Origin of the sequence: Brachybacterium tyrofermentans (assembly GCF_014897585.1) — a bacterium.
Lineage (GTDB): Bacteria > Actinomycetota > Actinomycetes > Actinomycetales > Dermabacteraceae > Brachybacterium > Brachybacterium tyrofermentans.
Genome location: NZ_JABUXW010000017.1, coordinates 1 through 57,252, shown reverse-complemented (window position 1 = coordinate 57,252; position 57,252 = coordinate 1). Strand labels below are relative to the sequence as shown.

The following is a 57,252-nucleotide window of genomic DNA, read 5'->3' as shown; positions in this document are numbered from 1 at the left end:
CGTTCGGCGTGCAGGGCGAGAGGCAAAGCGCCTGGTCCGGCGAGTGAGCGGCGCGCCGGGGCGCAACGAGCGTTGAAGCCGATGAGGCCTCAGGCGTAGACCGGCTCATGGAGTCCGCTCAGCGTCTACGTGAAGTCTGTCGCGTGAGCGGGCAGGTAGCGTCGCCCTCGCTATGATGAACGGCAGTCCGATGGCCCCTGCATTCGCAGAGGAACAGCTCTCGGTGAGATTGGAGCAAGGCCTTGACCGTTGGCGAGGAAGTGCGTGGCGAGGCACCCCTGGTGCCGCCGCCGCTGGAACGCACCTTCGACCAGGCAGAGGTGGACTCCGCTGCCCGGGAGAACGGACTGGAGCCCATCGGGGTGCGCCCGCATCTGGGTGCCTACCTGAAGGACCTGTGGTCCCGCCGCTCGTTCATCAAGGTGATGGCCATCTCCAAGGCCTACGCGGAGAACCAGAACACTTACCTCGGGCAGCTGTGGACACTGTTCTCCCCGATGATGAACGCCGCCGTCTACGTGGTCATCTTCGGGTTCATCCTGCAGGTGGGCCGCGCGGGCATCGAGAACACGATCGCCTTCATCGTGTGCGGCGTGTTCATGTTCCGCTTCTTCGAGCGCTCGGTGATGGCAGGCGCCCACTCGATCAACAAGAACCTCAATCTGGTGCGGTCGGTGAAGTTCCCCCGAGCCGTGCTGCCGATCGCCGGGGTGCTCTCCGAGCTCGCGATCCTCGGCCCGGCCGTAGCGGTCATGGCCCTCATTTCCTACGTCTCGGGCTTCCTGCCCTTCGCCGGCAAGGTCACCATCGACTGGTACTGGCTGCTGACGATCCCCGCGATCGGCTTGCTCTGGATCTTCTCGACCGGCTGCGCCTTCCTCGTGGCGCGCTGGGTCGCGATCACGCCGGACCTCGACAACCTCATCCCGCACGTGATGCGCGTGCTGATGTACGCCTCCGGCGTGATCTTCTCGATCGACCGCTACCTCGGCCAGTTCAGCTGGGGCTGGATCGCCCAGTACCAGCCGGTCGCCGTCTACCTGTACTTGGTGCGCTCCTGCCTGCTCAACGAGCCCGCATACCCGCAGTCGCTGTTCATGTGGCTCCTCGGCATCGGCTGGGCTGTCGTCTTCGCGGTCGTGGGCTTCCTGGTGTTCTGGCGGGGAGAGGAGCGGTACGGACGTGACTGAAGCTGAAGAAGTCGATTTCGAGATCGATCCGGAGGACCTCGAGGGCGGGCCGGTCGTTGCCGCCCCGTCCGACCACCTCTCCCTGCTCGTCAACGACCTGCACGTCACCTACCGAGTCTTCGGTGCGAAGAAGGTGGGGCACGGCCCTGGCGACAAGCAGGGGCCGTTGCAGAAGCTGCTGCGGCGCGGTGCCCGCCAGCCTCCCGTGCGCGAGGTCAAGGCGGTGCGTGGCATCACCTTCGCCGCCAAGCATGGTGAGTCCATCGGGATCATCGGCGTGAACGGATCGGGCAAGTCCACCCTGCTGCGCGCGATCGCCGGGCTCATCCCGCCGGCCGCTGGCACCGTGCACGTGGCCAGCAGCCCGTCCTTGCTGGGCGTGAACGCCGTGCTCATGAAGGACCTCACGGGCGAGCGCAACATCATGATCGGCGCGCTCGCGCTCGGCCTGACCACCAAGGAAGTCGAAGAGCGCTATCAAGAGATCGTGGACTTCGCCGACCTCGGTGAATTCGTGAACCTGCCGATGAAGGCCTACTCCTCCGGCATGGGTGCGCGCCTGCGCTTCGCCATCTCCGCCTCTGCTGTTCCGGACATCCTCATGATCGACGAAGCTCTCGCCACGGGCGATGCCGCCTTCCGGGCCAAGAGCAAGGCGAAGATGGACTCGGTGCGTGAATCCGCCGGCACCGTGTTCCTGGTCAGCCACTCGCTCGGCACCATCCAGAACATGTGCAGTCGTGTGCTGTGGGTCCACGAGGGCAAGCTCGTGATGGATGGTGACCCGGAAGAGGTCTGCGGCCGGTACAAGCAGTTCGTGGCGGAGTCCAAGAAGGCGGCCAAGGCCAAGAGCTGACTCGTCGGCGGCCTTCGTCGCCGCAGGACGCGCACAGGCGACTCTCTGCACGTCCCTGCATGCCTCGCATAGACCGAGGGCGTGGCACCGATCCTGGATCGGTGCCACGCCCTCGTCATGCGCCGAGAGATCAGCGCGAGGTCGTGCTCAGAGCAGGAGGCTCATTGCCGCACGACGATGTTCTCCGAGTCGATGAACTTGCCGACGGAGGACGACAGCGTGCTGATCACCTGAGCGACGTGCTCGGGCTGCATGATCGTCGTCGGATCCTCGTCAGGTGCGAGGGTCTTGCGCAGAGCGGTCGCGGTGCGGCCGGGGGAGAGGCACACCACGCGGGTGCCGTAGATCGACAGCTCCTCGCGCATCACCTGGCTCATGTTGATCACTGCGGCCTTGGAGGCCGAGTAGGTCAGCCAGCCGGACCGGCCGTTGATGCCGGCGGTCGAAGCGATGTTGACGATGAGATCGAACGTGTTGCCGCGGTTCAGCAGCGCCTTGATGATCGTGAACGGCGCGTAGACGTTCACCTCCATCGTCTTCTCGAAGTCGGCCATCTTGACCTGCTGGAGCGGCACCGGATTGGTGTAGCCGGCGTTGTTGACGAGGATGTCGATGTTGCCGACCTCGTCATAGGCGCGCTTCACGGCCTTCTTCAGTGCCGACCGATCGCCGACGTCGACCTTGTACGGCACGAGCTTGCGGCCGATCGGGAGCTCCTTCTCGAGCTCCTTCACGTTGTTGTCGAAGTCCTCCGAGTCACGGGCGAACATGACCACGGTGGTGATGTCGTCGTGGTTCAGGATGAACCGGCGGGTGGTCTCGAAGCCGATGCCGCGCGACGCCCCGGTCACGAGTGCAGTCTTACTCATCGTCGTCCTCCTCCGGTCGCAGGAGGAACCCTGCCATCTTCAGATCGGTGCTGGTGGTGACCTTGAAGTTCTCGTCCGAGCCATCGATGAAGTGGACGGGGAACCCGCTGTCCGCCACCAGGGTGGCGTCCTCGGTGAACTCGATGCCTTCGTTCACGGCGCGCTCGTGCGACGCCTCGAGGTCGGACTTCGAGAACTTCTGCGGCAGCTGGACGTTGCGCAGTCGGTCGCGGTCCAGGGACCCGGTGACCTCGGAGGTCTCCGGGTCGACCGGAGCCACCGTGAAGGAGATCTCGGACATCAGCGAGACGTTCTTGTGCTTGGACTCGATCAATCCGCGGAAGTCGCTCTCGCGCACCAGCGGGCGAGCGGACTCGTGGATGATCACGTCGTCGTTGGTGCAATGCGGGAGCATCGCGGCGACCGAGGAATGCCGGGAGTCGCCGGCTTCCACCAGGGTGACCGGGGTCGAGATCGCGTAGGCCTCGAGGACCTCCTCGATCTGCTCCCGCCACTGCGGCGGGTAGTTGACCACGATCTGGGAGATCTGCTCGACACGGTCGGCCGTGACGAGTGCGTAGACCAGGATCGGGATACCGCGGAGCTTCAGGAGCTGCTTGGGCTGACTTGCGCCCGTTCGGCTGCCTATTCCGCCATTGAGGAGAATGAGTGAGTACATAGAGTCGTTCCTTCGTGCGGGTCGGCGGCGCTGCCGGATGACCGACGGTCATCTGCAGGAACCGCATCCGTCGAGTTCACTGGGCCGCAACCGGCGCGACCCTCGATGTTCACTGTACGAGGTCGATGGGCTTTTGTTCTGCGGCTCGCGGAGAGCCGACGGAATCCGTGGTTCCTCTCACGGTCGCCGCAGGGCCTGCCGGAGGCCACGCCCTCGGGGGGCACCCGCCCCGCGGCGGCCCCGCGGCGGCCCCGCGGCGGCCTTGCGGCGACCCTGCGGCGGCTCTGCGACCACGTCCCGATGGCTCCGCGCTATGGTCCCGCGCTATGGTCCCGCGCTGTGGCCCCGCCCCGGACCCGGCCCCAAGGCCCTGTCCGCGTGATCCCGCTCACGTCACCGCGAGTGCCCAGGCCTGCGGCGTGCATCGATGGCGGAGACGGCGATCTCCACCATGGACGGCAATTGCGTCACCTGCGCCTTGCGGAATAAGGTCAGGCTTGCCTCATCGCACATCGGTGCGCGGGGGCGTCCCGGTGCGGGGAGAGTCTCCGACCCCGACGGACCGTGGATGCCACGGAGATCCTTGCGACGGGAAGGTGGTCGGCTGATGGCACTGGTCCAAGCTCGAGGGCTGCACCTGGCCTACGACCGTCGGGAGGTCGTCCGCGACCTCGATCTGACCTTGCCCGAAGGGCAGATCACGATCATCGTCGGCGCCAACGGCTGCGGCAAGTCCACCGTGCTGCGCGGCCTGTCCCGGCTGATGGCCCCGCGCGGAGGCGACGTCGTGCTCGATGGCAAGGACATCCACGCCCTCGCCGGCAAGGAGCTCGCCCGGCGGCTCGGTCTGCTCCCGCAGTCCCCGCCCGCCCCCGACGGCGTCACGGTGCGCGAGCTCATCGCCCGCGGCCGCTTCCCCCATCAGGGTCTCTTCTCGCAGTGGAGCGAGGACGACGAGCAGGCCGTGCAGGATGCCCTGGCGGCGACCCGCACCACAGATCTGCAGGACCGACCCGTCGCGGAGCTCTCCGGCGGGCAGCGGCAACGCGTCTGGATCGCCATGGCGCTCGCCCAGCAGACCGAGGTGCTGCTGCTCGACGAGCCCACGACCTTCCTCGACCTCACCCATCAGCTCGATGTCCTGGACGTGGTGCGCGACCTCAACCGTGAGCGGGGCACCACCGTCGGCATCGTCCTGCACGATCTCAATCTCGCGGCCCGCTACGCCGATCACCTGATCGCCGTCAAGGACGGCCGTATCCATGTCGAGGGCCCGCCGGCCGACGTCATCACCGAGCAGATGGTGCACGACGTCTTCGCCCTCGACTGCCATATCGCCCCGGACCCCCACTCGGGCACGCCCATGGTGCTGCCCCGCGGGCGAGGGCGCTCCCACCACGACGCCTCCGAGGAGGACGCCATGACCACGATCACCGCCGACCCGTCAGCGCCAGTCACCGACCTGGCCCCCGCTCTCGAGCACAGCCCCCTGCTCGCCTTCGAGCTCACCGTCGCCGCCCGTCAGCAGCTGGGGAAGAACCTGGTGCGCTTCACCTTCACGGGTCCGGATCTGGTCCACTTCGGGGCCAACTGCCATCCCCTGGACATGCGCATCAAGCTGATCGTCCCCGGGCCCGAGACGAGCCGGGACCACTTCGCTTCCGTACGGCCGGGCGGCCTGATCGATCCGGCGACCCAGCACGAGTGGTACCGCACGTGGCTGCAGATCGATCCTCTCGACCGCGGCTGGATGCGCACCTACACCGTGCGCGAAGCCCGCGCGGCCGGTCATCCCGGCAGCCACGGCGAGCACCCCGAGATCGACGTCGACTTCGTGCTCCACCTCGAGCCGGAGGTGACGCAGGGCAGCGGCGTCGCGGCCCGATGGGCGCAGCAGGCGCAGGTGGGGGACACCATCTCCATGCTCGGCCCGAACAAGCACCTCGTGGGCCCCGACTACGCCGGCATCGAGTTCCGACCGGGCACCGCCCGCACCGTGCTCCTCGTGGGGGACGAGACCGCGCTCCCGGCCATCGGCTCGATCCTCGAATCGCTGCCGGCCTCCATCACGGGGCATGCCCTCGTGGAGGTCCCGGACGCCGCCGACGAGCAGCGGATCCTCACCCGCTCCGGGGTTCAGGTGCGCTGGCTGCCCCGGGGAGATCGACCCCACGGCGAGCTGCTCGCCGCCGAGGTGCAGCGCCTCATGGGGGAGAACGCCCAGGCCTTCCGGGGCGCGGGCGCACCCGCCGACGCCACGACCGGCGCCGCGACAGATGCTTCACCAGGCGCCGCGGATCCCGAGGCCCTCGAGGACGTCGACGTCGACTCCTCGATCCTGTGGGAGACCACGACCGGGCACGGCGCGTTCTACGCCTGGCTCGCAGGCGAAGCCGGCGTCATCAAGTCGCTGCGCCGGCACCTGGTGAGCGATCTCGGCCTGGACCGCAAGCAGGTGTCCTTCATGGGCTACTGGCGTGCAGGCCGTCCGGAGCACTGAGTCTGGCCATCTGGCCGTAGAGCCGTAGAGCCGTAGAGCCGTAGAGCCGTAGAGCCGTAGAGCCATAGTGCCGCAGGGTCGTAGGAGCGAGGTCGCGCCCCGCGCGGCTCAGCTGGTCGCAGTCCGCGGATCCGAGGGGTGCTCGTTCTCCGTGATCTGCTTCCACAGCTCGTCCCGCTGGGCGCTGAGGTCGCGGCAGGCGGCGAGGAAGCGCGCCAGCGAGGCGCCGGGACGGGTGTCGCCGAGGTAGTACTCGGTCAGCCGCCGGCGCTCCTCGCGATCCGGATCGACCTCGATCTGCTCGGTGACCATCTCCCCGGCATGCTCGGCATCGGCGGCGTCCAGGCGCGGCAGCACCTCGAGCATCCTGGTGCCCGCATCGCGGGAATCGGCCCCGGCGGAGCGGGTGACGATCACCGGCTTGCCCGTGGCCAGCCAATCGTTCGCCACCGCGGAGACGTCGCAGATCAGCAGATCCGCCTCGGCGAAGTCGCGCTGCAGCGCACGATCGCCGGAGATGGTGTGCCAGCCGCCCTCGAGCAGCTCCCGCACCGCGCGGTCCGCCTCCCCGAACTCCGGGACGCGCACGCCCGTCAACGGGTGGGGGCGGTAGATGATCCGATAGCCCTTCGCGAGCAGCGAGCGCAGCATGGCGTCGGCATGCGTCTGCAGAGAGCTGTACGCGACGCTCGCCTGCCCGCCCTCCCAGGTGGGGGCGTACAGCACCACCGGATCGTCGCCGCGCCGCTGAGCAGTGCCGGGTTCCACCCTGTCGGTGTCCAGCGAGGGGCGGCCCACCTCGATGCAGCGCGATTCGGCGTCGAACAGGGACGTGTACCGGGCGAAGCGGTCGATCGCCGCCTGCCCCGCCACGAAGGAGTAGTCGTACGCCTTGACCTGGTTCGAGACGGAGACGCCCTTGTCGGAGTCCCCGTGGAGCAGGGAGACGTGCAGTGCGGAGCGCGCCCGCAGCGGGGCCATGTTCAACGGGTTGTAGTTCACGTACAGGATCAGCTTCGTGCCGCTGCGGATGATCAGCGCATCCAGCGTCGCGTCCTGCGCGATCGTCACCACCGGCAGTCCGGACTCCTCCCGGATCGTCGCCGCGACCCGGGAGTCCATGCAGACGATGGTCACCCCCTGGGCACGGTGCAGCTCTCGCAGCGGCCCGTACCAGCCGCGCAGCTGGTAGAGGCTGTCGGCGGTGTCGGCGAAGTACACGATCACCTCGCCGTCCAGCGCACTGTCGCGGAGGGTGGCGTCGTCCCCGAGTCCATCGGGCATCCCGCCCGGCAGCAGGCCGTATCTGCGCAGGAACTTGCCACCGGCGCTGCGGATGCGACGGTTCAGGGTGTTCTCCCGGGGCTGCATGACCTATGAGCCCCCGTTCTCGGCGTGCGACGGGGCGACGGACCGGTCGAACTGCTCGGCCCATGCCGCCTCGGTGGTGGCGCGCGGGAGGTCCCGCCGGTACTGCCGGCGCAGCGACGACCAGCGCAGAGCCATCCGCAGGTGGCGTCCGAGGGTCCGGGTGAGGAGATGGCGGGCCGTCGACCCCCGCACGAGGTGGACGGCGCCGTCCGGGCCGCCCGCGTCGGTGATGATCACGGCGTCGGCGCCCAGCGCGGTGCGCCAGTGCAGCTGCTCGGCGGTCATCGCCACCACGACCCGGGGCTCGGCATCGGGCCGGACGATCCGCAGCAGGGCACGCAGCAGCGCGGGAGCCAGCGGCAGGGGAGCGGCGCGCGGGGTGGGCAGGGCATCCGCGGAGGTCGGGTTCCGAGCGTTCCACCGCGTCACCAGCTCCTGCCCGTCGGCGCGCGCCCGCTCGAGATCCAGGCCCAGCCAGCTGGACGGCCCGGCGAGGAAGGCGTCGATGCCGTGGTCCCAGAGGGTCGCGGTCAGGTGGTGACCGGACAGGATGTGCTTGAGCTGGTGCAGCAGCGAGGAGAGGATCACGCCGCGACCGGCGTCATACGCGGCGGCGGTGGCCAGGCGGTTGCGATGGAGGACTCGCGAGGTCCAGGACATCTGCGTACGGAACGCATCCCACGGAGGATGCGTCACGCTCGTCCCGGGCAGCACCACGTGGCGGTAGCCGTGGCGGGTGGCGCGCAGGCCGTATTCAGCGTCGTCCCACTTCAGGAAGAACGGCGCCGGCAGGCCCAGCTCGGCGACGGATCCGGGCGGGAGCAGCGTCGCCCACCATCCCGTGTAGTTGGCCTCGCCGCGGGCACGCAGGAACGTCCAGCGATCAGGCGACGTCCCGGTGAGGTCGACGGGGCCGCGCACCCCGTCGGCCGCATGCCACTGGAAGTCGTTCGCGCGCACCGCCTCGGACAGGGCCGTCAGCCGCATCGGGTCCTGCGCGGAGAACAGCGGCGTGCCGAGGATGGTGGGCTGCGCGGCGAGGGACTGGAAGGTCACCATGCGGCGCAGCGACTCCTCGCTGATGATCGCGTCGTCGTCCGAGAGCAGCACGGCATCCTGCGGGAACCTCTCGGATTCGCGCATGCCGCGGGCATAGCCCCCGGAACCGCCCAGGTTCGCCTGCGTGATCAGCTGGATCTCCGGGGAGGATCCCTGGAGCCGGCGGAAGTCGTCGTGGTCCGCGAGGCTGTCGCCCTGGTCCACGACGATCACGTGCTGCACGCACTGCATCCGGGCGAAACGCGCGGCCTGCGCGACCGCATCCGCCTCCCGGCGGTAGGTCGGCATCACCACGGTGACCTGCGGGGTCGTGATCGAACGTGCGGTCGTCCAGGCCACCGAGCGCACCTCGCCCTCGACCCAGAGCCAGTCGTGGTCGTCGGCGGCGAGCGAGATCTCCCGGTGCCCGTCGACCAGGGGGCCCAGAGGGAGACGACGCCCGTCCCGGGATCCCCACAAGGTGGCGCGGGTGCCCTCGACCTGCACGACGACGGTGCTCGCGCCGAGCACGGTGCGCCAGACGGACACCGGGAAGGCCTGCTCCCAGAGCGAGGCCGTGGCGGTGGTCCCTGCAGTCCCTGCAGTCTGTGCGGTCTGTGCAGTGTTCGACGTGCCTGCCACGAGCCCGGCCGTGCCTGCCGCGTCCTCGGCGGCGTCGACGGTGCACGAGGCGAGAAGGAGGGGCGAGGGATCCGGTGCGGCGTTCATGTGGCGCTCACGGGGTGACCCGAGGGGACGCTGCTCACGGGGAATCCCGAGGGAGCGCTGAGGCGTCGATGCGGGCTGGGTGCCATTCGTCGACGCTCCTCCCGCGTGTGCTGGATCAGGGGCTCGAGCGTCGTCCTCGCGGGGGAGACGCCGAGTGTGGCGGTGACGCCGCATGCGAGGAGAACCCCCGGAACGGCCGGGACTCGGACTATAGCAATGTGAACTCCGCATGAACGCCATCGCGATGCCGCTCGGCGCGCCGAGCGGCATCGCTGCGGAGGCGCCACGGAACAGGCCTCGATCCCGGTACCCTGCAAGGGTGAATTCCGCAGCCGAGACCCTCGATCTTCCGGGCATGCCCGAGGCCGACGCGCCGAGCGCCCGGGTGGGCACCGACCCCGACCATCCGCATCCGGGCCAGTGGCGCCTGATCGCGGTGCAGGTGTCGAACTGGGGGACGTTCCACGGCACCCATGACCTGAAGATCTCCTCCAAGGGCTTCTTCCTCACCGGCGGCCCCGGCACCGGCAAGTCGACGCTGCTCGATGCCGTCAGCGCCCTGCTCACCCCGCCGCGCACGCTGCAGTTCAATGCCGCGGCGTCCGACGCCGGCCCGGCCCGCTCGAAGTACCGCCGCACGGTGGCCAGCTACGTGCGCGGTGCCTGGGCTATGCACTACGACCAGGCCACCGGAGAGTTCAGCCAGGAGGTGCTGCGCGACAAGACCACCCTGTCGGTGCTCACCATGCGCTACTCCGACGGGATGGGCGGCATCGTCCAGCTCTCCCGCCTGCTCCTGCTGCATGCCGGGCACACCTCGGACTCCGACGTGAAGAGCCTCTACGTCATCTCCCGCACGCCCCTGGACGTCACCGACCTGCGGCAGTTCGTCTCCACGCAGATCGAGGGCAAGGCCCTGGAGAACGCGCACCCCGGCACGGAGACCTTCCGCCAGTTCCGTGAGTACCGCGCCGCCTTCAGCCAGCTGCTGGGCATCCCGGACGAGAAGGCCCTGGGCCTGCTGCACAAGATCCAGTCCGCCAAGGAGCTAGGCGACGTCAACGCCCTCCTGCGCGACTACATGCTCGACGCCCCACGCACCTTCGAGCTCGCCGACCAGGCGCTCGCGAACTTCCAGAACCTCTCCGAGGTCTACCAGGCCCTGGTCACCGCCCGGGAGCAGCGCGACCTGCTGCGCGGGCTGCGGGAGAACCACGAGGACTGGACCGCGATGCGCGCGCGCGGCGGGGAGCTCGTGGACCGCCGCGCCGACATCGACGTCTACGCCGCCCAGCACCTCGTGCGCCTGCTCGGCGACGAGACCGGCAGGCTCCAGCTCGAGCGCGACCGGCTCGGGGCTCAGCAGCGACGGCTGACCCAGGATGTCGCCGAGGCCCGCTCGGACCTCGCCCAGCTCAAGGAGCAGCGCAAGCGGGCCGGCGGCGGAGAGATCGACGACTGGAAGCAGCAGATCGCCGGCCTCGAGGTCGAGCGCGACCGACGCCGGGAGCGCGGCACCGAGTTCGCCGCCCTGCTGGCCACCGTCGAGCTGCGCACCCCCTCCGGCGAGGACATGTTCCTGGCCCTGCAGCGCGAGGTCGACGCCCTGCGCGATGCCCTGGAGGCCGAGGAGAAGGGCGCGGACTCCGCCCGCTGGGAGGCGGAGGCGATGGTGCGCGAGCTCTCCACGACCCTCGCCCGCACCCGGGAGGAGCTCGCCTCCCTGACCTCGCGCGCCTCGAACCTGCACTCCGAGGACGTCGCCCTGCGCGACCACATCGCGTCCGAGGTGGGCATCGCCCCCACCGAGCTGCCCTTCGCCGCCGAGCTGCTCCAGGTGCGCGGCGGCGAGGAGGAATGGACCGCGGCCGCCGAGCAGGCGCTGCGCGGGCTCGCCCGCTCGATCCTGGTGCCGGACCGTGTCTACCGCGAGGTGGCGGCGGTCATCGACCGCACCAAGCTGCGCAGGCGGATCTCCTACAACCGGGTCAACACCGACCTGCGCCGCCCGTCCAAGACCATCGACGAGCGGTCACTGGCCGCCAAGCTCGAGGTCAAGGACGGCGAGTTCCACGTGTGGCTCACCAGCGAGATCGCCTCCCGCATGGACTACACCTGCGCGGAGACCCTGGAGGAGTTCACCCGGCTGAACCGTGCGGTGCTGCGCTCCGGCCAGATCAAGCACTCCGCGTCGCGGCACGAGAAGAACACCGACCGCCAGATCAACGACCGCTCCCAGTGGGTGCTCGGCTTCGACAACCGCGCCAAGCGCGCCGTCTTCGAGCAGGAGCGCACCCGCGCCGAGCAGTCCCTGTTCGAGGCGCAGGCCCGCCGCAAGGACGTCGAGTCCGAGCGCGAGCAGCGCCGGGAGCGGCTCTACGCCCTGCAGTCGATCAGCTCGGTCACCTGGGACGACATCGACGCCGCCTCGGTCGCCCGGCGCGTGTCCAACCTGCGCGACATGGTGCGCGCGGCGGAGGACGGCTCGGCGGCGCTGAGCGAGCTGGCACGGCAGATCGACGACGTCGAGCGCTCGATCGCGGACTCCGACGAGGAGCTGCTGGAGGTGGTGCGCACCGCCGGCAAGCTCGGCGAGCAGGCCGAGCGCGCCGAGGAGCGCCTGGTCGAGGCCCGGGACCGCGTCGCCGAGTCCAGCCTGGCGCCCGAGGTCGAGGCGGAGCTGGCCGAGCGCTTCACGGCGATCGCCCCGACCCTGCTGATCGGGAACATCGATCAGGTCACCAAGGACGCCTCGGCGACCCTGGACGCGGAGCTGATGGCCCTGACCCGGCGCACCTCCCGCACCGAGGAGGACATCCGCACCGTGATGCGCGAGTTCTCCCGGCGCTGGCCCGCACAGGCCGGGGACACCGCGGCGACGCTGGAGGCGGCCGACGACTTCCTGGCCATCCTCCAGCGGATCGAGGAGGAGAAGCTGCCCGAGGTCGAGGACCGCTTCTTCGAGTTCTTCACCGGCAACACCCTCGGAGACGTGCAGGCCCTGGCCACCGCCATCGCCCGCGAGCCCGCCGAGATCCGCAAGCGCCTGCAGCGCATCAACGCCCTGCTGTCCCAGGTCGAGTTCCATTCCGGACGCTTCCTGCAGCTGTCCATGCGCCCCGTGCACCTCACCGCGCTCGATGAGTTCAAGCGTGCCCTCGAAGATGCCGTCGCGGACATGGCGCTGAACGACATCAGCCGTGATCGGGACCTGGCGGAGGAGCGCTTCCTGTCCCTGCGCCACCTCATGGACATGATCGGTGCGGCCCGCACGCGGGACGACCAGATCTCCCGGGTCATCCTCGATGTGCGCCGCCACGTCCACTTCCACGCCGAGGAGGTCGATGCGGAGGGGACCGTGGTCCACGCGCACGAGTCCGGCGGCCCCCTCTCGGGCGGTCAGAACGAGCGCCTGGCGACCTTCTGCCTCGCCGCGGCGCTGCGCTACCAGCTGGCCGGCACCGGCCAGGAGGTGCCGCGGTTCGCCCCGATCATCATCGATGAGGCCTTCTCCAAGGGCGCCGGCAAGTTCATCACCGCGGCGATGGAGTCCTTCCGTCACTTCGGGTTCCAGGTGATCCTGGCGAATCCGGGGAAGAACCCCCAGGCCCTGGCCCCCTTCATCGGCGGCGTGGGAGTCGTCTCGATCCGGCAGGACCGCTACTCCTCGGTCGCCCCGGTGGAGTTCGTCCCCGTCCAGGAATGAAAGCCGCCGGTGGGGAGTTCTCCCCATCGGCGGCCCCCAGGGCGACGATTACGCTGGACCACGGAGTCGGCGGGATCAGCAGGATCGACGAGCGCGCCCGGATCGACGCGATCGACGTGATCGACGAGTTCGACGAGATGACCATCCACGACTTGATCGACAGCTCAGCCCCGGACGGGCCGGCTGCACAGCGCATCGGCGACCCCGACGGCGCGCGACGCGAGAGGCGGGCACGCATGTCGACAGCGCCCACAGCATCCCCGGCGACCCTGCCGGAGCAGCATCAGATCTACGACTGGGTCCGCGGGCTCCTCACGGGAGTGACCGACGCAGCGCTGGACGAGCAGCCCGAGCTGGGCGGCTTCGTCGACCGGCGCCCCCAGCGCGATCGCTCCTCGGGGGAGACCTGGCGCGGTACGGGGACGCTCTGCCATGTCAGCGCCCTGCTGGCCAGTACAGGCGTGCCGGACCTGAGCGGGGACAACGCCCGGGACCTGCTGGCTGCCGCCGATCGAGCGGCTCTGGCGTGGGGCCTGCGCCGTCGCTCGGAGTCCGAGTCCCAGGGCATCAGCGTCGCCACCTGGCGCACCGGGAGGGGAGACCTCCTCGAGGTGATCGTCGGGGTGCAGGTCGCCGTCCGCGTGATCAGCGCGCCGTTCCTGGCCGCAGCGGCCTCCCCGGTGGTGGTGTCGACGAGCCCGACGACCCGCCCCTCGCGTTCCGTCGGCTGATCCGTCCGCGGACCGGCTGCTCGCCTTACGCGTTCCGTGCACTGATCCGTTCGAGGGCGGCCAGCGGGATCGGCAGCCAATCCGGGCGGTTCCGCGACTCGTACAGCGCCTCGTAGACGGCCTTGTCGGCCTCGAAGGCCGCCAGCAGCACGCCGAGGGCATGGGTGTCGGCAGTGGCATTGGCATTGGGGTCGGCATGCGCATCGCCTTCGGCCGCCGCCGTGCCGGTGCTCCCGTCGGCAGCTCCCATGCAGCCCTCCAGGAACGCCGCCCGGGCGGCCCGGACCCACGACGAGGCGTCCGCGCCCTGCTCCAGGGCCACCGCCCCGCCGACGTAGTCGAGGCTGCGCAGCATGCCGGCCACATCCCGCAGCGGGGAGTCGGGCAGGGAGCGCTGCGCGAGCGGGCGCAGCGGCTCGCCCTCGAAGTCCAGCAGCACCCAGCCGCGGTCCGGGACCAGCAGCACCTGTCCCAGGTGCAGGTCCCCGTGAATGCGCTGCATCGGCGGCCACGGCACGTCGAGCGCGGCATCGAGCAGGGCGTCGAGCGCTGTCCGATGCGCGGCCACCTGGGGGACCTCCGCGGCGACCATCGCCGCTCGGGAGCGCATCTGCTCGACCATCCCGGCTCGCAGCGCGTCGTCGGTCATCGTCGTGCCCAGGGCGCCGGCGAGGTCGCGATGGACCTCGGACACCGCCTCGCCGAGTCCGCGGGCGGCCGCGCTGAAGTCCTCGCCCGCGACGGCGAGCCGCAGAGCCGTGCGCCAGGCGTCCTCGACGCCCGGCAGGAACTCCTGGGCGAACAGGGAATGGGTGCGGAGATCGCCGAGCTCGAGACTCGCCGATCCGATCAGCCGCGGCACGCGGGTGCTGCCGGCCGCGGTGAGCGCCCCCTGCAGCACCACGTCGGGGTTCTCCCCGTCATGGAGCACACGGAACAGCTTCAGGATGATCGGGGACGTCCCCTCGGGCTCGACGATGATCGAGGTGTTGGACTGCTCCCCGGACAGGATCCGGCTGCGCAGTCCGGGGCCGAGGGGGAGCGGAGATCCCGGCGCAGTCCGGTGGGCGAGCACGCTCATCCCGGGCCCCTGCGCCTGCTCGTCGGAGGCCAGGAGGGCGAACACGGCCGCACGACCGTCGACGTCACGCAGGGCGTCGTGCACCCGCACGCGGGCGGCCGGGGTCTCGAGGACGGACACCTCGGAGCCCTCGTCCTGGTCGGTGGTGCGTCGATCGGCGGCCGGGGAGTCCTCAGGCCGTATCAGGAGGGGCACCTGGTAGAGGGCCTCGGCCGGCTCCGTGCCGGCGAACCTCGCGCCGACCACCACGAGGACGACGACGTGGTCCGGTGCGACGCGCAGCGGGGCCCAGCCCCGGATCGAGACCTCAGGAGTCCCTGCGCCCATGTGCGCGAACCACCGCTGATTCGGCATCCAGTCGGCCAGGGGCGAGGTGAGGGCATCGAGGAGCTCATCCATCGGCGGCATCGCCGTGGCGTCGAACTCAGGAGCAGTGGCGGGGGAGCTCGGCTCGTCCATATGGTCACTGTAGGGGCTGGCCCGTCGCCCGGACGGGGACCCGACCACTTTGTCGGCGGACCCTGCTCGCTTGCTACGCTGAGGACGTGCCCGAGCCGACGTCGCGTCCCTGTTCGCGCGCGGGCCTGCGACAGGCCGCCGCGCGCGTCTCCGCGCTGTGCGCGGCCGGAGCGCTCATGGCGTCCCTGACCCTGCCGGCCGCAGCTCTGGGCGAGGACGGCCCCTTCGACTTCCCGGCCGAGACCGACACCCTTGCGATGGTGCCCGGGGCGGTGACCCACGTTCCGCTGGGCGCGCTCATCGACGACCAGCTCGAGGCCGAGGTCGACCTCAGCACCGCCCTCCTCGCCGTCCCGGAGGACAGCGACCCCGCCGTCCAGGGGCTGATGGAGGTCGCGGAGGACGGCCGCAGCCTCACCGTGGCCGGAGAGGGAACCTGGACCCTGCTCGGGGCCGATCTGGTGTTCACCCCGCTGGCAGGGGTCGAGGGACCCGCCGTCCCGATCTCGCTCACCATCGAGGGCCTCCACGACGTGCGGTCACGGCCCGCGGAGTTCACCCCGGAGCTGGTCGAGCTCGAGAACATCCCGGTGCGCGGCTCGGCCGGCCAGAACACGGAGATCCCGCTGGACGGGCAGATCCCGGAGGGCGGGAAGGCCCGCCTCGAGCTGGCCGGGCTGCCTCCGGGGTCGACGCTCGTCGCGGACGGGAGCCGTGCGATCGTTCCCGACCAGGGCATCTGGCAGCTCTCGGCGGACGGGAACACGCTCAGCCACGCGCCGGCAGGGCCGGGACTGGGCCGGCAGGTCGATCCGATGCGACTGGTCGTCCAGGACGAGGAGGGGACTGTGCTGCGCGCGATCGAGGCCCGGCTCACCGTCCCGATCATCTCCGACCTCGACTGGTCCGCCCCCTACGGCGAGGACATCCTGTTCGTGGTGGGGGAGGGCCAGCAGTTCATCGACCCCAGCACCTTGGAGCTGGTGCCCCTCACCGGCGAGGAGAACGTCGAGATCACGGACGAGGGCACGACAGTGGTGGTCCCGGGGCAGGGCTCCTGGACCCTGGATCGTGCCAGCGCCACGGTGCGCTTCTCCCCCGAGAGCGCCGAAGTGCAGGATGCCGCCCCGATGGGCATCTCCGGCGGGGACGGGAAGGGCGCGACCTCCGCGGTCGCGCTGCTCAGCACCGCCTACCCGATGCTCATGGACCGATCCGCGGCGGCCACACCCGGATCGGTGGTCCAGTTCGACCTGACCACGGGCGTGCGCGACGTCCGCTCGGAATCCCTCCGGTTCGATCCGGACTCGCTGCCACCGGGGGCGAAGATCTCGGACGACGGCACGACAGCGGTCGTCGACGGCGAGGGGACGTGGAACATCGACTTCGAGGCGCGCGCGGTGACCATGACCCCCGTGGAGGGGTTCACGGGCCGGGCGGAACCGGTGGGCATCACCGCCCAGGGCATCTTCGCCGACAACGAGGTCCGTGCGTCCCTCACGGCTCGGTTCGCCCCCGAGCTCGCCACGATGCGCGACGACGAGGAGCGCACCGCGCCGGGGACCTCGGTCACCGTGGACCTGCTGGGCAACGACACCGCCGGCAGCGCCTCACAGGCACTGCTCCCGCAGTCGGTGCAGATCGCCTCGCTCTCGGCGACGAACCTCACCGAGCTCACGGACAGCCGCGGCAAGAGGCTGGTGATCCCCGGGGAGGGCACCTTCACCGTGATGGCGAACGGTGCCGTGACGTTCATGCCCGAGGACGGCTTCTTCGGCCGCACCACCCCGATCCGGTACGAGGTGCTCGACGCGACGGGGAACACCACCTCCGCGAACCTCGTGGTGGAGGTGGACCGCGCTCTCACCGGCACAAAGGAGTCGGCGAACCAGGTCACCGGGATCAACGCTCTGCTCTCCGGGCTGATGCCCTCGGCCCCTGCCACCTCGCTGGTGTTCGGCACCATCGTGACCCTGCTGCTCTTCGGCGGCGGCGTCGCGCTGTGGATCGGCCTGCGCATGGAGAACGAGCGCCGCCGCTGGGAGGACTGAGCGACGAAGGGCGGTGCCGGGAGCATGCCCGGCCCGCCCCAGCCTCTCGGGTCCGCCTGAGCGTCCGATCGATCAGCTCGTCGGGCAGCCCTCGGGGATCTCGACCGGCTCCTCGAGGGCGGCGGTCGCGTCCTTCTGCTCGACGAGGGTGGAGAACCCGTTGCCCAGCAGGAGGTCCACGGTCTCGTCCTCGCGCTCGTCCAGCTGCAGGGCGGCGTCGGGGACCTGGGCCTGCACGGACTGGGCGGCGAGATAGCCCTTCGGGCCGTAGACCACCGTGGCGGCTCCGCTCGCCTTCTTCGTGTTCCCGGCGTCCCCGACCGCGAAGCCCCGCTCCGCGAGCTGCTCGGTGATGTCCCCGGCGAGCCCGCCGCGTCCGGTGCCGTTGAGCACGGTGACGGTCACCGACTTCGGCGGCAGCGGGACAGCGCCCGGCTCCGGGCAGGTGAGGCCCGTCGACTCCTCGGTGGCGGACGTCGCCCCGATCACCCCGGGTTCCTGGACGGGTTCACGGAACTGCCCGACCGCGTACACGCCGACGCCGATGAGCAGCAGCGCGAGCAGGGAGAAGATGCCCAGCTGCGTGGCACGCAGCTGACGCGTCCGCCGGACGCGCTGCTCGCGTCGGCGGACGTCATCGGCCGAGCGCCCGTAGGGATGGGCATCACGGTGGGATGTGGACATATCAGTCCAGCGGGCGGTAGCGGATGCCGAACGCGTCGAGGCGAGGGAGGTGGGCCCGGAGGCGCTCCTCGAACTCGTCCCAGCTCTGCTCGGGCGATCCCCAGGCGCGCTCGGCGAGGGCGCACATGCGCGGGAACGCCATGTACTGGACCTGCTCGGCGGTGGGCATGTACTCGGTCCACAGCTGTCCCTGGAGGCCGATCAGCAGCTTCTGCTGGTCCTCGTCGAGCTTCTGCGGGGTGAACGAGGCGGTGTAGACGTCCTTGACCGTGGTGAGGCCGCCGATGGCGAGGGGCTCGCCCTTCGGATCGGCCTGGTAGTGGTCGAAGTAGGTGTGCTCGTTGTTCGCGATGATGGTCCGGAAGCCGCGACCGGTGGCGGACTTCAGCCCGTTGCCGTGGCGCCAGTTCATGATCACGGTGTCGTCGGGGAGGTGGCTCTCGAGCACCTCGTCCCAGGCGATGATCCGCTTGCCCGCCTCGGAGAGGACGTCGGCGGCGAACTGCGTGAAGCGGCCTTGGATCTCGGAGACCCGGGTCAGGCCCCACTCGTTCATCCGGGTGCGGGCGGCCGAGGAGCGCTCCCACTCCACGCGCGGGCACTCGTCGCCGCCAATGTGGACGTAGGGCGCCGGGAAGATGTCCGCGACCTGCGTGAGCACGTCACGGAGGAAGTCGAAGACCTCGTCGGAGACCCCGAGGACGTGGTCGGAGATGCCCCAGACCTCGCGCACCCCCACCCGCTGGTCGGGGAAGTTGCCGAGCGTCGGATACGCGGCGATCGCGGCCTGCATGTGCCCGGGCAGATCCACCTCGGGAATGATCATGATGCCGCGGCGGCGCGCGTACTCGACGAGGCCGCGCAGCTCCTCCTGGGTGTAGAAGCCGCCGTGCGGGGTGCCGTCGAACTCCCAGGCGGACTCCTCGCCGCTCATGTGACCGATGAGCGACTGCTCGCGCCAGGCGCCGATCTCGGTGAGCTTCGGGTAGCCCTTGATCTCGACCCGCCAGCCCTGGTCATCGGTCAGGTGGAGGTGAAGGACGTTCAGCCGGTGCAGCGCCATCGCGTCGATCAAGGTCTCGACCTCGGCTACCGCGAAGAAGTGCCGGGAGACGTCCAGGTGCATGCCGCGCCAGGCGTGCTGGGGATAGTCGCTGATGGTCACGCAGGGGATCGACCCCTCGGAGCCGGTGACGATCTGGGCGAAGGTGTTGCGTCCGTCGGCCAGGGCGGCCTCGCTGCCCGCAGTGAGGTTCGCCCCGGTGGGGGAGATCGACAGCGCGTACTCGGTGCGGGGGAGGTCCTCGGTGATCCCGACGGAGATCTCGTCCCACGGCGAACTGGTCTCCCAGGTCCCGTCCGACCAGATGACGGACTGCGGGTACGGCACGAGGGCGAGAGGGTCGGGCATCAACTTCTCCTGAACAGCGACATCGAGTGGTCGATCCCAGTTTGCCATGAGACGCCCGTCACGGTGGACCGTGCCCGCTGTGCAGACCTCCGCATCAGCCAGTGCGCTGCCTGTTCCCTGTTCCCTGTTGCCTGTTGCCTGTTGCCTGTTGCCTGTTGCCTGTTGCCTGCTGCCTGCTGCCCGCTGCGTCGCCGTCGGATGTTCTGTGGTCGGTCGCCCTACCTCGCGGGTGCCCGATGGACTCCGGACGCACAGGAGCCCGGTCGGCAGTGCCGACCGGGCTCCTTCACGTCGCCCTGCTCCTTCCCGTTGACGCTGTCGCGTCGAGCAGGCCGTCGTGGTCCTGGACGTCAGTCCGTGCAGCTGGTCCGAGGATCAGCGGTAGGTGACGAAGACATGCGGCGCGCCCCAGATGGAGCGCTCGACGACCCGCTGCTGTGAGCCGGAGGCGTCGATGATCTTCCCGTTGCCCGCATAGATGCCCATGTGGCCGTAGTCGTTACCCGTGAAGGCCACGAGGTCACCGGGCTGTGCCTGGGACTGCGAGATGATCCTGCCGCCGAAGGTGTAGCCCTTGGCGGTCTTGCGCGGCATCGAGTTGCCGGCCTGGTTGTACGCGTAGTACACCAGGCCCGAGCAGTCGAGACCGGTCGAGGGCGAGGAACCGCCCCACGTGTAGCCGACCCCGACCTGACTGCGGGCCGCATTGACGATGGCCTGCCCGTTGATCGAGTTCCCGGTGCTCGGTCCGCGGTCGTCATCTCGGCTGGGAGCGCTGTTGGAGATGCGCACCGAGCTGTAGACGGCGTTCCAGGTGTTGTGCCCGACGACGGTGTCCACGCGGATGCCGGCGGCGGACTGCAGGGAGCGGACCGCGGAGGCGGTCGCCGGGCCGAAGGAGCCGTCGACCGCGATCGAGGCGCCCCGGGCGTTGAGCTGCGACTGGAGGGTCTTCACGGCGCCGCCGCGACTTCCCTGACGCAGCTTCGGCTGCGACGACGACGACGAGGAGTCCGAGGACGAGGATCCGCCGCTGAGGGAGTTCCAGGTCACCGGCCCGACGACGCCGTCGACGTTGATGCTGGCCGACGACTGCTGAGCCTTGACGGCGCGCAGGGTGGAGGAGCCGAAGGATCCGTCGACCCGGAGCGAGGCGCCATGGGAGTTCAGCTGGCTCTGCAGGTGCTTCACGGCATCGCCGCGAGCCCCGAGACGCAGCTTGACGCTCGAATAGTTGGACTGGGTGGGGGCTGCGGGCGCGACGGCCGGTGCAGCGGCGCGCACAGTGCCCTGGGGTGCCGCGGGGGCGGCGGGCTGCGCGGTCGCAGTGGCGGTGCCCGTGATGGCGGCGGTGGCCGAGACGGCGCCGATCACGGCGACACCTCCCACGCCTCGACCGACCGGAGCAGCAAGCCCCCGGTAGTCGATCACGGCACGGCCGGCTGCCCGGTGCGTACCTCGAGTTGCGGTGCGGAACATCTGCAGCGATCACTTTCTCCGGCGCCTCGTGGAATTCTCGCGCGCTGCGCGCGTGAGAAACCTGCGCCCGTCACCCAGGGAAGCGAGGAAGGGACCGGGCCGGTGACGGGAAGGCGGCGACTCGGTCGGTGCCCAGCTCGAGGCAGCACCACAGGTCACTGTATGTGCAGGGAGTTTCCAGCCCACAGGTGGCTTTACTCAGGAAGTCCGACGTTTTTACCAAGATTTTGCAAGAAATCTGGAACCCTCGACGTGTTGTCCACACAATTCGGACATCACTGTGATAGTTACACCAATGTAATTCAGGAGCCCGTTCTCGCCCTCTCGGTGTGCCGGACGGCGGGCGCCGACTGTTCCCAGGCGCGGCTCCGGCGAGAGCAGCCCGGACGTGAACGGCTCCGAGGCGAAGGGCCCGGAGGCGAGCAGCTCAGGGGTGAGGGCCTCGGCTGTGAACGGCCCAGAGGCGAATGGCTCGGATGGCCCGGAGGCTCATGATCCGCGGGAGGCCGGGCCCGGGGTGGATGGAGGCGCGAATGACTCAGGGCCGCGATGCTGTTGCCAGCATCGCGGCCCTGAGAACCGGTCGGGGTGACAGGATTTGAACCTGCGACCTCCTCGTCCCGAACGAGGCGCGCTACCAAGCTGCGCCACACCCCGGTGATGCGCTGCCGAAGCGGTGCATCGAAGAGAAACTTTAGCAGGGGTTCTGCAGTGTCAGGAACCCGTGCTCGCCTCGCGGGCGCGCAACGTGAGCAAGGTCGCCTCGGGTGGGGTGAACAGCCGATAGTTCGAGTAGGGGCTGGCGCCCATGCCGGCGCTCACATGGAGCGGCACGTCCTGCCAGGTGGACAGGCCTCGTGCTTGCTGCCGGGGCAGATCGCAGTTGGTCACCAGCGCGCCGAACCCCGGCAGGCGGAGCTGCCCGCCATGGGTGTGGCCGGCCAGGAGGAGGTCGGAGCCATCGGCAGTCAGGGCGTCCAGCACCCGGCGATAGGGCGCATGGGCGACTCCCAGTCGCAGTACGTGGCCGTGAGCAGGGTCCGAGGGGGCCGGATCCGCCGGAGCCGGCATCTCGTCGCGCTCGAGGTGCGGGTCGTCGACACCGGCCAGACGCACCTCGAGCCCGCCGAGCTCGATCACAGCGCGGGAGTTGGTGAGGTCCTTCCACCCGTGAGCGGTCAGCCGACGCGAGAGCTCCTCCGTGGGGAGGGTGAAATCCCGCGGTGCGGTCATGCCGTCCGGGCGAGGATCCGGGAGGAGGTAGCGGGCAGGGTTCTTCGGGGCGGGCTCGAACATGTCGTTGGAGCCCATCACGAAGGCGCCCGGGCGCCGCAGCAGCGGATCCAGGGCCTCGGCGAGCACGGGGATCGCGGCGGCCGAGGCGATGTTGTCCCCGGTGTCGATGACCAGGTGCGGGTTGAGCGCCCCGAGGTACTCCAGGAAGGCGATCTTGCGCTCCTGGTCCGGCACCAGGTGGATGTCGCTGATGTGGAGCACGCGGATGGTCCGGGTGCCCGGCGGGAGGATCCGCAGCGTGAGCTCACGCAGCGTGTACCGGTGGATCTCGACGTGGCGTGCCCAGATATGCGCCGCAGCGCCGACTCCGAGTCCCGCGAGGCCCACCGAACCTGCGGCCGTGAGGAGCGGCCGCATCTCAACCCCGTCCGGTGGACTGCCGGATGACCACGGTCTCCCCCTCGGGCAGCGAGCTGCCAGCGGCGGGATCCGTGCCGATCACGTACCACTTGCCGACCGTGCTGGAAGGCTCGTTGCGCACCTCCGGCACATACCCGGCGGCTTCGATCGCGGACTTGGCCTCGGAGAGGTACTTGCCGGACACGCTGGGCACCTTGCCCTTCTCCACGGACCCGTTCGCCTGGGTCTTGGTCGCAGGCGGAGCGGCGGGGAACGGCTTGCTCGGCAGTCCCTCGTGCGCCTTCGTCATGTACTCCTGCCAGGTGGGCAGGGAGACGGTGTTGCCCCAGACGTGGCCGCTGCGGAGCATGGTGTCGTCGACGGTGAAGCCGCCGGGACGCTTGTCGCCCTGGGGGTGGCCGAACCACACGGCGGTGGACATCTGACGGGTGAAGCCGACGTACCACGTGTGGTACTGCTTGTTCGAGGTGCCCGTCTTGCCGCCGGCCGGATGGCCCGGGATGATCTTGCCCTTACCGGTGGCCTTGGGGTCCTCGAGGTCCTGCTGGAGGGTCCAGGCCATGGTGTCGGCGACCTTCTTGTCGACCACCTGATGGCACTCGGATCCGGAGATCCCCATCGCCTCGCCGTTGCGGTCCGTCACCTCGGTGATGGACTGCGGCTTGCAGTAGGTGCCGCCGGCGGCCCAGGTCGCGTAGGCGCCCGCCATGTCGAGGGCGGAGACCTGGAGCTGGCCGAGGACCACCGCGGAGGGGGCCAGGGTCTGGCCGTACATATCGGCGATGTCCATGTCCCAGGTGGTGCTGTCGTACGGGTTGTACTTGCCCGGGATGGCGCCGATATCGCGCGCCCCGTCGGCGATGTCGCACAGATCGATCTGGCGGGCCATGTTCGCGTAGGCGGTGTTGATGGAGAACTTGGTGCCGTTCAGGACGGTCTCCATCGGCGCGATCTGCACCGAGACCGCGTTGTCGGGGTTGTATCCCGGCTGCTCACGCCAGGCCCCCCGGGGCAGGCAGTGCGCCGGGAAGCTCGGCATCGACTCCCGCTTCGTGCTGACCTTGTCCTGGATGCTGCGGCCGCTCTTGAGCCATTCCTGGAGCACGAAGGGCTTGAACGTCGAGCCGACGGGGAATCCGTTCGACCCGCCGAGGGCCTGCGGCACGTTGTAGTTGATCGCCGTCTCGCCGGGCTTGGCGTCCTGGTACGGATTGAACGTGCGGTTCTCCGCCATGGTGAGGATCTTGCCGGTGCCCGGCTCGACGGTGACGATCGAGAGACCGAAGCCGTTCTCGGAGTCGCCGGGGACCTTGCGCTGGAGGATGTCCTTGGCCGTGGCCTGCTTCTCCGGGTCCAGGGTGGTCTTGATCGTGAGCCCGCCGCCGTAGAGCAGCTTGCGGCGCTCCTCGTAGGTCGGGGCGAACTCCGGGTCGTTCAGCAGCGAGCGGGTGACGTAATCGCAGAAGAAGCCGCCGTCACCGGCGTCGGCGCATCCGGCCCGCAGATTCTGGATCTTGAGCATGTCCTCGACGGGCTGGGCGGTGTACTTGTCGTACTCCTCGTCGGTGATGTACCCCTCGCGCTTCATATCGCCGAGCACCTCGTTGCGGCGCTTCTCGCCGGCTTCCGGGTGGCTGACCGGGTCGTACTGGTTCGGGCCGTTGGTGATCCCGGCCAGGAGCGCCGCCTCACCGGGGTTGAGGTCCTTCGCGTTCTTCGAGAAGTAGTGCCGCGAACCGGTCTCGACGCCGTACTGCGAGGGGCCGAACTGGGCGACGTTGAGGTAGGCGTTGAGGATCTCGTCCTTGCTCCACCGCTTCTCCAGCGAGATCGCCAGCTTCGCCTCTTTCGCCTTGCGGCTGTACGTCTGCGCTGTCGCCTCGTTGATCCCTTCCTGGTCGCCCTTCTGGACGGCGTCCATGAGCAGAGCGTTCTTCACATACTGCTGGGTGAGCGTGGAGCCACCCTGGGTCGCGCCGCCGCTCGCGTTGGAGGCGAAGGCGCGGATCATGCCCTTGGCGTCCACGCCGCCGTGCTCGTAGAAGCGGCGGTCCTCGACCGCGATCACCGCGTGCTGCATGTACGGGGAGATCTCCTCGAGCGGCACCATGATGCGGTTCTCGGTGTAGAAGGTCGCCAGCAGGGAGCCGTCCGAGGCCTCGATGCGGCTGGCCTCGTTCAACGGCTCGACCTCGAGCTCGGTCGGATACGACTCGAACAGCGCGACGCCATCTTCGGCGACCTTCGAGGAGGCGGAGACCGCCGGCAGGAAGAACGCGGCCAGGAGCACCCCGGCCAGAGCGGAGACGGCGAGCATCCCCAGCAGCAGGTAGATGGTCTGCGCCAGGGCGACGGGGAGGGAGCGTCCGGAACCGGAGCTGGACGGAGTACTGGCCATGCTCCAACAGTACGGCGAGGACACCCGCGAGGCCACGAGACGTGCCCAAGCTCAGGAAATCTTCACGAACTCGGTGCACGTCCGAGACGTGCGGGGACGGCGAGATCGCGCGGCAGCGGTGCCGCAGGGGTGCGGGGTCGCTGTGCCGTGGAGTCTCAGTGCCGTGGGGTCGCGGGATCGCAGAGTCGCGGTGACGTGGGGTCGCAGAGTCGCGGTGCCGTGGGACGGCCGGGGTGACACGCCGATCCATTCCACGAGAACGTCCCGCTGGTGGCACGGTTCAGTGGAATCGGTGACCGGGGGGACGCCCGGTTGCCGGGACGGGGGAAGGAGATGGGCGTCGGGGCCGGAAGTTGGGTGCTGAGTGCTGGGTGCTGGGTGCTGGGTGCCGTGTGTTGGGTGCTGGGTGCCGGGAAGCGTTGGCGGGGGCGAGGCGCTGGACAGCTGGGGTGACACGCCGATCCATTCCACGAGAACGTCCCGCTGGTGGCACGGATCAGTGGAATCGGTGACCGGGCGCGAGCCTGGGGCCGATGCGGGGCCGATGCGGGGCCGATGCGGGGTCGACGTGAGGCCGAGACGGGGCCGAGAGAGAGGCTGACAGAGTGGCCGATACAGGAGCTGGCAGTGGGGCCGACGGGGTCCGGATATCGGGCGTGATTATCACGCGAAGGTCACGCGATGGCCTCAAATTTTGCACTGTGGCGTGCGTCTCCATACAGTGGTCAGAGAAAACGGGTCAACGAGGATTCCGAAAGAGGATGCACATGACGATCGGGGCCATTCCCATCACCGAGGATTCGAGCTGGGCGACGCGCGGAGCGTGCGTGACCATGGATCCGGACGGCTTCTTCGTGCAGGGCGCGGAGCAACATGCAGTGAAGACGGCGTGCGGAGCATGCCCGGTGAGGACTGAATGTCTCGCCGATGCTCTGGACAACCGCGTGGACTTCGGGGTGTGGGGCGGGATGACGGAGCGAGAGCGGCGTCGGCTGCTGCGCCGGAACCCTGACGTCAGCGACTGGTCCTCCGTGCTGCGCCGCGCGACGCAGGAGGCCGTGGGCAGTTGAAGGGTCCCGGGCGTTCGGGAGCACGTCGGGCGGCTGACGGCCCGCCGGGCGGCCGATGACCTGCCGGGTGGCTGACGGCCCGCCGGGCGGCCGATGACCTGCCGGGTGGCTGACGGCCGCCGGGTAGCCGATGCTTTGCCGGGTGGCTGACGATTCCGGACGCGGTCGGTGGCTCGGGACGCGGCTGACGGTTCTGGACGGGGCGCGCGCCCCGACCCCTCCGTCGTCGCGTCCGGCCGGTAGGCTCGCCCCATGAGCACCATGACCCGCTGGGAGTACCTGACCGTTCCGCTGCTGATCCACGCGACCAAGCAGATCCTCGACAACTACGGCGAGGAGGGGTGGGAGCTGGTCCAGGTCGTCCCCGGACCCAACCCCGAGAATCTCGTCGCGTACCTCAAGCGTCCCCTCTCTGCGGGTTGAGCCGATGAGCACCCCAGCACAGGGCCCAGGAACGCGGGTCCGGGCACGGCTCGACGAGCTGGGTCTGAGCCTGCCCGCCGTCGCGGCTCCCGTCGCCGCCTACGTCCCGGCGGTCGCGAGCGGGAACCAGGTCCACACCTCCGGACAGCTGCCGTTCATCGACGGCGCACTCCCCGAGACCGGCAAGGTCGGGGCGGAGGTCACCCCAGAGCGCGCTGTCGAGCTCGCCGCGACCAGCTGCCTCAACGCACTCGCCGCGATCGAGGACCTGATCGGCGATCTCGACCGCGTGGTGCGGATCGTGAAGCTCACCGGCTATGTGGCCTCCGACCCGTCGTTCACAGCGCAGCCCGCCGTGATCAACGGCGCCAGCGAGCTGCTCGGCGAGATCTTCGCGGACGCCGGTCGGCATGCGCGCAGCGCGGTCGGGGTCGCCGTGCTCCCGCTGGATTCTCCGGTCGAACTGGATCTGCTGGTGGAGCTGGACGGCCCTGCCGCGCCGGACTCCGCCCCCGCGGTCTGAGCGCGCCATGGCGGATGCATCCGAAGACCTGCCGCAGCGGGACCCGGAGGTCGGCGCCGTCGAGCTGATCGCGGTCCGGGCCGGGAACCCCGGCCCGATGACGCTCACCGGGACCGTCAGCTACATCCTGCGCGACCAGGACCAGGTCTGGGTGATCGATCCCGGCCCCAAGGACCCGGAGCACCTCGCGGATCTGCTGGTGGCCTGCGGTGCGCAGGCGCGGCCGATGGGGGTCCTCGTGACCCACCGTCACCTCGACCACACCGCCGGCGCCGCGACCCTGGCCCGTCAGCTGTCCGCGCGCAGCGGGCGGGACGTGCCCCTGTGGGCCGCGGACCGGACCGCTCTGCCCGGCTCCCGCCCCCTGCCCTCGACCCTCGAGGGCGACCAGGGAACGGTCGGGCACATCATCCACCTCCCCGGCCACACGGATGACTCCGTCGCCGTGCTCGTCGACGGCGGCCGCCTGCTCAGCGGTGACACGCTGCTGGGTGGCTCCTCGACCGTTATCGTGCCGGACGACGGCGGGAACCTGGCCGAGTACCTGCAGTCGCTCTCGATCCTGCGGGCGATGGCGCTGGACGGGCGGATCGGCTCGATCCATCCCGGCCACGGCCCGGCCTACGAGGACCCCCTCGCCGCGCTCGAGGCGATCGAGACCGCCCTCGCGCACCGCTACGAACGGATCGACCAGGTGCGTCGTGCCCGCACCGCAGGGGTGCTCACGCTGGAGCGCCTGCTGCGATCGGTCTACGGGTCGGATCTCCCCGAGTCCCTGCAGAAGGCCGCCCGCTGGAATCTCCGGGCGACGCTCGACTACCTCGCCGAGGCGGGCTGAGACAGGAAGGTGCGCCGGGCCAGGAAGGTGCGCTGAGACAGGAAGGTGCGCCGGGCCAGGGTGGCGCGCTGGGCCAGGACTGCCGACGCGGCGGCCATGCACGACTCCGCCTGGCGTGCAGCTGGAACCCCGGCACGGCCCGGACGGCTCCCCAAGAACGTCGAATCCCCCGTTTCGGCACCATCACGGTGCGAAACGGGGGATTCGACGTGCGTGTCGGATCGTGTGCGCCCGACAGGTGCCGATCAGCGGGCGCGGCGGCGCAGTCGCTCGACGTCGGAGATGAGGACGGCGCGGGCCTCGAGGCGGATCCAGCCGCGCGAGGCGAAGTCCGCGAGTGCCTTGTTGACCGTCTCGCGGGAGGCGCCGACCAGCTGGGCGAGCTCCTCCTGGGTGAGGCCGTGGGCGACCATCACGCCGTCGTCGGTCTGGCGACCGAAGCGCTGCGCGAGGTCGAGGACGTTCTTGGCCACGCGACCGGGGACGTCGGCGAAGACGAGGTCGGCGAGCGACTCGTTCGTCTTGCGCAGGCGCCGCGCGAGCGAGGCGAGCAGGTGACGGCCGACCTCGGGACGCTGCGCGAGGACCCGGTACAGGTCCTGCTGCGACAGCGAGTAGAGCGTCGACTCGGCGACCACGGTCGCGGTCGCGTTGCGCGGTGCGGGATCGAAGAGCGACAGCTCGCCGAGGGTCTCGCCCGGGCCGAGGACTGCGAGCAGGTTCTCGCGGCCGTCGCCGGAGGCGTGACCGACCTTGACCTTGCCCGAGCCGATGATGAAGAGCCGATCGCCGGGATCACCCTCGCGGAAGATGATCGCGCTGCGGTGATAGTCCTCCTGCTTCATCGACGCCAGCACGGCCTGCTTGCCGTCCTCGTCGAGTGCAGCGAACAGCGGCGATGACCGTACGATGTTCTCGTCCACGGAACCTCCTGATGGTGGGGCCCCGACTGCCGGGACCGTACTGTGCTTCCCTGTGACCGATGCCACTAACTTCGGTGGTGGCTGTCACATGATGGACAAACACTATCGCGCCGAAGCCCCTGTTATGTGTCACACGCTGGATGAGGAGCATTTCGCATGGTGCAGAGCAGCGCTCGACCGGGTGCCGCCAGCCGCCCCGTCGGACCGGCCGACGCTGGCATCGTCGCCTCGCGGCTCCGCGATCTCCACCTCGACGCCCGCACCGAGCTCGACCATTCCGACGCCTTCGAACTGCTGGTCGCAACGGTGCTGTCCGCCCAGACCACCGATGTGCGCGTCAACCAGGTGACCCCTGCACTCTTCGCCGCCTGGCCCGATCCGGAAGCGCTCGCCGGGGCGGCCGATGCTGATGTGACCGAGATCGTGCGTCCGCTCGGTATGGGAGCGACCCGGGCGCGTCGGATCATCGGCCTCGCGCAGCGCCTGGTCACCGAGCACGGCGGCGAGGTGCCCGACTCTCAGACCGCCCTGGAAGCACTGCCCGGGGTGGGTCGCAAGACGGCCCATGTGCTGCGGGGCGCGTGGTTCGGCCACTCCCTGCTCGCCGTCGACACGCATGTGGGTCGACTCTCGCGCCGGCTGGGATGGACCGAGCAGACCGACCCGCGCAAGGTCGAGGCCGACGTCGTCGGCCGGGTCGCCGCCGACGGAACCGGCAGCCCCGACGAGGACCTCACGGTCCTCGGCCTGCGGCTCATCCTCCACGGGCGGCGCGTCTGCACCGCCCGGGCGCCGGACTGCGGCAGCTGCGTGCTCGTGGACGTGTGTCCGCGCATCGGGCTGACCCAGCAGGCAGGTGTCGCATGACCGCACTCCGTCCCGGAGGCGGGCGCTCCGCCGCGCTGCCGGGCTTCCTCCTCCCGCTCGCCGAGCGGGCCCGCCGCGGCGAGGTGCTCGTGCGGCGCGACGCCGACCCCCGCGATCCACCGGTCGACGGTGCGCCGGCGCGGCGCAGCGCCGTGCTGATCCATATCGCCGGCACCGGGCTGGACGACGCGCAGGTGGTGCTCGAGGAGCGCGGCCATGCCCTGCGCTCGCAGCCCGCCCAGTTCTCCCTCCCCGGAGGCGGAGCCGACCCCGGCGACCGGGACGATGTGCACACGGCCCTGCGCGAGGCTCAGGAGGAGACCGGCCTGGTCCCTCAGGATGTCGAGGTGATCGGGGCATTCGCCCCGATCCCGATGCCGTGGCGCGCGCAGCGGGTCACGCCCGTCCTGAGCTGGTCCCCGTCGGTTCCCGAGCTCGGGGTGCAGGACCCGATCGAGGTGGAACGTGTGGTGTGGGCGCCGCTGACCGGAGCAGGGTCCCTCACCGACCCCTCCCACCGGTGGCGCGGGCTGCTCTTCGGTCAGGGCGTCGGCCCCGTGTTCGACCTCCCCGGGGACGCCTTCGTCTGGGGGTTCACCGCGATGATCCTCGAGCAGATGCTGGTGGGCGTCGGCCTGGATCCGGTGCCGCTGGGCGCCGCGACCCGCGAGATACCGCCCGGCCGACGGCGCTGAGTGCCCAGCCGACGGCGCTGAGCGGCCGTCCGACGGCGCTGAGTGCTCTCCAGAGGGACGCTGAGGGCTCGCGCGGACGCTGCTGAGCCCTCGCCCGGGCGATCGGGCGGCGACGCCCGTGGCCACGGTCACGAACTCGGGAAAGGCGCTCGCCCCGAGCGGTGCCGCGCACGCTAGACTGGATTGTTGCCGGACGGTCTCCGGCACGCCCGGGGAACGTACGGATTCCGTCGGATCCCCAGCGGATCCGTGATCGCCCGGGCACCTGAACCAGCAGACCGACATCAGCAGACAAGGAATGGGATCCACGTGCCACGCGGCAAGGTGAAGTTCTACGACGCCGAGAAGGGTTTCGGCTTCATCCTCGATGACGAGGATGGTCAGAGCGTGTACGTGCACGCCTCGAACCTGCCCGAGGGAGCCACCGCGCTCCGTCCCGGGGCCAGGGTCGAGTTCGATATGGTCGATGGCCGTCGTGGCCCGCAGGTGCTGTCGCTGCAGCTGATGGAGCCCGCTCCGTCGGTCAGCCGTGCGCGCCGGCTCAAGCCCGACGAGATGGCGGGGATGGTCGAGGACCTCATCCGTCTGCTGGACGATGCATCCAACGGCCTCCGCCAGGGCCGTTACCCCGATCGCGGGCACTCGCAGAAGATCTCCACCGTGCTCCGTGCCGTCGCCGATAATTTCGAGGCCTGAACATATGACCCAGCCGACCACCGCCCCCCGTCGCCCCCGCACCGCCCGGCCCCGGCTGGACGCGGTGGCGGCTGATGCCGTCGAGCTCGCGCGCGAAGCGCTGCTCGAGGTCACCGAGCCAGGCCAGGTCGGCGAGCACCTGCGTGCCGAGGCCAGCGGGGACCGCATCGTCACGCATGTCTTCGAGTGCACGATGCCCGGATATCGCGGATGGTCCTGGGTCGTGGTGGTCACCCGTGCGGCGCGCGCCAAGGCCGCCACGGTGGCGGAGACCGCACTGCTCCCGGGTGAGGACGCGATCCTGGCTCCCGAGTGGGAGCCCTGGTCGGAGCGTCTGAAGCCCGAGGACATCGGCGCCGACGACCTGCTCCCGTACCGCGACGAGGACCCGCGGCTCGAGCAGGGCTACGAGGCCACCGACGAGGAGGACGCCGACGCGGTCGCGCTGTGGGAGCTCGGTCTGGGCCGCCCGCGCGTGCTGTCCCCGCAGGGGCGCGCCGAGGCCGCTGAGCGGTGGATCGATGGCGACTTCGGCCCGCGGGAGACGTCGGGCCGGGGCCGTCGCGGAACCATCTCGGCGAACTGCTCCAGCTGCGGGTTCCTCTCGAAGCTCTCCGGTTCGCTGCGCGGCGAGTTCGGCGTGTGCACCAACGAGTGGTCCCCGGCCGACGGCAAGGTCGTGCACTTGGGCTTCGGCTGCGGGTCGCACTCCGAGACCGGCCAGGAGGAGGCCGACCGCGAGATCCCGCGCGCCGGCGGCGTCGTGGTCGATGAACTCGACGTCGAGCTCCAGACGAGCGCCTCCGACGAAGCCTCGGAGGCGACGACGGACGCCGCGCCGAATGCGGCGCCGGACGCAACGTCCGAGGATGCTGCCGAGAAGCCTGTCGACGCTGTCGTGACCGTCGGGCCCGCGACGGGCGAGGCCACGCCGGAGGAGCCTGCGACGGATGCCCCGGCGACCGATGTGCCTGCGACGGACGCTCCGGCGACCGCCGCCCCCGTGACCGACGCGTCCGCTGCAGAGGTGCCCGAGGCGGATTCCGCCGAGGACGTGCAGGCCGCGACGCCCGAGGTCCAGCAGGCCGCGGCGGAAGCTCCCGCTGCGAACGCTGCTCCGGCGGCAGACGACGTTCCAGCGGCGGACGCTGCTCCGGCGGCAGACGACGTTCCAGCGGCGGACGCTGCTCCGGAGGGTGACGCCGACGCGCCGGCGCAGTCGACGGGCGACACCGATGCCTCGGGTGTAGCAGGCGATGCCCCGGCTGCCTCCGAGGATGGGGACGCGGCTCCGACCGAGGCCTGAGCTCGGCGTGAGTTCGAGGTGAGCTCAGAGGCGAGCGGGCCTCAGCGCTGCGAGACCGCCAGGCGGGCGAGCAGGGCCTCGATCGCGAGCAGCGGGGGAACATTCCCGCTGATGCGTGCCCTCGTCTCCTGCACCGCCTCGAGCAGCCCGAGCGTGGTCTTCGCCGAGCCGCCGCCCGCGGATCGTTCGATCTCGTCGGCGACCTCCACGTTCACCAGCTCGCTGCCGCTGCCGAGCTGACGGCTCAGCACGTCGCGCAGCACCGAATGGACGTCGAGCAGATAGCGGTCCAGCACGTCACGCACGAGGCGGGTCTGGCGTCGCTTGGCGTCCTCCTCGAGCTGTCGCACCTGGGAGCGCAGCGAGGGCGGGACCTTGCCGTCGTCGATGCCGGCGGAGCGCAGGAAGCGCTCCTTCTCCTCCACGGCGACCGTGTCGGCATGGGCCTTCGCCTCCGCCGTGGCGCGGTCCACGAGCGCCTGGGCCGCGAGCACGGCCTCACCCGCCCCGCGCAGTCCCAGCAGCGTGCGGGCCGACTCCTCACGGGCGGCGAGGGCGCCCTCCTGGGTGGCGTAGCGCAGCGCGAGGCCGATGTGCCCCTGCGCGGCGCGTGCGGAGCGCATCGCGAGGTTCTCGTCCACGCCGTCCCGTCGCCGCAGCAGCTCGGCGACGACGTCGGAGGGCGGCACCGAGAGGGCCACCAGACGGCACCGGGACTTGATGGTGGGGGCGAGATCCTCGGCCGACGGGGCGCAGAGCATCCACACGGTCGAGGGGGGAGGCTCCTCGATGGACTTCAGCAGCACGTTGAAGGTGCCTGCGCTCATGCGGTCGGCGTCCTCGACGATCAGCACCCGGTACCGCCCCGTCGCCGGGGCGCGCTGGGCGGTCATCACCAGCTCGCGCACCTCCTCCTTCGCGATGGAGAGCTTGTCGGTCGCGACCACGGTGACGTCCGGATGGGTGTTCGCCAGCACCGTCCGGCAGCTGCGGCAGTGCCCGCAGCCGGTGCCCGTCTCGCACTGCAGGGTCGCCGCGAAGGCGCGTGCCGCCGTGGACCGGCCGGAGCCCGGCGGCCCGGTGATCAGCCAGGCCTGCGCGAGGGAGCCCTGCGGGGAGGCGGCCCGACGGAACTGGGCGACCGCGGCGTCCTGACCGACGACGTCGGCCCATACCCCGGGCGCGGTTCCCCCGGGAGCTGCGTGGCCGGCTACGGCGGGATCAGCGGCCGTCGGAGCGTTCCCGGACATCCCGTTCGTGCTGGGGGCGGTCACATCTCGTCCCGGTGCTTCGTGGGCGGTGCCGGCTCGAAGGTCGGGTCGAAGATGCCCAGCACCCCGTTGACGGCCTCGAGCACCTGGGCGTGGACCTGTTCGCGCGGCAGGGTGCCGTCGATGACGGCGAAGCGCTCGGGATCGGCGGCGGCGAGGTCCAGGAACTCCTGGCGCACCGTGGCATGGAAGTCCTGGCCCGCCTTCTCCAGACGATCGTGGTCCGCGGAGACCCGGCGCTCGTCGAGGGCATCGGTGGGCACATCCAGCAGGATCGTGCGGTGGGGGAGGAGCCCGTCGGCCGCCCACAGGGAGAGCGATCCGATCTCGTCGGGCTCGAGGGAGCGACCTGCTCCCTGATAGGCGATCGACGAATCGAGATAGCGGTCGCCGAGCACCAGGCCGCCGCGCGCCAGATGGGGCCGCACGAGTGTGGCGATGTGGTGGGCGCGGTCCGCGGCGTACAGCAGGGCCTCGGCGCGGGGGTCGACGTGCTCGCCGTGCAGCAGCAGCTCGCGGATGCTCGCGCCGAGCTCGGTGCCGCCGGGCTCGCGGGTGGTGAGGATCAGGTCCTCGGCGACGAAGCGCTCTGTGACGAGGTGGTCCCGCAGCATCTGCATCTGCGTGGTCTTGCCGGCGGCCTCGCCGCCCTCGAAGGAGATGAATACTCCCCGCTTGGGCGGATGCGGCGCCGGGATGCGCAGGCCGCGGGACATGTCGAGGAGGCTCATGGGTGCGCCTCCGAGGGGTAGGCCACGCCGAGCTCGGCGCGTACGGCATCCATCGTCTCCATGACACTGAGGGTATCGGCCCAGCTCATCAGCGGCGACTCGAGATCCCCGGCGGAGATCCGACGGGCGGCCTCCGCGATCTCGTACGCCATGCCGTCACCGGGCTCGCCGGGATGGGAGAACGTCGCGGAGCGGCCGTCGTGCAGGGACACCGTGAGGGTCCCCGGGGCGAAGAAGGCCCCGGAGAGCCGGGCCGACCCTGCGGTGCCGCTGACCACGCCCTCGGTCGGGGTGCGGGCGAGCAGGGTGGAGGAGAGCCGGGCGCGACCGCCCTCGGACCCTGTCGCGAGCAGGCCGAAGTAGGCATCGACCGCGGTATCCGTGAGGTCACCGCGCACGGCGAGGCCGGAGAGATCGCCCAGCACCATCTGCGCGAAGGAGATCGGGTACACGCCGAGGTCGAGCAGTGCGCCGCCCCCGAGATCAGGGTTGTACATGCGATGGGACGGATCAGCAGGGAAGGTCTGCCCGTGATCCGCCGCGACCTCGATGACGTCGCCGAGAACGCCGGAGGCGATCACCTGGCGCAGCACGTCGTACTGGGGCAGGAAGCGTGCCCACATCGCCTCCATGGCGAACACGCCGCGCTCACCGGCGAGGCCCAGCAGGTCACGGGCCTGGCCGGCGTTGAGCGTGAAGGCCTTCTCGACGAGCACCGGGATGCCGGCCTCGAGGACGGGACGGGTCAGCTCATGATGCTGCGCGTGCGGGGAGGCGACGTAGACGGCGTCGAGCCCGCCCGCGGCGAGCATTTCCTCGACCGCGTCGAAGGCGCTCTCGATGCCGTGCTTCGCGGCGAAGTCCTCGGCCCGCTGCTGGGAGCGGGAGACGACGGAGACCACGCGGGAGGCCGTCGCGCGGTGCGCCGTCGCCGTGAACTGATCACCGATGTGCCCCGGGGAGATCACGCCCCAGCGCAGGCCCGGGGCGGCCGCCGGATCGGGGACGGTGGAGGCAGGAAGGGCCAGGGTGGGCGCTGCGTCGCTGCCTCGGGATGCGTCGGACTCGCTCATGGGTCCAATCTACCCAGCGACCCCGACACCGCGGGGGTGTCGGGGTCGCTGTGGAGAAAGGTCCGCCGTCGGCGCAATCCGTCGATCAGCCCTTGACTTCCGGCTGATCTCCTATCGCTCGTACCTCGCGATACGTCGATCAGGCTCTGCTCGATCGGCTGATCTCCTATCCCTCGTACCTCGCGATACGTCGATCAGCCCTTGACAGAGCCTGCTGTCATGCCGCGCACCAGGAACCGCTGGAGCCCGAAGAAGACGAGCATCGGGATCACCATGGAGACGAAGGCGCCGGCGGTCAGGAGCTCGGCGCCCTGCCCCTGGGTGCCCAGCATCTGCTGCAGGCTCACGATGACCGTCTTGTTGTCGCCGCCGCCCAGGAACAGCTTGGCGATGAGCAGGTCGTTCCACACCCACAGGAACTGCAGGGTGGCGAAGGCGGCGATCGCCGGGGAGGACATCGGTGCCACCAGCCGCCAGAACGTCTGGAAGTGCGAGGCCCCGTCGATCTTCGCGCTCTCCACGACCGAGGTCGGGAGGGTCGCCATGTAGTTGCGCAGCGTGTAGACCGCCAGCGGCATGCCGAAGCCGGTGTGCAGCATCCACACCGCCACGAACTGTCCGTTGATCCCGAGCCCGCGCGGCCCGAGCAGATCCAGCATCGGCTGGAAGGACACCTGGATCGGCACCACCATCACCGCGACGATCGCGATGAACAGGAAGTCCTTGCCACGGAACTCGATGAACGTGAACGCATACGCCGCGAAGGCGGCGAACATGATCGGCAGCACCGTGGCCGGCACGGCGACCACGATCGAGTTGATCAACGAGCCGGAGATCGAGGGATCCCCGAGCACCGTCGCGTAGTTGTCGAAGGTCCAGCCGCCCTCCCAGAGGCTGCTCCACCAGCCCGTCGAGGCGGCGGCCTCCCGCGAACGGAAGCTCGTCACGAGCAGACCGAGCGTGGGGATCGTCCACAGCAGTGCCAGGAGCGGCATGGTGATGGTCGCGACGAGCGAGCGCTTGCGCCCGTCCTTCATGGTCCCGTTCATCGGTTCGCCTCCTGGTCCCTGAAGCTCTTGACCTGGTAGATCAGTATCGGGATCACCAGGAGGAGGAGCACGACGACGACGGCCGAGGCCTGACCGGCCTGCTGATCGGTGAACAGCTTGCGGAAGAAGAGGTTCGCGATCACGTCGGAGTTGTACAGGCCGTTGGTGGTGACGTAGATGATGTCGAAGACCTTCAGCACCAGGATCAGCACCGTGATCAGCACGGCGATGAGCGTGGTCCTCACCTGCGGGAAGATGATCTGCCAGAAGATCCGGATCTCGCTGGCGCCGTCCATCCGGCCCGCCTCGACGGTGTCCTCGGGGACGCCCTTGATCGCGGAGCTCAGCAGCACCATCGCGAAGCCCGTCTGCAGCCAGATGAGGATCACCATGAGCGCGAGCGAGTTCAGCCGCGCGGTGTCGATCTGGTACCAGGGCTGCGGATCCCCGCCGAGGGCGGTGACGATCGCGTTGAGCAGGCCGGTCTGTGCTTCACCGGGCGAGTTGTAGGCATAAACCAGCCCCCAGATCGTCGCCGCACCCACGAAGCTGATCGCCATCGGCAGGAAGATGAACGACTTCGCCGTCTTCTCCCCGGTGGGGGAGAGCTTGTCTGCGAGGACCGCGACCGCCAGGCCGAACGCCACGGTGACGACCGGGACGATGAGGATCCACAGGAAGTTGTTCAGCAGGGAGGACCAGAAGGCGCCGCTGCTGAAGATCGCCCGGTAGTTGTCCAGCCCCACCCAGGCCGTCGAATCATCGTTCGCGAACGAGTAGATGATCGTCTGGACCGTCGGATAGAGCAGGAACACCGCGATGAGGCTGAATCCCGGCAGCAGGAAGGCGTACGGGATGAGCCCCTCGGCGAACCTCGACGGGAAGCCCTCGATGCACAGGTTCAGGAAGTAGAAGAACAGCAGCGAGCCGCCGATGCCGATGACCAGCCCGAGGACCCCGACGAGGATCCCCGAGTTCGCGAACCACTGCGGGTAGTACGCGAAGGCGAGGAAGGCGTTGCACACGAACCAGGCCGTGACGGCCATGCCGACCGCACCGATGATCACCCGCGCCGGACGGGCCGGAGAGCTCTTGCGCTCGTTCCGCTCCAGAGGCGCTGCACCGTCGGACCCATGACGAGTGGGGGCCGTGGTGGTCACTTCGGCCACCCGGCCTCGATCTCGTCGCAGACCTCCTGAGAGGTCTTCGTGCCCTGCAGCCACTGGACCATGCCCGTCCAGAAGGATCCGCCGCCCACGGCCGTCGGCATGAGGTCCGAGCCGTCGTAACGGAACACCGCCGCCCCTGACGCGATCTCGGCGACCTGCCGGGTGATCGAGTCGGAGTACAGGGACTGGTCGAAGGTGCGATGCGGGCTCAGCCAGCCACCGGCCGCCGCCCATTCGCCGCCGAAGGCATCCGAGGTCAGGAACTCCATGACCTTCACGGTGTCGTCGTTGAGGGTGAACAGCGAGGCGAGGTCGCCGCCGCCGAGGATCGGCTGGCCGTCGAAGCCGCCCTCCCAGGTGGGCATCGCGTACACACCGACCTCGTCGTCCATGTTCGCCTGGATGTCCTCGGGGAAGAAGCCGGTGACGAAGTTGCCCTGGCGCACGAGCATCGCCTTGGTCGGATCCTCGAACAGGGGAAGGGGCGCCTCGGAGAAGGGGGTGTTGATGATCGCGTCGGTCCCGCCCAGCACGTTGCCCTTGCCCTTGAGGAGCTCGCCAACGATGTCGAAGACCTCGACGACCTCCTTGGCGTTGAAGGGGATGCGGTGCTTGGTCCAGTCGTCGTAGACGACCGGACCGTGCACACGGAGCATGAACTCCTCGATCCAGTCGGTGCCCACCCAGCCGGTCGCCTGGCCGTCGTCCCAGCCGTCGGACCACGGTGCGATGCCGTCGGCCTTGATCTTCTCCGTGATCGTCGTGAGCTCCTGCATGGTGGCAGGCTCCGCGGAGTAGCCGCCCTTCTCGTACGCCTTCTTCGGGTACCAGATGAGCGACTTGCAGGCCATGCGCATCGGGGCGCCGTAGACGCGACCCTCGAACCGTGCGGAGTCGAGGAAGCCGGGGATCAGGGTCGAATTCAGGGCGTCGTAGTCCAGGAACGCGTCGATCGGCGTGATCAGCCCCTTCCCGGCGAGGTCGAACATGCCGCCGGGCTGCGGGAACAGGGCGATGTCCGGTGCGTCGCCGGCTCCGGCGCGCTGCTGGATGGTGTTGGTGAAGTCCTTGTCGGGGGTGTAGTTGATGGTGATCTTCGCATCGGCCTCGAACTTCTCGAGGGAGGCCATGAAGGCTTCCTGCTCCTGGCCGCCGAAGGCCCCGAGGATGCTCACCGAGCCGTTTCCGGGGGTGTCGCCGGGCTGGTACTTCTCGCCCCCGCCACCACCTCCGCCGCCGCTGGGGTCAGGGTTCTGCAGGCATCCGGTCATCCCCAGTGCCGCGGTGGCCGCGGCGCCGGTCATGATCGTGCGCCGGCTGAGACGTCGATCCATGATCACTCCTTCGTGAGTCAACAACGAGCTCTTGGTCACACTGTAGGCCGCTTCCGCAGGTGATCGCGCCATAGCGGCTCTGCGAACACGATTCTGAAGCCCCCTGTGACCACCTCGTGACCCGTGGTGAGCAGCTGTGACCGTGACGGGGACGATTCCTGACATTCCGGTCATGGCTGTCGGGCGGGAGAGGCGGACGACGGCACGGGCCGACGACGGCAGGGAGTGCGACATCCGGGCGGGCTGGGACCGGGCGAACGACGACGGCGCGGACGACGACAGGGGCACGGACCGCATGGTCCGTGCCCCTGGTTCTCGCAGGCTCGCAGTCGGAGCCCTCCGCTCGGACCCTGTGGCTCAGGGTCCGGGCGGCCTCACTTCTTCGCGGTGGTGCTCTTCGTCGTCGTCGTGGTCTTCGCGGTCGTGCTCTTCGCCGTCGTGGTCTTCGCGGTCGTGCTCTTCTTGGCGGGAGCCTTGCGCTTCGCGGCGGGCTTCTTCGCGGGACCCTTGGCCCGCTTCTCCGCGAGCTTCTCGATGGCGACCTTCTCGGTGATCTCCTCGACGCTCTCCGACGCGCGCAGCGAGACGTTCGTGGTGCCATCGGTGATGTAGGCACCGAAGCGGCCGTCCTTGATCACGATCGGCTTCTCGCTGGTGGGATCGGTGCCGAGCTCCTTGAGCGGCGGCTTCGCGGCGGCGCGACCCCGGGTCTTGGGCTGCGCGTAGAGCTTCTCCGCCTCCTCCATGGTGACGGTGAACAGCTGCTCCTCCGACTCCAGCGACCGGGAGTCCGTGCCCTTCTTGAGGTACGGGCCGTACCGGCCGTTCTGCGCGGTGACCTCGGTGCCGTCCTCCGTCGTGCCGACCACCCGCGGGAGGCTCAACAGCTTCAGGGCGTCCTCGAGCGTGATGGTCGCCAGCTCCATGGTCTTCAGCAGCGAGCCGGTGCGGGGCTTGGGCTGCTTGGCCTTGGCGACCTTCTTGCCGCCGTTCTCCTCCGGATCGGGCAGGATCTCGGTGACGTACGGGCCGAAGCGGCCGTCCTTGGCGACGATCTCGTGGCCGGTCTCCGGATCGGTGCCCAGCACCTTGCCGTCGTCCTTGGCGCGCTCGAGCATCTCGGTGGCGAGCGCGACGGTCAGCTCGTCGGGGGCGACGTCGTCGGAGACCGAGGACCGCTGCGGATCCGCCCCCTCGATGAGCTCGCCGTTCTCGTCCCGGGCGGCACGCTCGACGTAGGCGCCGTAGCGACCCACGCGCAGCGTGATGCCCTCGCCGATGTCGATGCTGTTGATGGCGCGGGCATCGATGTCGCCCAGGTCGTCGACCATGGGCTTGAGGCCGATCGGGCCGTCGGTGCCATCGGAGTGGTAGAAGTTCTTGAGGTACTCCGCACGGCTCAGCTCGCCCTGGGCCATGCGGTCCAGCTGCTGCTCCATCTGCGCGGTGAAGTCGTAGTCGATGAACGCCCCGAAGTGCTCCTCGAGCAGGCGCACCACGGCGAAGGCCACCCAGCTGGGCACGAGGGCGGTGCCACGGCGCAGCACATAACCACGGTCCTGCACGGTGGCGACGGTTGAGGCGTAGGTCGAGGGGCGGCCGATGCCGCGCTCCTCGAGGGCCCGCACCAGCGAGGCCTCGGTGTACCGCGGGGGAGGCGTGGTGGAGTGGCCGTCCGGGATCAGCTCGCGGGTGTCGAGCTTCTGGCCCTCCTCCATCTGCGGCAGGCGCTTGTCGCCCTTGCCCTCGGCCTCGTCGGAGCCGTAGCGGCTCGCGTCGCGACCCTCCTCGTAGGCGGCGAGGAAGCCGCGGAAGGTGATCACGGTGCCGGCGGCGCGGAACGTCGCGGTGCGGTCCTTCTGCTCCAGCTGCAGCTCGACCGTCGAGGTGGTGCCCTTCGCGTCGGCCATCTGCGAGGCGACGGTGCGCTTCCAGATCAGCTCGTAGAGACGGAACTCGTCGCCCGAGAGGGAGCCGGACACGTCGGCCGGGGTGCGGAAGCGGTCGCCCGCGGGGCGGATCGCCTCGTGCGCCTCCTGGGCGCTCTGCGACTTGGTCTGGTAGTAGCGCGGCTTGTCCGGCACGTACTGGGAGCCGTAGAGCTCCGCAGCCTGTGCGCGGGAGGCCTTGATGGCCTCGCCGGAGAGCGTCACCGAGTCGGTACGCATGTAGGTGATGTAGCCGTTCTCGTACAGCGACTGCGCGACCCGCATCGCCTGGCGGGCGCCGAGACGCAGCTTGCGCGAGGCCTCCTGCTGCAGCGAGGAGGTGGTGAACGGTGCCGCCGGGCGGCGGGTGTACGGCTTGGACTCGAGCGAGGAGACCGTGGCCGGGGCATCGGTCAGCGCCTCGATGAGGGTCCGCGTGGACTCCTCGGTGAGCACGGTCGCCGAGGCGGCCCGGGGCTTGAGGGTGCCGTCGTCGGCGAAGTCGCTGCCGGAGGCGACACGGGCGCCGTCGACGGTCGCGATCTTCGCGGTGAACTGCTCGGACTCGGCCCCGAAGGTGCCGGTCACGTCCCAGTAGTCGGCGGCGACGAACGCCATGCGCTCGCGCTCCCGCTCGACCACGAGGCGCGTCGCGACGGACTGCACCCGACCGGCCGACAGGGACGGCTTGATCTTGCGCCACAGCACGGGCGAGAGCTCGAAGCCGACCAGGCGGTCCAGGATGCGGCGGGTCTCCTGCGCGTCGACCAGGTGGGAGTCGATCTCGCGGGTGTTCTCGAGCGCGGCGAGGATCGCGTCCTTCGTGATCTCGTGGAAGACCATGCGCTTGACGGGCAGGGACTTCTTGGGCTTGAGGGTCTCCAGGAGGTGCCAGGCGATCGCCTCGCCCTCCCGGTCCTCATCCGTGGCGAGGTAGAGGGTGTCGGCGTCCTTGAGAGCCTTCTTGAGGTCCGCGACGGTCTTCTTCTTGTCGGGGCTGACGATGTAGTACGGGTCGAACCCGCCGTCCACGTCGACCCCGAACTTTCCGTACGGGCCCTTCTTCATCTCCGCGGGAAGGTCGCGCGGCACCGGGATGTCACGAATGTGTCCCACCGATGCCTGAACGATGTAGTCGTCCCCCAGGTATCGGCTGATGGTCCGCGCCTTCGCAGGGGACTCGACGATCACCAGATGCCGTCCGCCAGTCACGTTGATATGTCCTTCCTCGCCGCGAGTCGTCGCGGCCCGTCCGCCGTGGCCGAATGCCGTGGTCCGGGATCAGCCGGACGCATCATCTGCGCTCGGCGATTGTTCACGGTACACGGTCGCCGGGGCTGCTCCTGTGTGATGTCGGCGTGCGCAGAACGAGCACCAGCGCCATCCAGGACGCCGTGCCACCCGCGATCAGAGAGGCCGTGGCGACGAAGGATGACGTCTGCTGCGCGGCGTCCTGAAGATCCAGGGGCAGGCCCAGGGTCGCCAGCTCGAACGCGCCGTAGACCACCCCCGCCAGCCCGGCCAGGCCCAGCAGCACGGCGACGACGCGGTCGGCGGCCCCGGTGCGCAGGTCCAGCAGGGTGGTGGACTCTGCGGTGGGACCCGTGACCCGGGACGCGTCGCGGCGCCGGCGCCCGCGCCCGGGGCGCGTCGCATCCCGCGCCAGCCGGTGCCGCGTGTGCAGGCCGTCGATCGCGAGGACCAGGACGGTCCAGCCGGCGACGATGACGATCGCCCCGACGACGTCGCTGGGCCGGTGCCAGCCCAGCACCAGGGTGCCGACGCCTGCGGCAGCGGTCCAGATCACTCCCAGCGGTGCCAGGAGAGCGCGGAGCCGGCCCGAGGCCAGCACGACGGCGATCATCGCGGTCGCTGCGAGGGTGGTGTGCCCGGAGGGGAACGAGTTCGGGGTGACCTCGATGCCCGGACCGAGCGCCTCGCGGGTGACGACCAGATGCTTGACCACCTGGGTGGTGATGTTCGCGCCGACCACCAGGAGAGCCAGCGGGACCAGCAGGGTGAGCCGACGCCGGATCAGCACCAGGACCAGCGCGAGGGCGAGCAGGCCCGCCATGACCGGCACGCTCACCGTCCCCACCGCGAGCTCTGCGTAGTGGGAGAGGCGGCCCTGGTGGTCCTGCGCACCGGAGAGGATCAGCTGGTCCAGGCGCTGTCCGCTCGCGGTGCCCACCGAGGTCCGGGCCAGCAGCACGGCGAGACCGGCGCAGATCGCCGCGCACAGCAGTGCCAGCAGCGGACGCGCGAGGGCGCCGGTGCGGCGGCGCCGGGTGCGAGCTCCGGGCTCCGGGGGAGGAGTCATGGCGTCGTCCTCCTGGGGTGGGGCCCCGTCATCCTCCGGGGGAGTGGTCCCGGCGCGATCGTCCGGCGCGTTCACAGCTGGACCATCCCGGTGCGGACGAGGTCGCGCACGACCGGGAGCACCTGGTCCCGTGCCTCGTCGGGGTCCGCATCGGTGAGGGCGCACACGGCGGCGAGCACCTGGGCGAGGGTGAGAGTCCCATCGAGGGCGCCGACGACCCCGGCGAGAACCTGGTCGGCCCGGACGGTGCGGGCGAAGCCCGCGCCCTGGACGAGCTCGATGAGCATCGGGTCCCATTGGCCGGGGGTGAGGTGACGGCGTTCGACGACGTCGTCGGCGCGGACCAGTCGGCGCGCGGCGAGGGAGTCGTCGTCCATCTCGTGCAGGACGTCGAGTGCGCGCAAGCTCTCGGCCAGGTGCACGCCGAGAGTCCCGGTCCCGGTGCCGGTGGCCTCCTCGGTGCGCAGCACACCCGGGCGCGGCGCTGTGCTGTGGGACCCCGGAGAGTCGGTGCCGGCGGTGTCCGAGACCGCAGCATCGGGGCCGGCCGGTCGGCGCAGCAGGAGGTAGCCGAAGCCGATGCCCTCGACGTCCCGTCCGGCGAAGTCGTCGAGCCAGGCTCCTTGGAGGTCCGACCAGCGGGGATCGCGGTCGGTGACGCCGCCGTCGCGGACCCAGGTCTCCGCGTACTGGGCGGGGTCCTCCTGCTCGCGCTGGATCACCCACGAGTCCACGCCGTCCGCCGAAGCGGCGGCGAGCCAGGCGCGGGGGTGCTCGTCCCAGTCGCCGCCGTGGGGGATCTCCCAGTTGCCGAGCATCACGGCGCTGCCGCCCGGTGCCAGGTGCACGGGCAGGCCGGTGAGCAGCTCGGCGAGCAGGGTGTCGCCGGCGCGGCCCCCGTCGCGGTAGGTCCAGGTCGTCCCGGGGGCTGCCGGCTCGTGTTCGTGTTCGTGCTCGTGCTCCGGCACTGCCGCCGCACGCCGCGGGGTGATCACGAAGGGCGGGTTGGAGACGATGAGGTCGAAGGTCTCTCCCGCCACGGGGTCCAGCAGAGAGCCCTGACGCAGCTCGAGGTCGACCTCGTTGAGGGCCGCGTTGAAGGCGGCGAAGGCGAGGGCGCGCTCGGAGAGGTCGGTCGCGACCACGTGCTCGGCGTGGCGGGAGGCGTGCAGCGCCTGGATGCCGCCGCCGCAGCCGAGATCCAGCACGCGGCCCACCGCGACTCGCGGCGTGATCCGCGCGAGCGTCAGCGAGGCGCCGCCGACCCCCAGCACATGCTCCGGGCCCAGGGCGCGGCCGGTGGCCAGCTCGGAGAGGTCCGAGGTGATCCACCAGGAGATCTCGCCGACGTCGTCGCTCGCGGAGTACGGCGCGAGATCGACCAGTGCGCGCAGCGGGCTGTCGGGGTCGTCGGCCTCGTGATCGTCCTCGCCCCGATGAGCGGGGAGCGACGCCGGGCCGACGAGCCCCAGCTGCAGCGCTCCGTCCGCACCGAGTGCGGGCAGGACTGCACGGACGAGGGAGTACGGGACGACGTCCCCGAGGACGAACAGCCGGAACAGCACGGCGGCCGGTTCCGACTGCGCTGCCAGCGCGCGCCGGGCGGGGATCGGGTTCTCGCGGCGCAGCGCGGCGAGCGCGACCGGGCCCAGGAGGGACTCCGTGGCCTCGACCGTGTAGCGGGCCGTGCGGAGGTCGGCGCGCAGGGCGGCGACCTGGTCGGGCAGCGCCTGCGGGGGCGCGGTGGAGATGTCGGGGGACATGGCTACGATTGTGCCCCAGCCGCCTGCCCCCGGAACGGAGCGCAGGTGTGGGAAATGCACAGGGAATGAGGAGTCGATGCGGGCAGGCAGAGCGTCCGAGCTCCTGACCGATCTCACCGGCCCCCTGACCCGTCGCAGCTGCCTCACGCACGTCGAGCAGCGCCCTGCGAGGCCCGGACGGCAGGGCAGCTTCCCCGACTGGACCGACCCCCGCCTGCTCGAGCACCTGGCCGAGCGAGGGATCACCGCCCCCTGGATCCATCAGGAGCAGGCGGCGCAGCTCGCCCATGACGGCACGAACGTGGTCCTCGCCACGGCGACCGCCTCCGGCAAGTCCCTCGCCTATCTGCTGCCCGCGCTCACCGCTGTCGGGGCGCGCGAGCTGGAGCCGTCGGCGCGCCGCTCGACCGTGCTCTACCTCTCGCCCACGAAGGCGCTCGCCGCCGATCAGCTCACCAACATCACCGCCATGGCCGACGGGGCCGGAATCCGCGACGCGCGCGTCGCGGTGTATGACGGGGACACCCCGACCGAGCAGCGGCGGTGGGTGCGCCGGCACGGCACCATCGTGCTGACGAACCCCGACATGCTGCACTTCGGGATCCTCCCCGGCCATGAGCAGTGGGCGAGCTTCTTCCGTGCGCTGCGCTATGTGGTCATCGACGAGTGCCACAGCTATCGGGGCGTGTTCGGCAGCCACGTGGCGATGGTGGTGAGGCGCCTTCGCCGGATCGCCGCCCACTACCGGGCCGAGCCCACGTTCATCCTCGCCTCCGCGACGACCGCGACCCCGGAGCTGTCGGCGAGCAGGCTGATCGGTCAGGACGTCACCGCGGTGACCGAGGACGGCTCCCCGCGGGCCGGGTTGACGATCGGCCTCTGGGAGCCGGGGACGATCGCCCGCGTCGACGGGCGGGGTCCGATGACCGCCGGACGTGTGGATGACGGGGGCACGGACCTGCGCGCGGGAGCGGGTGCGGACACAGAGGTGGATGCGGGCACTGACCCGGAGGACGATTCGGCGACGGGCGGCACGCGTCGGCGCTCGTCCGAGGAGCCGTTGCGGCGCTCGGCCACCAGCGAGGCCGGCGCGCTGCTGGCCGACCTCGTCGAACGGGACGTCCAGACCCTCGTCTTCGCACGCTCCCGGCGCGGGGCGGAGCTGGTCTCCAGCGGCGCGCGGCGTCTGCTCGAGCAGAAGGCCGAGCACACCTTCTCCCCGCAGCTGGCGGACAGCGCCCGACGGGTGGCGGCGTACCGCGGCGGGTACCTGGCACGTGAGCGCCGGGAGCTGGAGGACTCCCTGCGCTCCGGGGAGCTGAAGGCCCTGGCCTCGACGAATGCCCTCGAGCTGGGGATCGACATCGCCGGCCTGGACGCGGTGGTGATCGCCGGCTGGCCCGGGACCCGCGCCTCCCTGTGGCAGCAGTTCGGCCGCGCCGGCCGACGCCAGGATCGTGACGGCGGCGCGCTGGCGCTGTTCGTGGCGCGAGAGGACCCGCTGGACACCTACGTCGTCCACCATCCCGAGACCGTCTTCGGCGCAGAGGTGGAGGCGGCGGTGTTCGATCCGGGCAACCCCTACGTGATGACGCCCCATCTGTGCGCCGCCGCCTCCGAGCTCGCCATCCGGGACGGGGAGGAGGGCATCTTCGGCCCGAGCGCGCGGGAGCTGCTGACCACGCTGGCGGCCCGGGGCGTGCTGCGGGCGCGACCCACGGGCTGGTTCTGGACGATGACCGAATCCGCCCACGAGCTCACCGATCTGCGAGGCAGCGGCGGGGAGCCGGTGCGGATCGTCGAGGAGTCCAGCGGCACCCTGCTCGGCACCGTCGATGCGGCGAGCGCCCATACCCAGGTCCACGACGGCGCCGTCTATCTCCACCAGCGCACGAGCTATGTGGTCAATCATCTCGACGTGGAGCGCGCGGTCGCCTTCGTGCACCGGGAGGACCCCCTGCATTCCACCCACCCGCAGTCGACGTCCACCGTGCGCATCCGGCAGACGGACCGAGAGGTCGAGTGGTCCGGTGGGGTGCAGCTGTGCTTCGGCACGGTGGATGTCACCGATCAGGTCACCGGCTATCAGGTGCGGGACGTGTTCACCCAGGCTGTGCTCGCCCAGCACCCGTTGGACCTGCCGCCGCGCACCCTCACCACGAAGGCGGTGTGGTGGGTGATCCCGCGGACGACCACCGACAGCGCGGAGATCCCCGGGGAGGAGCTGCCCGGCGCCCTGCATGCCGCCGAGCATGCGGCGATCTCGATGCTCCCGCTGCTGGCGACCTGCGACCGCTGGGACATCGGCGGGCTCTCCGCCGCCCTGCACGAGGACACCGGGGAGCCGACGATCTTCGTCTATGACGGCGCGCCCGGTGGAGCAGGCTTCGCCGAGCGCGGGGCCGATGACGCCGATGCCTGGCTGCGGGCGACGGCCGACATGATCTCCGAGTGCGGGTGCGAGGCGGGCTGCCCCGCCTGCGTGGTGTCCCCGAAGTGCGGCAACGGCAACGAGCCGCTGTCGAAGCGTGAGGCCGAACGCCTGCTGGGCCTGCTCCATCCCTGAGGTCGCCGGGCTCATGGCTGGTCTCGCGAGACGGGAAGATCCGTAGGGCCTGGGCCTGGGCCGGCGCGGGCGTGGGCGGTCGCGGGGGGCAGCGGGGACGCCTCGACCTGGACCTGCACGAGCACATCCCACTCGCGCAGCTCGCACTGCAGCAACTGGGCGCCGTTGCGGGTGGCGGCCTCGGCGGCGATCGCGCATGGCTCGCCGCTGGCGGCGGCCAGGGAGTCGGCCCCTGCCAGCGCGGCGAGGTCCGCAGCCGTCACGGCGCGTGAGTGCGCCACGGTGCCGGTGCCCAGGAGGGACAGCCCGGCCACCACCGCGGTGGCGGCCCCCGTCCAGGCGAGCACTCCGGCCGCGCCCGTGCTCATCCGTCACCGCCGCTGATCAGGTGGGGCTCCCGGCGTGCTTCGGCGTTGGCGCTCAGCTCCCAGTGGGCCCCGCCGAGATAGCCGGAGGGGGCCTCGAGCGAGCGGGAGGTGTCCACCCGTACCCATGCCCCGGCACCGGAGATCTGCACCTGCGTGCCGGGCCCGCCGATCCGCTGCGCCGTGGCGACCGCAGCAGCAGAGTCCTCCCCACGAGCCATCTCGCGTGCGGCCCCTCGGGCGGCGCTCTCGAGACGGAGCTGTGCCCCGAGCCCGGCACCGGCGAGCAGGATGACGACGACCATCATCACCACGACGGGCAGCACGATCGCCGTCTCCGCCGTGGCGGACCCCCGGTCGTCCCGCAGACGGGACGACCGGGCGGACCGCGGCATCACGACCCCATCGACAGCGCAGAGGTGATGATGCCCATCAGGAGCTCGCGCACCTCTCCGGAGGCCAGCAGCGCGACCAGGACAGCGGCGAACCCGCACGCGGCGAGGACCGTGATGGCGTACTCCGCGGTGGAGGCGCCGGTCTCGTCGCGCATCACGCGATCGAGGGAGCGGCGCATCCGGTTCTTCGTGGCGGACATGGTGTTCTCCTACTCTTCGTGGGCGGTGGGCACCGCCCGGTGGCGAGCGGCGGGCGCCGCTCGGTTCGGACCGTCGTATGGCGGTCCGGGTAGGCAGCCGTGGCTGCCCGGCGTCGACCCGGGAAGGGACCGACGCACGGAGGGAGCCCTGCTCACGACGGAGCGCACGGCGGGGTGCGCGATGGCGCACACGACGGAGCGCTCGGCGGGGCGAGAAGGGGCAGAGCAAGGGCAGGGCACGGGCCGGGTGGACGCCCGGCTCATAGCGGGGTGCCTCCCGTCGTGGTGAGGGCGATAGTGCCCCCGAGCAGGGAGATCACCGTCGGGATGATCCCGAGGACCACGAAGGCGGGAAGCAGCGCCACCCCGGTGGGCAGGACGAGGCGCACCGCGAGCTGGGCCGCTCGCACCTCGGAGTCCCGGGCCCGGCCCCGGCGGGCGTCCCGGGCGGCGGAGCGCAGCACCCGGGAGAGGTCGGCGCCAGCCGATTCGGCGAGGATCGCGGATTCTCTGAGCGCGGCGAACTCCGAGGGCAGGTCCGCTGTGGCGAGCTCGGGGGCGAGCCCGGCCTCGAGGGCCGTCGCCGCTCGGGTGAGCGATTCGGCGTCGGGCCCAGCAGCGAGGGCCTGGGCGACCGAGCGGACGGAGCGCGCCAGCGGCAGCCCGGATTCCAGCGCCCCGGCGATCAGCTCGAGCACCACCGAGGGATCCACACGCTCCGTCGACGGGGGATCGGCCCGACGGATCAGCCGCTGCATCCACCACCACCCCAGGCCCGTCAGCGCGATGCCGAGAGCACCCAGCAGGTTCCCGGCGGGCGAGTCGATCAGCAGGCGCAGCGGATCACCCCCGAGCAGCATGCCCAGCCCGAGACCGGCCAGAGGCAGGACGAGCAGGATCCGGGCCGTGGACCGCGGGCCGGTGAAGGCGCTGCGGCGTGCCTGAGCGGCATCGTGCAGGTCGCGCAGGGCCTCCGCCAGGCTCTGCAGCAGTCCGGAGGTGGGCGCGCCGGTGCGTTCGGCCACGGCGAGCGCAGCGCCCAGGGAGCTGATCGCCTCGGAGGAGGCCAGAGTGCCTGTTGCGGCGCGTCGAGGGTCGGCGCCGGCGCCCGCCGCACGTGCCAGGTCGGTCAGCTCGCCCGCTGGGAGCGAGCGGGCGACGGCGCTCCATGCCTGCCGGAGACCGGCGCCGGAATTGATCACCGTGGCCAGCTGCTCCACCATCCTGGCGACCTCGAGGCGCCCGGCGGCTGCCCGCCGGGCCCGCCCCGGTCGGGCCCGGGGCCCGATGGCGAGGGGCGGGGGAGCGGCGCCCCAGGCCACCGCGAGCGTGGTGAGGAGAGCCAGCACCGTGAGAGCCAGGAGGAGGGTCATGCCGCTCTCCTGCCGGAGCGGTGGGACCCATGGGCCGATGTCCCCTGGGCGCCCTCGTGAGCGCCCTCGTGGACGTCACCGGTTCGCGCGTCGAGCTCCGGGAGAGAGGACAGGCCGGATGCCGTGGGGCTCGTCGGCGTCTCGGGTCGAGCCGGCCCGTGCTCCGGGGCGGTGCGGCCGAGCCGGGCCGCGAGCGCCGAGGCGGCCGGGCCGTCCCGGAGCTCCGCGCCGTCCATGTGCCAGGCGGTGGTCGCCCGGAGCATGCCGTCGTCGGCGCGATGGAGCAGGGCGATCTCTTCCAGGACCCGCCGCCCCGTGCGGCGGCCGAGGTGGATCACGACCTCGAGAGCGCTCGCGACCTGTGCGGCGAGGGCGCTGCGGTCCAGCCCGCCCAGGGCGCCGAGGGCCTCCAGACGGGCGGGGACGTCGTGCGCCGTGTTGGCGTGGACCGTGCCGCAGCCTCCCTCGTGGCCGGTGTTCAGGGCTTGCAGCAGCTCCTGGATCTCGGCGCCCCGGCACTCGCCGAGCACGATCCGGTCCGGTCTCATGCGCAGGCTCTGACGCACCAGGGCGACGAGGTCCACGGCTCCCGCGCCTTCGCTGTTCGCATGACGGGACTGCAGGTGCACGACGTGCGGATGATCCACGGCCAGTTCCAGCACGTCCTCGACCACGACGATCCGCTCGCCGTGCGGGACCTCTCGCAGCATGGCGGCCAGCAGCGTGGACTTCCCGGTCCCGGTTCCTCCGGTGACCAGGAACGGGAGGCGAGAGGCGATGATCGCGAGCAGCACGTCCCGGCCGTGCGTGCCGAAGGCGCCGAGCGCCTCGAGCGCTTCGAGATCGAGCGCGTCGCCGCCGGGCAGGCGCAGCGACACGATCGCACCACCGGGAGACAGCGGCGGGAGCACAGCGTGGAGGCGGATCCCCGAGGGCAGATGCGCATCCACCCAGGGCACGGCGTCGTCCAGGCGGCGACCTCCGGAGGTGGCCAGGCGCACTGCGAGATCGCGGGCCTGCTGTGGGCCCAGGTGCAGATCGGCAGCATGCAACCCGTCCGCATCGTCGATCCAGACCGACCCGTCGTCGTTGACCAGGAGGTCGGTGACCCCGGCGGAGACCAGGGGCTGCAGTGGGCCGAGCCCATCGATGTGGTCGCGGATGCGGGCGGTGAGATCGAGGGTCGCGGCCGCGCCGAGGACCCTGCCCTGGCGGCGAAGAGCCTGAGCGACGCGCGGGACGTCGACCACTCCTGGGCTGCGGACCAGGTCCTCACGGACGAGATCTATGAGAGGTGCGAGTGCCTGATCAGGACCGACCCTCGTCGCCGGGCTCATGACCGGCTCTCCGCGAGCAGGCGCTGCAGCAGCCGGCGCGCTGCCCGGTCGGCGCCTCGACGGCGCACGTCGAGCAGCGGTACGGCGCCCCGTGGGCCGTCGCGGAAGGAGGCCGCCAGCGGGAGCGCGAGGTCATCGGCGACCTCGGCAGGGGTCAGAGGTCCCCGTCGGCGCACGACCACCTGGGTGATGGCGTCGGGGAGGCGCCAGGTACGCAGCCTGCGCGCGGCGGCACGCACCGCATGATCGGAGGCCGGGACGACCAGGAGGAGGTGATCGGCATGCTCTGCCGCGACCGGCACCAGGGCGTCGGCCAGGTCCACGACGACGGTTCCCCCGAGCGGGGTCAGCGCGGAGAGGACGCGTGACAGGGCGGGCGGTTCCGGCCCGAGCTGGGCCCGGGATCCCAGCAGCCCGATCTCGTCGATCTGCGGAAGACCGTCCCGCAGCGCGACCCCGTCGTCCGGACCGAGGCCGGCCGCGTCCTCCCAGGAGATGCCGGACGCGTCGGTGCCCTCGACCAGGAGGTCGAGGCCTCCTCCCAGAGGGTCCGCATCGATCAGGACGACGGGTCCGGAGGGCCGTGCCGCAGCCGCCAGCCGGGCGGCGAAGCTCGAGGTGCCGGCGCCGCCGCATCCACCTGCCACGGCGATCACCGTGGAGGCCGCGCGAGGCCGGGCGAGCTCGGTCAGCTGGGAGAGAAGCTCCTCGGAGCCGTCAGGGAGGGCGAGCACGGCGCGGGCACCGGCGGCCAGCGCCCGCTCCCACAGTGCGCGGGGCACGTCGGTCTGCGAGGTCACCACCAGCAGGGGGAGGCGGCCCGGGGCGGCGGGTGCCGTGTCCCCTCCGAGCGCGACGTCGTCGGTCACCAGGCACCTCACCGCAGCGTCTCCGGCGGTGTCGAGGAGTTCGATGCCGACGGCGGTGGCGTGGTCGCGGACCAGCTCCTGCAAGGCCGGATCCGCGCCGACCCAGAGCGCTCGCGGAGCAGCCCCGTCGGCCGAGGCGGGAGGGGTCGGTGAGGCTCCGGGGAAGCGTGCGGGCCGGCGCACCGGGCTGCCGGTCGGTGCGCCCGCAGGGATCGCTCTCGCGCCGCTGTCGAGCACCTCGGAAGCGGACGCGATGGCTCGTCGAGATGGTGCTGAGGTGCTGGTCATGCCGTCATCGTGGACGCCCTGCGGTGCTCTGTGCAGGGCTGGCCCAACGGCGGTGGACAACCACCCTCTGGGGAGGAAAGGACGGCGGAAGGACACCGGGGCCGAGGGCTTGCGTGCCCCTCAAGTCCAGCGTAGTGTGATCTGCACAACACGAATACCGGCACCGGAACCCACGTGCGACTGGTCCCCGCAACGGACCGGCTGTGAGGCGTCGAAAGCGCCACCGCAGCCAAACACTTTGCACGCCTGATACCGATGCTCACGGATCGTGCGGAGCGGTGTCGCGAGTGATCGCGACACCGCTCCATCATTCTGCGCCGGGCGATTCCGCCGCCCCTCAGGGCGACGCCCTGGCATCACGGCGAGGCCCTGCCGCGAAGGCGACGCCCGGCCGTACCGCGCGGAGTCAGTGCCCGCCAGAGACAGGGCTCCTCGAGCTCACGGTCGGCGCCGGATTCACGGACCGCCTCTCGAACCCGCCACGGGCCTCCTGGGGCCGCGGGCGGCGTCCGAACCCGCGGGCGGCGTCCCGGGCTCACCGCTCTGTGAGCCCGGTTCCGCTCCGTCTCAGAAGTCCATGTCTCAGAGATCCAGATCGACCACGACGGGCGCGTGGTCCGAGGCGCCCTTGCCCTTGCGCTCTTCGCGGTCGATGAAGGATCCGGTCACCGCCGACTGCACCGCCGGGGAGCCGAGCACGAAATCGATGCGCATCCCTTCCTTCTTCGGGAACCGCAGCGCCTGGTAGTCCCAGTAGGTGTAGACGCCGGGGCCCTCGTGGTCAGGTCGTACCACGTCGGCGTAGCCGGCGTCGACGATCGAGCGGAACGCCGACCGCTCGGGCTCGGTGACGTGCGTCTTCCCCTCGAAGGCGTCCATGTCCCACACGTCCTCGTCGAGCGGGGCTACGTTGAAGTCGCCCACCAGCACGGTGCGGGAGGCCTCATCGGCGGTGAGCTCGCGCTCGCCCTCGGCGCGCAGCGCCTCCAGCCATCGCAGCTTGTACGCGTAGTGGGGATGGTCCACCTCGCGGCCGTTGGGCACGTACAGCGACCAGATCCGCAGCCCGTCGCCGACGACCCCGCTGAGCGCGCGGGCCTCGACCACCCCAGTCTCGTCCTCGGGATAGCTGGGGACCGCCGGCAGCTGGGTCTGCACGTCGCTCAGGCCGACGCGCGAGATCAGGGCGACCCCGTTCCACTGGTTCAGGCCATGAGCGCTGACCTCGTACCCGGCGTCCTGCAGCGCCGTGAGGTCCAGCTGCTCGGGCTTGGCCTTGGTCTCCTGCAGAGCGAGGACGTCGACCTCGTGACGCTCCAGGAAGGCGAGCACACGGTCCATCCGTGCCCGCAGCGAGTTGATGTTCCAGGTGGCGATACGCATGCCCACGATCCTACGGGGCGCGGGACGGTGCAGAGCGGGCCTCGGGACGCTCCGGGCAGTCGTAAGATATGCCCATGGCGCGCGCACTCGTGACCGGTTCGACATCAGGACTGGGTCTGGAATTCGCCTGGCAGCTGGCAGGCACAGGTCATGATCTCGTGCTGGTCTCACGGGATGAGGACCGGCTCCATGCTGTGTCCGAGCAGATCCGCGACGTCCACGACGTCCGTGTCGAGATCCTCCCCGCGGACCTCTCGGAACGGGAGCGGCTGGAGCGGGTCGCGGTCCGTCTCACCGATCCCGTCGACCGGATCGATCTGCTGATCAACAACGCCGGCTACGGACTGCGCGGAGGCTTCCTCGACATCGGGGTCGAGGACCATGAGAAGCAGATGGACACCCTCATGAAGGCTGTCCTGGTGCTCTCCCATGCCGCAGCCCGCACCATGGTGCAGCGGCGGCGCGGCGCGATCCTCAACGTGAGCTCGCTGGCGGGCTATACGACAGCCGGCCCGTACGCCGCCTCCAAGAGCTGGGTCACCGTCTTCACCGAGTCGCTCGCGATGGAGCTCAAGGGTACGGGCGTCACCGCCACGGCCCTGCTGCCCGGATTCGTGCAGACCGAGTTCCATGAGCGCGCCGCGATGTCCATGGACGGCATGCCCCGCGTCACCTGGTTGAAGGCGCCGTTCGTGGTCGAGCAGGCCCTCAAGGACACCGCCAAGGGCACCGTGCTGTCGATCCCCTCGGTCAAGTACCGGACCGCCGGGGAGTTCTCCCGGATCGCGCCCAGGCCGCTCATCCGAGCGATGACCTCCCCGAACTGGTACCGCCGGTTCCAGCAGCGGGCAGTGCTCCAGTCCCAGCGGAAGGCGTCCCGCCGCGCGCTCCGGGCGCCGTGGCAGCGGGACGACGAGACATGAGGACGAGGCATAAGGACTAGGCACAGGGCGGACGGTCGACAGGAGGGGAGGCGGCACGGTCCATTATCCTGTCCGTATGCGCCAGACCACCTCAGCTCCTGACCCGTCCGCCCCGATCGATGTCGCGCGTGAGCGGTTGCGCGAGCTGATCCGTGACCTCGCCGTGGTGCGCGGTCACGTCATCCTCTCCTCGGGCGCCGAGGCCGACCACTACGTCGACCTGCGCCGCATCACCCTGCACCATGAGGCGGCTCCGCTCGTGGGTCGCGTGATGCTGGATCTGCTGCGCCGCGAGGGCCTCGTGCCCGGCGTCGAGGCCGTCGGCGGGCTCACCCTCGGCGCGGATCCCGTCGCCACCTCGATCATGCATGCGTCCGCCTACGACGCCGCAGCGGGCGGCTCGGGCGCCCCGCTGGACTCCTTCGTGGTGCGCAAGGCCAACAAGGCCCACGGCCTGCAGCGTCGCATCGAGGGCCCCGAGGTCTCCGGGCGTCGGGTCATCGCCGTCGAGGACACCTCCACCACCGGCGGCAGCGTGCTGACCGCCTGTGAGGCGCTCACCGAGGCCGGTGCGGACATCGCCGCGGTCGCGGTGATCGTGCACCGTTCCGAGGCGTCCCGTGAGGCCGTCGAGGCCGCCGGGTACCGCTACCTCTACGCCTACGACATCTCCGAGCTGGAGATCTGACCGCGCCGGTCCAGCAGATCGCGCCTGCCCAGCAGGTCTCGTCTGTCCAGCGGCTCTCGTCTGTCCAGCGGCTCGCACCCGCCCAGCGGGTCCCTCAGACCTGATCGGCGGAGAAGGTGTCGCAGGATGCCACGGTGCCCTCCTGATAGCCGGTGGTGAACCACGCCCGTCGCTGCTCCGAGGAGCCGTGGGTCCAGGTCTCCGGGCGGACCTCGCCACCGGCGACGTCACCCTGGATGTGGTCATCGCCCACCGCGCTCGCCGCGGACAGCGCGGAGTCGATGTCGTCCTCGGTGAGCGGGGACAGCATCGTCTGGCCGTTGTCGTCGGTGGAGGTCGAGGCGTGATTCGCCCAGACCCCGGCGTAGCAGTCGGCCTGGAGTTCGAGCCGCACGCCGTCGGACTGCGGCCCCGTGCTCTGACGATCCAGCCCATCCATCGTGCCGGACAGGTTCTGGATGTGATGGCCGTACTCGTGGGCCACGACGTACATCTTCGCCAGCTGGCCGCCGTCGGCCCCGTACTGCGAGCTCAGGGAGTCGAAGAAGGAGACGTCGACGTACAGGGTCGAGTCGGCGGGGCAGTAGAACGGGCCGACGTCCGCCGTCGCCGCACCGCACCCGGTCTGGACCGTGCTGTCGAAGATCGCGCCCGTGGGCTCGACGAAATCGATGCCGGACTCCGGGGCGAGCTGTGCCCACAGGGAGTCCGCGGATTCGACGGTCGCCTGCACCAGGCAGTCGTCGCGCTGGTTGGCGTCCTCGCCGGTCTGGCACTCCTCCAGGGCACCGCCCTCGGCGACCGGGCCCTGCTGGGTGGTCGTGGGATCGGATCCACCGAGCAGATCGAGCGGGTTGCCGCCCATGACGATGTAGATCACCAGGATCACGACCAGCACGCAACCGCCGCCGCCGCCGAGCTTCAGGCCGCCGCGCCCGCGGCCCCCAGGGCGGAAACCGCCGGGGCGAAAACCACCACCTCCCCCGCCGCCACCTGCGCGGGAGACGTTATCTGAGCGGATCTCCGCGTTCGGGTTGAAGGTCATGGCGACAGAGTAGACCGCGGCGGCGCCGTGGTCAGGCGGAACAGTATTCGTGAAGGTCCTGCGCAACCGGGCGTGCGGTGCCACGTCGGAGGATTTCCCGCATCTAGCATGGGTGGTGGGGCGGCACCCTGCTCCGCGCGAGGCGACGTGACGCCGGCCGGAGCATCCGACCAGGCGTTCGGCGGCACCCCGCTCCCGGTACGCCGCCACGACCGATCCGCCGTTGATGGCCGGTCCGCACACGGAGGAGATCTGCATGAACATCGTCGACTGGGCTGTCAGCACCATGGACACCCTCGGCGCCCTGGGTGTGGGCCTGCTGATCTTCCTCGAGAACGTCTTCCCGCCGATCCCGTCCGAGGTGATCCTGCCCCTGGCCGGCGTGGCCGCGGCCGGTCCGAACCACAACTACTGGGCGATGCTGATCGCCTCGCTCGTCGGATCCCTGGCCGGGGCATGGCTGCTGTACGGACTGGGCCGGCTGCTGGGGCCGGTGCGTCTGCGCACCATCTTCCTCAAGCTGCCGCTGCTGCACGTGAAGGACTACGACAAGACCGTCGACTTCATGGACAAGCACGGGCACAAGGCCATCTTCTTCGGCCGCATGGTGCCCGGGGTGCGCTCCCTGATCTCGATCCCGGCCGGCCTGTATGCGATGCCGCTGTGGACCTTCAGCCTGCTCACCCTCGCCGGCAGCGCCATCTGGAACACCGTGTTCGTGACCTTCGGGTACTACCTGGGCAGCAACTGGACGGTGATCGAGCCCTACACCGACATCTTCTCCAACGTGGTCTACGCGATCATCGCCCTGATCATCCTGGTGTTCGCGGTCCAGATCATCCGCCGCGAGGTCCGGCGCCGCAAGCTCGGGCTCCCGGGCCCCGACGAGGAGATCCTCGAGCAGGAGCAGGAGCAGGAGCAGGAGCAGGAGCAGGAGCAGGAGCAGGAGCAGG

At 70.4% G+C, this 57,252-nt stretch carries 47 protein-coding genes and 1 tRNA gene (1 of these 48 only partly in view); 19 read left to right on the top strand and 29 right to left on the bottom strand.

The genetic code is table 11. The features are described 5' to 3' along the window. The 3 genes from INT49_RS13435 to INT49_RS13425 form a co-directional block, all read left to right on the top strand. Positions 1-76: the end of a glycosyltransferase family 2 protein gene (locus tag INT49_RS13435; protein ID WP_193118255.1), read on the top strand. It extends 1,922 nt beyond the left edge of the window; 76 of the gene's 1,998 nt are visible here — the last part of the coding sequence; its start codon lies beyond the left edge, outside the window; the stop codon is at positions 74-76. Between the two features lie 166 nt (positions 77-242). Beyond that, positions 243-1,190 (top strand): ABC transporter permease, encoded by a 948-nt coding sequence (locus tag INT49_RS13430; RefSeq protein ID WP_226850518.1) that lies wholly within the window; start codon positions 243-245, stop codon positions 1,188-1,190. Next, the gene (locus INT49_RS13425) at positions 1,183-2,046 is read left to right on the top strand and encodes an ABC transporter ATP-binding protein (RefSeq protein WP_114307546.1); all 864 of its coding nucleotides are present in this window, start codon (positions 1,183-1,185) and stop codon (positions 2,044-2,046) included. Before INT49_RS13430 ends, INT49_RS13425 begins: the two co-directional genes overlap by 8 nt. A gap of 161 nt (positions 2,047-2,207) precedes the next feature. Here INT49_RS13425 and INT49_RS13420 read toward each other — a convergent pair whose 3' ends face one another. Continuing rightward, positions 2,208-2,915 (bottom strand): SDR family NAD(P)-dependent oxidoreductase, encoded by a 708-nt coding sequence (locus tag INT49_RS13420; protein WP_193118254.1) that lies wholly within the window; start codon positions 2,913-2,915, stop codon positions 2,208-2,210. Continuing rightward, a complete protein-coding gene (locus INT49_RS13415; RefSeq protein ID WP_193118253.1) occupies positions 2,908-3,594 on the bottom strand; it encodes an IspD/TarI family cytidylyltransferase in 687 nt (228 codons plus the stop codon). The genes INT49_RS13420 and INT49_RS13415 overlap by 8 nt, the downstream gene beginning before the upstream one ends. 607 nt (positions 3,595-4,201) lie before the next feature. Here INT49_RS13415 and INT49_RS13410 point away from each other — a divergent pair. Further along, positions 4,202-6,094, top strand: coding sequence for an SIP domain-containing protein (locus tag INT49_RS13410; protein WP_193118252.1), 1,893 nt, complete (start codon positions 4,202-4,204; stop codon positions 6,092-6,094). A 108-nt stretch (positions 6,095-6,202) separates the two neighbouring features. Here the strand turns inward: INT49_RS13410 and INT49_RS13405 are convergent, their stop codons facing one another. Together INT49_RS13405 and INT49_RS13400 are read right to left on the bottom strand one after the other, a co-directional pair. Further along, complete coding sequence (locus INT49_RS13405) at positions 6,203-7,465, bottom strand: CDP-glycerol glycerophosphotransferase family protein (protein WP_193118251.1); 1,263 nt, start codon at positions 7,463-7,465, stop codon at positions 6,203-6,205. A 3-nt stretch (positions 7,466-7,468) separates the two neighbouring features. Further along, positions 7,469-9,232 carry a glycosyltransferase family 2 protein gene (locus tag INT49_RS13400; protein ID WP_193118250.1) on the bottom strand — a complete coding sequence of 588 codons (1,764 nt, stop codon included), beginning with the start codon at positions 9,230-9,232 and terminating at the stop codon, positions 7,469-7,471. Between the two features lie 355 nt (positions 9,233-9,587). Here INT49_RS13400 and INT49_RS13395 point away from each other — a divergent pair, with 355 nt between their 5' ends. Both INT49_RS13395 and INT49_RS13390 read left to right on the top strand, forming a co-directional pair. Next, positions 9,588-12,938 carry an ATP-binding protein gene (locus tag INT49_RS13395; RefSeq protein WP_226850543.1) on the top strand — a complete coding sequence of 1,117 codons (3,351 nt, stop codon included), beginning with the start codon at positions 9,588-9,590 and terminating at the stop codon, positions 12,936-12,938. After that, complete coding sequence (locus INT49_RS13390) at positions 12,935-13,669, top strand: hypothetical protein (RefSeq protein ID WP_193118248.1); 735 nt, start codon at positions 12,935-12,937, stop codon at positions 13,667-13,669. The genes INT49_RS13395 and INT49_RS13390 overlap by 4 nt, the downstream gene beginning before the upstream one ends. A gap of 25 nt (positions 13,670-13,694) precedes the next feature. Here INT49_RS13390 and INT49_RS13385 read toward each other — a convergent pair whose 3' ends face one another. Continuing rightward, a complete protein-coding gene (locus tag INT49_RS13385) occupies positions 13,695-15,209 on the bottom strand; it encodes a maltokinase N-terminal cap-like domain-containing protein (RefSeq protein WP_193118247.1) in 1,515 nt (504 codons plus the stop codon). Between the two features lie 86 nt (positions 15,210-15,295). Here INT49_RS13385 and INT49_RS13380 point away from each other — a divergent pair, with 86 nt between their 5' ends. Next, complete coding sequence (locus tag INT49_RS13380; protein ID WP_193118246.1) at positions 15,296-17,260, top strand: Ig-like domain-containing protein; 1,965 nt, start codon at positions 15,296-15,298, stop codon at positions 17,258-17,260. A 72-nt stretch (positions 17,261-17,332) separates the two neighbouring features. On the opposite strand, the gene INT49_RS13375 is transcribed toward INT49_RS13380, so the two are convergent. From INT49_RS13375 to INT49_RS13350, 6 genes are all read right to left on the bottom strand, one after another. Beyond that, the gene (locus INT49_RS13375; protein WP_193118245.1) at positions 17,333-17,944 is read right to left on the bottom strand and encodes a LytR C-terminal domain-containing protein; all 612 of its coding nucleotides are present in this window, start codon (positions 17,942-17,944) and stop codon (positions 17,333-17,335) included. 1 nt (position 17,945) lies between these two features. Then, positions 17,946-19,355, bottom strand: a complete 1,410-nt coding sequence (locus INT49_RS13370; RefSeq protein WP_193118244.1) for a beta-N-acetylhexosaminidase — start codon at positions 19,353-19,355, stop codon at positions 17,946-17,948. A gap of 375 nt (positions 19,356-19,730) precedes the next feature. Then, positions 19,731-20,729: a C40 family peptidase gene (locus INT49_RS13365; protein ID WP_319021620.1), complete on the bottom strand. Its 999-nt coding sequence runs from the start codon at positions 20,727-20,729 to the stop codon at positions 19,731-19,733. A gap of 688 nt (positions 20,730-21,417) precedes the next feature. Beyond that, positions 21,418-21,491 (bottom strand) — tRNA-Pro (locus INT49_RS13360). Between the two features lie 57 nt (positions 21,492-21,548). Then, positions 21,549-22,487 (bottom strand): metallophosphoesterase, encoded by a 939-nt coding sequence (locus INT49_RS13355; RefSeq protein ID WP_193118242.1) that lies wholly within the window; start codon positions 22,485-22,487, stop codon positions 21,549-21,551. Position 22,488: 1 nt separating this feature from the next. After that, entirely contained in the window at positions 22,489-24,888 is a 2,400-nt protein-coding gene (locus INT49_RS13350) for a penicillin-binding protein (RefSeq protein WP_193118241.1), read from the bottom strand. A gap of 767 nt (positions 24,889-25,655) precedes the next feature. Between INT49_RS13350 and INT49_RS13345 the strand changes: the two genes are divergently transcribed. The 4 genes from INT49_RS13345 to INT49_RS13330 all read left to right on the top strand — a co-directional run bounded on the left by INT49_RS13345 (position 25,656) and on the right by INT49_RS13330 (position 27,742). Continuing rightward, complete coding sequence (locus tag INT49_RS13345; RefSeq protein ID WP_193118240.1) at positions 25,656-25,958, top strand: WhiB family transcriptional regulator; 303 nt, start codon at positions 25,656-25,658, stop codon at positions 25,956-25,958. Positions 25,959-26,210: 252 nt separating this feature from the next. Further along, entirely contained in the window at positions 26,211-26,381 is a 171-nt protein-coding gene (locus tag INT49_RS13340; RefSeq protein ID WP_264298765.1) for a DUF4177 domain-containing protein, read from the top strand. Positions 26,382-26,385: 4 nt separating this feature from the next. Further along, positions 26,386-26,904 (top strand): RidA family protein, encoded by a 519-nt coding sequence (locus INT49_RS13335; protein ID WP_193118239.1) that lies wholly within the window; start codon positions 26,386-26,388, stop codon positions 26,902-26,904. Between the two features lie 7 nt (positions 26,905-26,911). Continuing rightward, positions 26,912-27,742, top strand: a complete 831-nt coding sequence (locus INT49_RS13330) for an MBL fold metallo-hydrolase (protein ID WP_193118238.1) — start codon at positions 26,912-26,914, stop codon at positions 27,740-27,742. A 245-nt stretch (positions 27,743-27,987) separates the two neighbouring features. Here the strand turns inward: INT49_RS13330 and INT49_RS13325 are convergent, their stop codons facing one another. Beyond that, a complete protein-coding gene (locus tag INT49_RS13325) occupies positions 27,988-28,665 on the bottom strand; it encodes a Crp/Fnr family transcriptional regulator (RefSeq protein WP_076808401.1) in 678 nt (225 codons plus the stop codon). Between the two features lie 156 nt (positions 28,666-28,821). Between INT49_RS13325 and INT49_RS13320 the strand changes: the two genes are divergently transcribed. The 4 genes from INT49_RS13320 (at position 28,822) to INT49_RS13305 (ending at position 32,229) form a co-directional block, all read left to right on the top strand. Next, positions 28,822-29,532, top strand: a complete 711-nt coding sequence (locus INT49_RS13320) for an endonuclease III domain-containing protein (RefSeq protein WP_193118237.1) — start codon at positions 28,822-28,824, stop codon at positions 29,530-29,532. Continuing rightward, positions 29,529-30,227: an NUDIX hydrolase gene (locus tag INT49_RS13315; protein ID WP_193118236.1), complete on the top strand. Its 699-nt coding sequence runs from the start codon at positions 29,529-29,531 to the stop codon at positions 30,225-30,227. Before INT49_RS13320 ends, INT49_RS13315 begins: the two co-directional genes overlap by 4 nt. A gap of 309 nt (positions 30,228-30,536) precedes the next feature. Then, entirely contained in the window at positions 30,537-30,923 is a 387-nt protein-coding gene (locus tag INT49_RS13310) for a cold-shock protein (protein WP_193118235.1), read from the top strand. A gap of 4 nt (positions 30,924-30,927) precedes the next feature. Continuing rightward, positions 30,928-32,229 carry a DUF3027 domain-containing protein gene (locus INT49_RS13305; RefSeq protein WP_193118234.1) on the top strand — a complete coding sequence of 434 codons (1,302 nt, stop codon included), beginning with the start codon at positions 30,928-30,930 and terminating at the stop codon, positions 32,227-32,229. Between the two features lie 41 nt (positions 32,230-32,270). Here the strand turns inward: INT49_RS13305 and INT49_RS13300 are convergent, their stop codons facing one another. From INT49_RS13300 to INT49_RS13260, 9 genes are all read right to left on the bottom strand, one after another. Then, complete coding sequence (locus tag INT49_RS13300) at positions 32,271-33,479, bottom strand: DNA polymerase III subunit delta' (RefSeq protein ID WP_193118281.1); 1,209 nt, start codon at positions 33,477-33,479, stop codon at positions 32,271-32,273. A 20-nt stretch (positions 33,480-33,499) separates the two neighbouring features. Next, positions 33,500-34,231 (bottom strand): dTMP kinase, encoded by a 732-nt coding sequence (gene tmk / locus INT49_RS13295; protein ID WP_193118233.1) that lies wholly within the window; start codon positions 34,229-34,231, stop codon positions 33,500-33,502. Beyond that, positions 34,228-35,304, bottom strand: coding sequence for a Gfo/Idh/MocA family protein (locus INT49_RS13290; protein ID WP_193118232.1), 1,077 nt, complete (start codon positions 35,302-35,304; stop codon positions 34,228-34,230). The genes tmk and INT49_RS13290 overlap by 4 nt, the downstream gene beginning before the upstream one ends. 194 nt (positions 35,305-35,498) lie before the next feature. Further along, positions 35,499-36,353: a carbohydrate ABC transporter permease gene (locus INT49_RS13285; protein WP_193118231.1), complete on the bottom strand. Its 855-nt coding sequence runs from the start codon at positions 36,351-36,353 to the stop codon at positions 35,499-35,501. Next, complete coding sequence (locus tag INT49_RS13280) at positions 36,350-37,513, bottom strand: carbohydrate ABC transporter permease (protein ID WP_319021618.1); 1,164 nt, start codon at positions 37,511-37,513, stop codon at positions 36,350-36,352. Before INT49_RS13280 ends, INT49_RS13285 begins: the two co-directional genes overlap by 4 nt. Then, complete coding sequence (locus INT49_RS13275; RefSeq protein ID WP_193118230.1) at positions 37,510-38,856, bottom strand: ABC transporter substrate-binding protein; 1,347 nt, start codon at positions 38,854-38,856, stop codon at positions 37,510-37,512. Before INT49_RS13275 ends, INT49_RS13280 begins: the two co-directional genes overlap by 4 nt. A gap of 374 nt (positions 38,857-39,230) precedes the next feature. Further along, complete coding sequence (topA, locus tag INT49_RS13270) at positions 39,231-41,996, bottom strand: type I DNA topoisomerase (protein ID WP_193118229.1); 2,766 nt, start codon at positions 41,994-41,996, stop codon at positions 39,231-39,233. A gap of 103 nt (positions 41,997-42,099) precedes the next feature. Then, complete coding sequence (locus INT49_RS13265; protein WP_193118228.1) at positions 42,100-43,104, bottom strand: phosphatase PAP2 family protein; 1,005 nt, start codon at positions 43,102-43,104, stop codon at positions 42,100-42,102. Between the two features lie 71 nt (positions 43,105-43,175). Next, on the bottom strand, positions 43,176-44,867 hold the full coding sequence (locus tag INT49_RS13260) for a DUF7059 domain-containing protein (protein ID WP_193118227.1): 1,692 nt from the start codon (positions 44,865-44,867) through the stop codon (positions 43,176-43,178). A 76-nt stretch (positions 44,868-44,943) separates the two neighbouring features. On the opposite strand from INT49_RS13260, the gene INT49_RS13255 reads away from it, so the two are divergent. Then, positions 44,944-47,433, top strand: coding sequence for a DEAD/DEAH box helicase (locus tag INT49_RS13255; protein WP_193118226.1), 2,490 nt, complete (start codon positions 44,944-44,946; stop codon positions 47,431-47,433). 11 nt (positions 47,434-47,444) lie between these two features. Here INT49_RS13255 and INT49_RS13250 read toward each other — a convergent pair whose 3' ends face one another. The 7 genes from INT49_RS13250 to INT49_RS13220 form a co-directional block, all read right to left on the bottom strand. Beyond that, complete coding sequence (locus INT49_RS13250) at positions 47,445-47,801, bottom strand: Rv3654c family TadE-like protein (protein WP_193118225.1); 357 nt, start codon at positions 47,799-47,801, stop codon at positions 47,445-47,447. Then, positions 47,798-48,193 (bottom strand): TadE family type IV pilus minor pilin, encoded by a 396-nt coding sequence (locus tag INT49_RS13245; protein ID WP_193118224.1) that lies wholly within the window; start codon positions 48,191-48,193, stop codon positions 47,798-47,800. Before INT49_RS13245 ends, INT49_RS13250 begins: the two co-directional genes overlap by 4 nt. Further along, the gene (locus INT49_RS13240; protein ID WP_193118223.1) at positions 48,193-48,393 is read right to left on the bottom strand and encodes a DUF4244 domain-containing protein; all 201 of its coding nucleotides are present in this window, start codon (positions 48,391-48,393) and stop codon (positions 48,193-48,195) included. Before INT49_RS13240 ends, INT49_RS13245 begins: the two co-directional genes overlap by 1 nt. Positions 48,394-48,653: 260 nt before the next feature. Beyond that, positions 48,654-49,766, bottom strand: coding sequence for a type II secretion system F family protein (locus INT49_RS13235; protein ID WP_193118222.1), 1,113 nt, complete (start codon positions 49,764-49,766; stop codon positions 48,654-48,656). Continuing rightward, complete coding sequence (locus tag INT49_RS13230) at positions 49,763-51,103, bottom strand: TadA family conjugal transfer-associated ATPase (RefSeq protein ID WP_193118221.1); 1,341 nt, start codon at positions 51,101-51,103, stop codon at positions 49,763-49,765. Before INT49_RS13230 ends, INT49_RS13235 begins: the two co-directional genes overlap by 4 nt. Continuing rightward, a complete protein-coding gene (gene ssd, locus INT49_RS13225) occupies positions 51,100-52,260 on the bottom strand; it encodes a septum site-determining protein Ssd (RefSeq protein WP_193118220.1) in 1,161 nt (386 codons plus the stop codon). The genes INT49_RS13230 and ssd overlap by 4 nt, the downstream gene beginning before the upstream one ends. Positions 52,261-52,842: 582 nt before the next feature. Next, the gene (locus INT49_RS13220; RefSeq protein WP_193118219.1) at positions 52,843-53,643 is read right to left on the bottom strand and encodes an exodeoxyribonuclease III; all 801 of its coding nucleotides are present in this window, start codon (positions 53,641-53,643) and stop codon (positions 52,843-52,845) included. 74 nt (positions 53,644-53,717) lie between these two features. Here INT49_RS13220 and INT49_RS13215 point away from each other — a divergent pair, with 74 nt between their 5' ends. Together INT49_RS13215 and INT49_RS13210 are read left to right on the top strand one after the other, a co-directional pair. Next, positions 53,718-54,566: an SDR family NAD(P)-dependent oxidoreductase gene (locus INT49_RS13215; protein ID WP_193107330.1), complete on the top strand. Its 849-nt coding sequence runs from the start codon at positions 53,718-53,720 to the stop codon at positions 54,564-54,566. A gap of 76 nt (positions 54,567-54,642) precedes the next feature. After that, complete coding sequence (locus INT49_RS13210) at positions 54,643-55,254, top strand: orotate phosphoribosyltransferase (RefSeq protein ID WP_193107329.1); 612 nt, start codon at positions 54,643-54,645, stop codon at positions 55,252-55,254. Positions 55,255-55,348: 94 nt separating this feature from the next. Here the strand turns inward: INT49_RS13210 and ypfJ are convergent, their stop codons facing one another. After that, entirely contained in the window at positions 55,349-56,299 is a 951-nt protein-coding gene (gene ypfJ / locus INT49_RS13205; protein WP_193118218.1) for a KPN_02809 family neutral zinc metallopeptidase, read from the bottom strand. A gap of 256 nt (positions 56,300-56,555) precedes the next feature. On the opposite strand from ypfJ, the gene INT49_RS13200 reads away from it, so the two are divergent. Beyond that, a partial coding sequence (locus tag INT49_RS13200) for a DedA family protein (RefSeq protein ID WP_193118217.1) occupies positions 56,556-57,252 on the top strand: 697 nt, incomplete at its 3' end.

What these genes read in the sequence shown, in the direction of transcription:
- INT49_RS13375 (WP_193118245.1), bottom strand. Translation starts at nt 17,944, where the DNA reads ATGTCCACATCCCACCGTGATGCCCATCCCTACGGGCGCTCGGCCGAT.
- INT49_RS13305 (WP_193118234.1), top strand. Translation starts at nt 30,928, where the DNA reads ATGACCCAGCCGACCACCGCCCCCCGTCGCCCCCGCACCGCCCGGCCC.
- INT49_RS13275 (WP_193118230.1), bottom strand. Translation starts at nt 38,856, where the DNA reads ATGGATCGACGTCTCAGCCGGCGCACGATCATGACCGGCGCCGCGGCC.
- INT49_RS13300 (WP_193118281.1), bottom strand. Translation starts at nt 33,479, where the DNA reads ATGTCCGGGAACGCTCCGACGGCCGCTGATCCCGCCGTAGCCGGCCAC.
- INT49_RS13285 (WP_193118231.1), bottom strand. Translation starts at nt 36,353, where the DNA reads ATGAACGGGACCATGAAGGACGGGCGCAAGCGCTCGCTCGTCGCGACC.
- INT49_RS13410 (WP_193118252.1), top strand. Translation starts at nt 4,202, where the DNA reads ATGGCACTGGTCCAAGCTCGAGGGCTGCACCTGGCCTACGACCGTCGG.
- INT49_RS13395 (WP_226850543.1), top strand. Translation starts at nt 9,588, where the DNA reads ATGCCCGAGGCCGACGCGCCGAGCGCCCGGGTGGGCACCGACCCCGAC.
- INT49_RS13255 (WP_193118226.1), top strand. Translation starts at nt 44,944, where the DNA reads ATGCGGGCAGGCAGAGCGTCCGAGCTCCTGACCGATCTCACCGGCCCC.
- INT49_RS13400 (WP_193118250.1), bottom strand. Translation starts at nt 9,232, where the DNA reads ATGAACGCCGCACCGGATCCCTCGCCCCTCCTTCTCGCCTCGTGCACC.
- INT49_RS13420 (WP_193118254.1), bottom strand. Translation starts at nt 2,915, where the DNA reads ATGAGTAAGACTGCACTCGTGACCGGGGCGTCGCGCGGCATCGGCTTC.
- INT49_RS13215 (WP_193107330.1), top strand. Translation starts at nt 53,718, where the DNA reads ATGGCGCGCGCACTCGTGACCGGTTCGACATCAGGACTGGGTCTGGAA.
- INT49_RS13350 (WP_193118241.1), bottom strand. Translation starts at nt 24,888, where the DNA reads ATGGCCAGTACTCCGTCCAGCTCCGGTTCCGGACGCTCCCTCCCCGTC.
- INT49_RS13250 (WP_193118225.1), bottom strand. Translation starts at nt 47,801, where the DNA reads ATGAGCACGGGCGCGGCCGGAGTGCTCGCCTGGACGGGGGCCGCCACC.
- INT49_RS13230 (WP_193118221.1), bottom strand. Translation starts at nt 51,103, where the DNA reads ATGAGCCCGGCGACGAGGGTCGGTCCTGATCAGGCACTCGCACCTCTC.
- INT49_RS13240 (WP_193118223.1), bottom strand. Translation starts at nt 48,393, where the DNA reads ATGTCCGCCACGAAGAACCGGATGCGCCGCTCCCTCGATCGCGTGATG.
- INT49_RS13290 (WP_193118232.1), bottom strand. Translation starts at nt 35,304, where the DNA reads ATGAGCGAGTCCGACGCATCCCGAGGCAGCGACGCAGCGCCCACCCTG.
- INT49_RS13370 (WP_193118244.1), bottom strand. Translation starts at nt 19,355, where the DNA reads ATGCCCGACCCTCTCGCCCTCGTGCCGTACCCGCAGTCCGTCATCTGG.
- INT49_RS13315 (WP_193118236.1), top strand. Translation starts at nt 29,529, where the DNA reads ATGACCGCACTCCGTCCCGGAGGCGGGCGCTCCGCCGCGCTGCCGGGC.
- INT49_RS13245 (WP_193118224.1), bottom strand. Translation starts at nt 48,193, where the DNA reads ATGCCGCGGTCCGCCCGGTCGTCCCGTCTGCGGGACGACCGGGGGTCC.
- INT49_RS13390 (WP_193118248.1), top strand. Translation starts at nt 12,935, where the DNA reads ATGAAAGCCGCCGGTGGGGAGTTCTCCCCATCGGCGGCCCCCAGGGCG.
- ssd (WP_193118220.1), bottom strand. Translation starts at nt 52,260, where the DNA reads ATGACCAGCACCTCAGCACCATCTCGACGAGCCATCGCGTCCGCTTCC.
- INT49_RS13340 (WP_264298765.1), top strand. Translation starts at nt 26,211, where the DNA reads ATGAGCACCATGACCCGCTGGGAGTACCTGACCGTTCCGCTGCTGATC.
- tmk (WP_193118233.1), bottom strand. Translation starts at nt 34,231, where the DNA reads ATGAGCCTCCTCGACATGTCCCGCGGCCTGCGCATCCCGGCGCCGCAT.
- INT49_RS13335 (WP_193118239.1), top strand. Translation starts at nt 26,386, where the DNA reads ATGAGCACCCCAGCACAGGGCCCAGGAACGCGGGTCCGGGCACGGCTC.
- INT49_RS13265 (WP_193118228.1), bottom strand. Translation starts at nt 43,104, where the DNA reads ATGACTCCTCCCCCGGAGCCCGGAGCTCGCACCCGGCGCCGCCGCACC.
- INT49_RS13355 (WP_193118242.1), bottom strand. Translation starts at nt 22,487, where the DNA reads ATGCGGCCGCTCCTCACGGCCGCAGGTTCGGTGGGCCTCGCGGGACTC.
- INT49_RS13345 (WP_193118240.1), top strand. Translation starts at nt 25,656, where the DNA reads ATGACGATCGGGGCCATTCCCATCACCGAGGATTCGAGCTGGGCGACG.
- ypfJ (WP_193118218.1), bottom strand. Translation starts at nt 56,299, where the DNA reads ATGACCTTCAACCCGAACGCGGAGATCCGCTCAGATAACGTCTCCCGC.
- INT49_RS13330 (WP_193118238.1), top strand. Translation starts at nt 26,912, where the DNA reads ATGGCGGATGCATCCGAAGACCTGCCGCAGCGGGACCCGGAGGTCGGC.
- INT49_RS13405 (WP_193118251.1), bottom strand. Translation starts at nt 7,465, where the DNA reads ATGCAGCCCCGGGAGAACACCCTGAACCGTCGCATCCGCAGCGCCGGT.
- INT49_RS13260 (WP_193118227.1), bottom strand. Translation starts at nt 44,867, where the DNA reads ATGTCCCCCGACATCTCCACCGCGCCCCCGCAGGCGCTGCCCGACCAG.
- INT49_RS13320 (WP_193118237.1), top strand. Translation starts at nt 28,822, where the DNA reads ATGGTGCAGAGCAGCGCTCGACCGGGTGCCGCCAGCCGCCCCGTCGGA.
- INT49_RS13220 (WP_193118219.1), bottom strand. Translation starts at nt 53,643, where the DNA reads ATGCGTATCGCCACCTGGAACATCAACTCGCTGCGGGCACGGATGGAC.
- INT49_RS13210 (WP_193107329.1), top strand. Translation starts at nt 54,643, where the DNA reads ATGCGCCAGACCACCTCAGCTCCTGACCCGTCCGCCCCGATCGATGTC.
- INT49_RS13385 (WP_193118247.1), bottom strand. Translation starts at nt 15,209, where the DNA reads ATGGACGAGCCGAGCTCCCCCGCCACTGCTCCTGAGTTCGACGCCACG.
- INT49_RS13415 (WP_193118253.1), bottom strand. Translation starts at nt 3,594, where the DNA reads ATGTACTCACTCATTCTCCTCAATGGCGGAATAGGCAGCCGAACGGGC.
- INT49_RS13235 (WP_193118222.1), bottom strand. Translation starts at nt 49,766, where the DNA reads ATGACCCTCCTCCTGGCTCTCACGGTGCTGGCTCTCCTCACCACGCTC.